Source organism: Leptospira interrogans, assembly GCF_900156205.1.
Classification (GTDB): Bacteria; Spirochaetota; Leptospiria; order Leptospirales; family Leptospiraceae; genus Leptospira; species Leptospira interrogans.
Map to the genome: position 1 here is coordinate 1 of NZ_FTNA01000029.1, position 45510 is coordinate 45510.

Annotated in this window: 34 protein-coding genes and 4 pseudogenes; 19 read left to right on the forward strand and 19 right to left on the reverse strand. The window is 36.3% G+C overall.

The features are described from left to right. Positions 1-663: 663 nt before the first annotated feature. From BW942_RS17400 to BW942_RS17420, 5 genes are read right to left on the reverse strand one after another with little or no spacing between them, the layout of a single operon-like run. Complete coding sequence (locus tag BW942_RS17400) at positions 664-1974, reverse strand: UDP-glucose dehydrogenase family protein (protein ID WP_000861675.1); 1311 nt, start codon at positions 1972-1974, stop codon at positions 664-666. A 48-nt stretch (positions 1975-2022) separates the two neighbouring features. After that, the gene (locus BW942_RS17405; protein WP_000054169.1) at positions 2023-3321 is read right to left on the reverse strand and encodes an ABC transporter ATP-binding protein; all 1299 of its coding nucleotides are present in this window, start codon (positions 3319-3321) and stop codon (positions 2023-2025) included. Further along, the gene (locus tag BW942_RS17410) at positions 3318-4073 is read right to left on the reverse strand and encodes an ABC transporter permease (protein WP_000916818.1); all 756 of its coding nucleotides are present in this window, start codon (positions 4071-4073) and stop codon (positions 3318-3320) included. Before BW942_RS17410 ends, BW942_RS17405 begins: the two co-directional genes overlap by 4 nt. After that, complete coding sequence (locus BW942_RS17415) at positions 4067-4765, reverse strand: JAB domain-containing protein (RefSeq protein WP_000842507.1); 699 nt, start codon at positions 4763-4765, stop codon at positions 4067-4069. Before BW942_RS17415 ends, BW942_RS17410 begins: the two co-directional genes overlap by 7 nt. Next, complete coding sequence (locus tag BW942_RS17420) at positions 4762-4986, reverse strand: LIC12298 family protein (protein ID WP_000586914.1); 225 nt, start codon at positions 4984-4986, stop codon at positions 4762-4764. Before BW942_RS17420 ends, BW942_RS17415 begins: the two co-directional genes overlap by 4 nt. 294 nt (positions 4987-5280) lie before the next feature. Between BW942_RS17420 and BW942_RS17425 the strand changes: the two genes are divergently transcribed. Both BW942_RS17425 and BW942_RS21580 read left to right on the forward strand, forming a co-directional pair. Beyond that, complete coding sequence (locus BW942_RS17425) at positions 5281-6357, forward strand: hypothetical protein (protein ID WP_000517663.1); 1077 nt, start codon at positions 5281-5283, stop codon at positions 6355-6357. Then, entirely contained in the window at positions 6354-8234 is a 1881-nt protein-coding gene (locus tag BW942_RS21580; protein ID WP_000577131.1) for a hypothetical protein, read from the forward strand. The genes BW942_RS17425 and BW942_RS21580 overlap by 4 nt, the downstream gene beginning before the upstream one ends. 157 nt (positions 8235-8391) lie before the next feature. Here the strand turns inward: BW942_RS21580 and pssA are convergent, their stop codons facing one another. The 9 genes from pssA to BW942_RS17485 all read right to left on the reverse strand — a co-directional run bounded on the left by pssA (position 8392) and on the right by BW942_RS17485 (position 18556). Beyond that, a complete protein-coding gene (gene pssA, locus BW942_RS17440) occupies positions 8392-9156 on the reverse strand; it encodes a CDP-diacylglycerol--serine O-phosphatidyltransferase (RefSeq protein WP_000769017.1) in 765 nt (254 codons plus the stop codon). Next, on the reverse strand, positions 9153-10169 hold the full coding sequence (gene tsaD, locus BW942_RS17445) for a tRNA (adenosine(37)-N6)-threonylcarbamoyltransferase complex transferase subunit TsaD (protein ID WP_000579852.1): 1017 nt from the start codon (positions 10167-10169) through the stop codon (positions 9153-9155). Before tsaD ends, pssA begins: the two co-directional genes overlap by 4 nt. Positions 10170-10173: 4 nt before the next feature. Continuing rightward, a complete protein-coding gene (locus BW942_RS17450; protein WP_000790723.1) occupies positions 10174-11562 on the reverse strand; it encodes a S41 family peptidase in 1389 nt (462 codons plus the stop codon). After that, entirely contained in the window at positions 11552-11842 is a 291-nt protein-coding gene (locus BW942_RS17455) for an LA_1448 family UV-C exposure upregulated protein (protein WP_000283525.1), read from the reverse strand. The genes BW942_RS17450 and BW942_RS17455 overlap by 11 nt, the downstream gene beginning before the upstream one ends. Positions 11843-11880: 38 nt before the next feature. Beyond that, positions 11881-12492 (reverse strand): transcriptional repressor LexA, encoded by a 612-nt coding sequence (gene lexA, locus BW942_RS17460; RefSeq protein ID WP_000654116.1) that lies wholly within the window; start codon positions 12490-12492, stop codon positions 11881-11883. A 52-nt stretch (positions 12493-12544) separates the two neighbouring features. Continuing rightward, positions 12545-13726 (reverse strand): efflux RND transporter periplasmic adaptor subunit, encoded by a 1182-nt coding sequence (locus BW942_RS17465; protein WP_000614677.1) that lies wholly within the window; start codon positions 13724-13726, stop codon positions 12545-12547. A gap of 17 nt (positions 13727-13743) precedes the next feature. Then, the gene (locus BW942_RS17470; protein ID WP_000254988.1) at positions 13744-15204 is read right to left on the reverse strand and encodes a TolC family protein; all 1461 of its coding nucleotides are present in this window, start codon (positions 15202-15204) and stop codon (positions 13744-13746) included. Next, complete coding sequence (locus BW942_RS17475) at positions 15180-15788, reverse strand: hypothetical protein (protein WP_001010039.1); 609 nt, start codon at positions 15786-15788, stop codon at positions 15180-15182. The genes BW942_RS17470 and BW942_RS17475 overlap by 25 nt, the downstream gene beginning before the upstream one ends. A 1208-nt stretch (positions 15789-16996) precedes the next feature. Next, positions 16997-18556, reverse strand: a complete 1560-nt coding sequence (locus BW942_RS17485; protein ID WP_000576229.1) for a tetratricopeptide repeat protein — start codon at positions 18554-18556, stop codon at positions 16997-16999. Positions 18557-18670: 114 nt separating this feature from the next. Here BW942_RS17485 and BW942_RS17495 point away from each other — a divergent pair, with 114 nt between their 5' ends. From BW942_RS17495 to BW942_RS17550, 11 genes and pseudogenes are all read left to right on the forward strand, one after another. After that, positions 18671-19195: a hypothetical protein gene (locus BW942_RS17495; RefSeq protein ID WP_000517498.1), complete on the forward strand. Its 525-nt coding sequence runs from the start codon at positions 18671-18673 to the stop codon at positions 19193-19195. Next, positions 19192-19857: an ABC transporter ATP-binding protein gene (locus BW942_RS17500; RefSeq protein ID WP_000603361.1), complete on the forward strand. Its 666-nt coding sequence runs from the start codon at positions 19192-19194 to the stop codon at positions 19855-19857. Before BW942_RS17495 ends, BW942_RS17500 begins: the two co-directional genes overlap by 4 nt. After that, positions 19854-20750 (forward strand): ROK family protein, encoded by an 897-nt coding sequence (locus tag BW942_RS17505; RefSeq protein ID WP_000834630.1) that lies wholly within the window; start codon positions 19854-19856, stop codon positions 20748-20750. Before BW942_RS17500 ends, BW942_RS17505 begins: the two co-directional genes overlap by 4 nt. Further along, positions 20747-21097 (forward strand): histidine triad nucleotide-binding protein, encoded by a 351-nt coding sequence (locus BW942_RS17510; protein ID WP_000131883.1) that lies wholly within the window; start codon positions 20747-20749, stop codon positions 21095-21097. Before BW942_RS17505 ends, BW942_RS17510 begins: the two co-directional genes overlap by 4 nt. A 16-nt stretch (positions 21098-21113) precedes the next feature. Further along, positions 21114-22124, forward strand: coding sequence for a lysylphosphatidylglycerol synthase transmembrane domain-containing protein (locus BW942_RS17515; RefSeq protein WP_000821597.1), 1011 nt, complete (start codon positions 21114-21116; stop codon positions 22122-22124). 162 nt (positions 22125-22286) lie between these two features. Next, positions 22287-22499: pseudogene (locus BW942_RS21870) on the forward strand (Rpn family recombination-promoting nuclease/putative transposase); the annotation flags it as partial. 103 nt (positions 22500-22602) lie between these two features. Then, positions 22603-22799 (forward strand): annotated as a pseudogene (locus BW942_RS22270) (Rpn family recombination-promoting nuclease/putative transposase); the annotation flags it as partial. A 1083-nt stretch (positions 22800-23882) separates the two neighbouring features. Beyond that, positions 23883-25196 (forward strand): endostatin-like outer membrane lipoprotein LenD, encoded by a 1314-nt coding sequence (gene lenD, locus BW942_RS17525; protein WP_000836871.1) that lies wholly within the window; start codon positions 23883-23885, stop codon positions 25194-25196. Positions 25197-25495: 299 nt separating this feature from the next. Continuing rightward, complete coding sequence (locus BW942_RS17535) at positions 25496-25906, forward strand: response regulator (protein ID WP_001049277.1); 411 nt, start codon at positions 25496-25498, stop codon at positions 25904-25906. A gap of 1350 nt (positions 25907-27256) precedes the next feature. Beyond that, the gene (locus BW942_RS17545; RefSeq protein ID WP_000360484.1) at positions 27257-28546 is read left to right on the forward strand and encodes a beta-ketoacyl-[acyl-carrier-protein] synthase family protein; all 1290 of its coding nucleotides are present in this window, start codon (positions 27257-27259) and stop codon (positions 28544-28546) included. Positions 28547-28556: 10 nt separating this feature from the next. Then, a complete protein-coding gene (locus BW942_RS17550; RefSeq protein ID WP_000393747.1) occupies positions 28557-29084 on the forward strand; it encodes a SiaB family protein kinase in 528 nt (175 codons plus the stop codon). Here BW942_RS17550 and BW942_RS17555 read toward each other — a convergent pair. From BW942_RS17555 to BW942_RS17565, 3 genes are all read right to left on the reverse strand, one after another. Next, positions 29059-29868, reverse strand: a complete 810-nt coding sequence (locus BW942_RS17555) for a PP2C family protein-serine/threonine phosphatase (protein ID WP_000636852.1) — start codon at positions 29866-29868, stop codon at positions 29059-29061. The two genes, BW942_RS17550 and BW942_RS17555, sit on opposite strands and share 26 nt — an antisense overlap. Before the next feature lie 444 nt (positions 29869-30312). Continuing rightward, a complete protein-coding gene (locus tag BW942_RS17560) occupies positions 30313-31071 on the reverse strand; it encodes an SDR family NAD(P)-dependent oxidoreductase (protein WP_000653653.1) in 759 nt (252 codons plus the stop codon). 366 nt (positions 31072-31437) lie between these two features. Then, positions 31438-32292 (reverse strand): acyl-CoA thioesterase, encoded by an 855-nt coding sequence (locus tag BW942_RS17565; protein ID WP_000129836.1) that lies wholly within the window; start codon positions 32290-32292, stop codon positions 31438-31440. 428 nt (positions 32293-32720) lie between these two features. Between BW942_RS17565 and BW942_RS17570 the strand changes: the two genes are divergently transcribed. The 6 genes and pseudogenes from BW942_RS17570 (at position 32721) to BW942_RS17595 (ending at position 43326) form a co-directional block, all read left to right on the forward strand. Further along, the gene (locus BW942_RS17570) at positions 32721-34502 is read left to right on the forward strand and encodes a CoA-transferase (RefSeq protein WP_000414123.1); all 1782 of its coding nucleotides are present in this window, start codon (positions 32721-32723) and stop codon (positions 34500-34502) included. A gap of 33 nt (positions 34503-34535) precedes the next feature. Next, positions 34536-35504 (forward strand): ketoacyl-ACP synthase III, encoded by a 969-nt coding sequence (locus BW942_RS17575; RefSeq protein ID WP_000014613.1) that lies wholly within the window; start codon positions 34536-34538, stop codon positions 35502-35504. A gap of 24 nt (positions 35505-35528) precedes the next feature. Next, positions 35529-40871: pseudogene (locus BW942_RS17580) on the forward strand (AAA family ATPase). Positions 40872-40908: 37 nt separating this feature from the next. Further along, entirely contained in the window at positions 40909-41463 is a 555-nt protein-coding gene (locus tag BW942_RS17585) for a SiaB family protein kinase (protein WP_000970449.1), read from the forward strand. A 2-nt stretch (positions 41464-41465) separates the two neighbouring features. Further along, positions 41466-41837 carry a DUF1987 domain-containing protein gene (locus BW942_RS17590; protein ID WP_000444619.1) on the forward strand — a complete coding sequence of 124 codons (372 nt, stop codon included), beginning with the start codon at positions 41466-41468 and terminating at the stop codon, positions 41835-41837. Positions 41838-41865: 28 nt separating this feature from the next. Further along, the gene (locus tag BW942_RS17595; protein WP_000435433.1) at positions 41866-43326 is read left to right on the forward strand and encodes an adenylate/guanylate cyclase domain-containing protein; all 1461 of its coding nucleotides are present in this window, start codon (positions 41866-41868) and stop codon (positions 43324-43326) included. Between the two features lie 869 nt (positions 43327-44195). Here the strand turns inward: BW942_RS17595 and BW942_RS17600 are convergent. Together BW942_RS17600 and BW942_RS17605 are read right to left on the reverse strand one after the other, a co-directional pair. Further along, the gene (locus BW942_RS17600) at positions 44196-44654 is read right to left on the reverse strand and encodes a VOC family protein (protein WP_001247263.1); all 459 of its coding nucleotides are present in this window, start codon (positions 44652-44654) and stop codon (positions 44196-44198) included. A 388-nt stretch (positions 44655-45042) separates the two neighbouring features. Next, a pseudogene (locus tag BW942_RS17605) lies at positions 45043-45510 on the reverse strand (IS3-like element IS1500A family transposase); the annotation flags it as partial.

Consider the following 45510-nt stretch of genomic DNA (forward strand, 5'->3'; position numbering starts at 1 on the left):
GCTTTCCTATGGGTCGCGTTGGAAAACTCAACACAACGCTTTCCTATGGGTCGCGTTGGAAAACTCAACACAACGCTTTCCTATGGGTCGCGTTGTGGGGTGGGAACTAAGTTTTACAGAGGATTTGTCGTAATTCCGACAGATTTATATTGAGATCAAATACTTGTGGGGTTGGTTATGATAAAGAGCGTTCTGCTGAGTTTTCTCGCATCGATCTTTTTCGCGTCATATCAAATTCAAGTGGATTAAGCTATCATTCTCAAAACAAAACATTAAAAAATATTAATATATAAACGCAAATTATAGCAATAAATTCGTTTTATTAAACCTGGTTTTTCTGTAAAAATAAAATGTGGGAACTACCACAAATAGAAGTATTACAGTTAAATTCTAAAAATGTGGGAACTACTTTATTTTTTTTAGTCTTTAAAAACTAGAAAATCAGGATTAATCATCTTGATAAATTGACTTTCTAGAAAAAATTTTCTAATTTCTCTTACATAAGGGCTCGCCCAAAACCCAAATGAATATAGAACAGGTAAAAAACTTAACGTAAAATACTCATTTCCGGACTTGAACGAAAAAACCACAAACCCGAAATCAGAACAATTCGTAAATTTGAAGACAACTATCTTTAAATTTTATAGAAGCACCTAAAAAAAATCAAACATTAGGTTTACCAATAGAGAAATATTGAAAGCCTTCTTTTTTCATCAGATCAGGAGAATATTGATTTCTACCGTCAAAGATAACCTTATTTTTTAATAGCCCTTTGATCTTTAAAAAATCGGGCTCTCTAAATTCTCTCCACTCGGTTAAAAGTAAAAGAGCATCCGCACCTTTCAAAGCAGAATAGGCGTCCACAGAATATTCTACTTTCCCTTCAAAATAAATAGAAGACGTTTCTTTAGAAACCGGATCATAAACCCGTAACTTTACATTTTTATCATGTAATTTTAAAAGTAAAGGAATTGAAGGAGCCTCCCTCATGTCGTCCGTTCCTGGTTTAAAAGAAAGCCCCCAAACCGCAAACGTCTTTCCAGAAAGACCAGATTCTCCATAGAACTTTATAATTTTCTCATAGAGTCTAAGTTTTTGAGATTCATTGACCTCTTCCACTTTACGAATGATCTGAAGAGGAGCTCCTTCATCTTCAGAAGTTTTGATCAAAGCTCGAACGTCCTTGGGAAAACAGGAACCTCCGTATCCAATTCCTGCGTATAAAAACTGCCTACCGATTCTGGAATCGGTTCCCATTCCCTTACGAACGTCTTCGTAATTTCCACCTACGGCTTCACAAAGATTAGCGATTTCATTTGCAAAAGAAATTTTAGTCGCAAGAAACGCGTTACAGGCGTATTTCGTAAGCTCGGCTGAAACCACTCCCATTCTCAAAATAGGATTTCCGTTTAGAACAAAAGGAGCATACAGTTGTGCAATTAAATCCCCTGCTTTTTGAGTTTCAGAACCGATCACTACTCTTTCGGGACGCATAAAGTCTTCAATCGCTGCGCCTTCCTTTAAAAATTCTGGATTGGAAACCACGTCGAATTCTTCTTTAGTTTCGTTTGCGATGATGGTTTTAACTTTGGCCGCAGTTCCGACCGGAACTGTAGACTTATCAACGATTACCTTGTATCCGTTGATGGACTTACCGATTTCCTTTGCTACTGCAAAAACAGCAGAAAGATCAGAAGAACCGTCCGGTAGAGTGGGAGTTCCCACAGCAATAAAAATAATATCCGACTTTTCCACCCCTTCTTTGAGAGAAACTGTAAACTCTAATCTTTTTTCTTTCCAGTTGTTCAAAACGAGTTCAGAAAGCCCCGGCTCATAAATAGGAATGATTCCTTTTTTAAGATTTGCAATTTTAGTTTCATCCTTATCTACGCAAATTACATGATTTCCATATTCCGCAAAACAAGCACCCGCGACAAGACCTACATAACCGCTTCCAATCACACAAACTTTCATATTGAGAACCAGGATTCCGAACTTTCCGGACTGAGAAAGAAAAATAAATCAATCAGAAACGTCTTTTTGAAGTTTACTTTGCACCGGAAGCCAAGCAACCCCTTCAAATTTAGGCAGATCTAAACGTTCCAGTTCAAAGGAAAGAATCCCATCTTTCCAAAGATAATTATTTCCTACGTGATTATCACCTTCGTGTAACGCAATCCCCAAAGAATATTTACCGGCAGAAAAATTCAAAGGAAGTCGGAATTTCGCCGTAACGGATTCCCCCGCTCGAACGTTTTTTAGAGAATTTCCGAGATGAAACGTGTTTGTTCCAAAAACGCGAATTCCACGAGAATCGTCTATATGAAAACCTACCGTAAGATCTGGAATCTCATTTTTGAATATTACATGAATTGAAATTTCTACTTCGCAACCTACTGAAAAAAATTTTAAATTTGTACGATCCTTATATTTAAAATCCTCTTCTGCACTACTTCGATTGATTCTGACTGGAAATTGTTGTATATCTTGTAACGGTGAATTTTTTAAATAAGGTCCTACAAGATCTAAATCCACGGAAAGACTTTTCACAACCGAATCTTTTTGAACCGGAAAAATTGTCTCTTGTTCACTTGTAGAACTTGCAATTATTTGCATATACTCTCTAAAACCTTTTACAGGATCGCCGTCAAAAACCAGTCTTCCTTTTTCTAAAATCAAAACTCTAGAACATACAGATTTTAAAAGTTCAAGATCATGACTTACAATTAAAGTTATGGTTCCTTGTTCTTGGAAAGAACGAAAACGTCTCAGACATTTTTGTTGAAAACTTGCGTCCCCTACCGCCAAAGCCTCATCCACGATGAGAATGTCGGGCCTTGAAAAAGTAGCAAGTGCAAAACCCAAACGCATCACCATTCCGGAAGAATATTGTTTAATTGGAATATTCTTAAATTCTGTTAGACCGGAAAATTCAAAAATTTCGGCCATAGAAAACCGAATCTCGTTTGGACTAAGCCCCCAGACAAGTCCGTTGTAGTATAAATTTTCTTCTCCGGAAAGTTCCGGGTTAAAACCAACTCCTAATTCTAAAATGGAACGAATAGAACCAGTTTTTAAGATTTTTCCAGATGAATAAGAGGAAACTCCAGTGAGAACTTTTAAAAGTGTAGATTTTCCGGCACCATTTCTGCCGATCAAACCAACAATCTCACCCGAAGAAACTTCAAAATTTACGTTTTTAAGAGCGTCGTATTTAACGTCATTTCCCAAAAAGCCAAGAGATAAAACATTCAAAATTCTTTGTAAAGGTCCGCTAAATCCAAAGTAAACCTTACTTAAATTTTCTACTTTTAAACTCAAAGATGATCCAAAATAACAGAATGAAATTTAGAACGACTTAAAACTCCAATCAAAGGAAATACAATCAAGGAAGGAATAAATTCTTTCCAATGAAAAACTGGAATCAAGTCGTTTAACAAACAAAATCGAAAAAGCTCCAACGGAAAATTGAGAGGATTCCAAATGTTGATCGAATATAAAAAACCGGAAGATACATACAAAATCGGTAAGGACCAAAAAAAGAACTGAGAAATAAGACGAATGAGGGGAGTAATATCCCTTAAAATCACGTTCGCCCTGGCCAGATACCCTTGGATAAAAGAAAGCAAATATCCTACTACGAACATTATAAAAATCGAAATAGGAAATAAAACTAAATTCAATTTTCCTAAAATACCCAATACGACTAAAACCGGAACTGCGGTCACGGTAAAATGTATGAGCATTTGAATATAAGGAATCCAAAGAAAAATTTCCGGACCCAAAGGAGATCTTTTAATCAACTGCCGATTTTCCGTAAGAATCGAAGTACCTCGAATTATATATTCCTGCAAAGGAATCCAAAACAAAAGTCCACTGAATGTATATCCTATAAAATCGGAAGCAGACTCCGGATTTCCTTTGAGATGAATGAATAAAAATACGATTGTGTAAATCAAAATTAGAGAGAGATTTTGAACGAGCATCCAGGAAATTCCAAGAGCACTTCCCGCAAATTGTAAGGCGTAATCCCTCCTTACTAAAATCCAAAGAATCGGTAAATTTTTTAACACTTCGCTCGAGCCTGAAGAACCTTACCTTTCTTACAGGAATAGATCCCGTCAATTCCAAAAATCCATTGGTCTAAAAGCTCCAAGCCGATATTAGCCAACAAACTTCCAAAATTTTTATAAATCCAAAGATCTTCTTTGCTTGGTTTAGAACTGGATTCAGGATGATTGTGGGCAATAATTACGGCAGAGGCCGCATCGTTTAAAATGATCTTTAAAAGGTCTCTGGTCTGCACTCCTACCTCTTCTAAACTACCTACAGCAACAACTTCAGCCCGCAAAACGGCACCTTCTGGAGAAAGTGTAATTAGAACAAAACATTCTCTATTTTTAGGAATTAAACTGGTAGCAAGAAAATTAAGTAATTGTTCGGAAGAATAACGTTTTCCTTTTAAAGCCTCCCACTTAAGACGTCTTGCGATTTCTATGGCCGCAAGTAAAGTAGTTGCCTTCGCAATTCCTACTCCTGGAATTTTACGAAGATCCGAAACTTGTTTCTGAAGTAGACCACCGAATCCTTTACTTCGGTGTAAAATCTCTCGGCTAAGTTCTTCGATTGGTTGAGCCCGATTCCCTCTCCCCAAAAGTACCGCTAAAAGTTCCCAGTCTTCCAGAGATTCAGCTTCGTATGCGATCCGTGTTCTGGGGTCGGGAAAAGGACTCAACTTTTCAGAGAGTTTTCCGCTAGACTTCAAATCCGCTTCAGATTATTTTTACTCAGTTCAGAAAGAGAATCTGAAAACCAGCCCCCTTTTTGAACGAGTTCCCCTTCGAACGCTTCTTCCAGATAATCCGCAAAAGATTTCAAGTTCGATTCCCCAGAACGGGCTCGTTCTTTCCAGTTCGGCCCAGCTCCTGGGAGACCGCTACGTTTTCTCTGGTAATTTGCTGATTCTTGCAGAGATCGAATGATCATAGTCTTCTCTCCATTTCCTAATAAATTAGACGACATAAACAGATAAAATAACAGGATAATTCACTAAACAGATATTTACATACTAATCAAAATAGTAGTAAATGTCAACCTAAATCTTTCTTTTTAAAAAAGTATTGTTAGGCTAAAAAATCCTTTTTTCCTTTCCGTCTTCTGCGAGTTATCTTAACCTTTTCTCCGGACAAAACCGCCTGTGTTCTGATTTTTTTTTTAAAAAAATTTCATTTTTTTCAAAAAAACCGCTCCCCCAAATAATTTCCTCGAACCGCTTTCAGAGTGGGGAAAAACAATTCGTTCAGACCGAAAAATTCTTTCTTAAAGTTCCAAGTTGTATTCGGTTTTTTTCTTTTGAGTTTTATTTCTTTAAATTCAGAAGAAAGATCCTCAATTTTAGATCCTACGTTTTTTTTAATTCATAAGAATCTGAATCCTTCTTTAGGAGGTTTATTCGAAACCAGAAAAAAATTTACTTCTTATGGAGCCTGGCTTGAACTTCCAGTTTGGAAACGAGAACGTAAACATTTTTGGAAAACCCATTTTCTTTATGAGAATCACAAGACTTTTTCAGTCGTTCATCAAACTTACATAGGACTTGAATATTCTTTTATTTCAGAAAAGAAGGATCTGCACCCTTCCGTTTTTGTAGGTTGGGAAAGAGGAGAAAAGGATTTAGGAATTTTCGGAATCCACCTTACAATTCCGGACAAACAAACGATCCAAGTTTTTGGAAAAACTGGAAAAGATTTTAAAAGTGGTTCTATCTTTCTTCATTCTAACTTTGATACTGGACTTCAATTATTTTTAGGATTTTCAAGGACATGGGACAAATCCTATACCGAAGATCAATTCACTCTTGGAATCAGGGTTTCTTGGGAAAAAATTTACTCTTCTTTTTTCTGGAATCAAACGCAGGAAGAAGAATCATTTCTAACCGGGAAATTTGGAATCAGTAATTTCCAACAAGATCTCAAATCTAAAACACTTTTTGAATCCACAGACGAATTTCAGTCGAATTCACTTTTTAAATCTAAAAATTTAAGTTCTAAAAACACAAAATCAAAATCGTTCGAAACTTCTCTTTTAGAAAAAGATAAAACAAATTATTCCTACATAAGTTCATTTATTCGCAGTTATACGAATATTTCGATTTCCGTTCAGGAATTATTGTCCGCCGGTTTTACTCTTTCCTTCGCTTTGGAAATTTCTAAGGCGAGCTATAACTCTAAAGAAGAATTTCTAAAGTTATTTCATTCTCTTTCAGTAAAAGAACAAACCAAAATTTTCGTTCTTTTGAAAAAGAAAAATCCGAAGCACATTCTTAAAAATTCAATTCTTCCCAAAGATAAAAGATGATTTTTCCATTAAAACGTCCACTTAGAATTTTAAAAACGCGTTCACTACGATTGGTTTTTTATTTTCTATTTTTAAAATCAAAACTCAGAGAAAATTCAGTTTTTACTCCTCAAAAACAAATTCGATTTAGAAAAAATTTAATTTTTGATCCGAAAAAACAAATTTTATTTTCTGAATATTCTTTATTTTTAAAATATAAAATTGTTCTATTAAAACAAATTTTTTTTATTTTAAACCAATTCTCTCAAAATATATTTAAAAACATTTTTTTTAAATATATTCTAAAGTCTCTTTTTGAATTTGTAATTTGGCGGGATTCAAAAGATTATTTTAAAAATACAAATGAACTTTCATTTCAAAAGAATAATTTCAGTTCCTTTTATTTTAAATTTTTTCCAAAACCTCAAAAGAAAAAAATAAAAAAACCAATTTGGTTTCTAAAACGATTTTTTATTTTTTTAAATGTAACTTTTTTATTTTGGATAATCGCAAATACTGATCTTTTTGCAATTGAATCCAGAATCGGAGTTACGTTCGAAACCTACGAATCTAGATATTCTCATTATACAAAAGAAAATTGGTTTTTTAAAATCTCAAATTGTACGATCAAAAACGAATCGATTCGAACAAATTTAAACGATAAAAACCAAACGGATTCGTTTAGTGTTAGGCGAAGTGTTGTTTTACAGAATTCAAAAATTTTTTTTCCTCTTTCGAATTGTTTTACAGGTTTTATAGAAACTAGAAATGGAAGTCCTTTTTTTTCTGGTCAAATTGATCAAAAATTTTTTAGAGCGAGTTTTGGACATAGATTCCGTCCTTTAGAAAATTTTTATTTTTTGAGAGATAACAATTTTTATACAGCGTTACCCGGAATCGATCAACCGATTCACAAAGCTGGGTTTTTAAGTTTTAAATGGAAAGATTGGTCTATAGGAACGTATTACTCCGAACAAGAAGCCAAAAGTAAACCTGGGATTTATTTTATTTCTCCATGGAAATTATTTGAGTTTGCGTATTCACCGGAAATAAAAAAACATTACGTTTCCATAAACTTCTATTCGGATCAATTCGGCCTTACCAGTCCTAAAATCGTTTCTAGAATTCAAACCTTGGGACAGAAAAAGGAAATCGATGGTACATTTTATTCTTCCATTTCTTCTCAAAAATTAGAATTCAAACTCACTGGTTATCGAGGAAAAAGCGAAGATTTGTTTGCTCTAGATCCAGATCGAAGTGAACTCAAAGGTAAGGCTCAACTGACACGTCTGGGAATCGTTTCTAATTCTTATTTTAGTTTAGAATGGATTCGCGCTTGGAATCGTCCTTTAGAATTTGATCTGAAACAATCCGATTATTTTTCTAGCGACATCCTACAATTGTTAGATTCGGAAAAAAAATTTCGACAGGATTTAGATCCTTCTTCAAAACGTTGGGAAATTATCGCAGGCAAGGCTCCAATTTTTTACGATTTTTTTTGGGGAGGAATCCTTCTTGCTCTCAGAAATTATTCAAACGAAACCATTGGTCGTGGAATTTATTACGGTCTCGTTCGAAAAAATTTTACGATCGAAGCCGGTCAAGAATGGAGAATAAACGGTGACAGTATCACCGAAGGAAAATGGTCTTTTCGTCTCAACGAATTTTGGAATTTAGAAGGTGCTTTTTTATTTCAGAAAGAAGGAAACAAAACAGATTCTCTTTTTGAAGCAAGAACCGCAAGAGACGAAACGAGTTTGATTTTTACGGATCGTTCTTCTTCTTTTCGTCTTAGATTATTGTCGCCTTACATCGCTTTTACGGTCAGTCATTCCAGAAGAAAAGAAAACAAAAACGAAGGAATCTGGATCAATCTACAAGCCCAATTTATATTTTAAATTTTCTTAAAGTATAAGCTTTTACATTTTCAGAATTGATCCGTAAAACTGAGTTGTATAGTATCCTCTCTCACATTTTCTATTACTCAGAACTACATAATAAGTATCCATTTTTACTAGAAAACTTATCGCGTTTATTTACAAATGTATTTTCAAATCAATCTAACTTGACTCTAAATTCTTGGATTAAATGTATGAGAAAGGTCATAATTCCGGAAAAAATATAAAAGAAAATCAATCCATAGATCAACCAAGGCCAACGTTTGAGTCCGATCAACGCGAGTAAAATACCAATTCCAAGGATTAGTAAAAACAAACGAGTCGGATTGAGTTTAGATCGAATCGCCACTTGAGGTTTCGAATAACGTATATTAGATACCATCAATACTGCAATGAGCACAAACGCTGCAATCGTGAGCCAATGAGGTGCGGAATTCGCATTCAAAAAGATAGGAAAAAATCCCACGGTCACCCCAGCAACTGGAGAAGGTAATCCTGTAAAAGACTTAGGATCGTGAGCCACATTGAATCTTGCGAGTCGATACGCCGCGCAAATTGGAAAAACTGCCGCGATTAACATTCCGATTGGAAAAAGATCTTCTTTTCCAAAGACGTCTATTTTGTATTCGCATAAAACCATTTGATACATCAAATAGCCAGGAGCGATTCCGAACGCGGTCAAATCCGCAAGACTGTCCAGGTCGGCTCCTATTTCCGAAGTTGCATGGAGAGCTCTCGCCGCCATTCCATCTAATCCGTCGCAAAGCGCGGCGAGTAATATAAAAAATCCTGCAAGTGTATAAGCTTGCAATTCGTTTCCATTTCTGGACCCTGCTTCCGATGCTACGAGCATCGCGCTGAATCCCATCGTGAGATTTCCGAGCGTAAGAGTATTAGGAACCCAACTAAGTTTGAGTTTCATGAAAAAATCTCCTGTCTGGATGGACTGACCGTAAAATCAATATCTCTTTGATAACCTTTTTGAAACAAATAGTATCCCAGCGACGCTACCATTGCACCGTTATCAGTACAATAAATTTTTTTCTTGGGAGCAAAAAGTTCCACGGAATTTTTTTCGGCCCAGGTATACAACCGATTCTGAAGAGTGAAGTTTGCAAGCACCCCTCCCGCGGCAAAAATACGTTTGATCCCGGTTTTCGAAACTGCCCGTTTAAGATTTCTTTCAACTAGATCAAACGCAGAATTCTGAAAATTCCAACAAATCCTTTCTTTTGAAAGTTCTTTTTGCTTTTCCAATAATACCATCACAGCGGTTTTCAGTCCGCTAAAAGAAAAAGATACCTCTTCTTGTGGAAGATTTCGTAAAAGTGCTGGAAGGATCGGTTTTTCATTTGGAGATGGTTTGTATTCTTTCGCCCTCACTTCTATATGAGGTCCGCCAGGATAAGGAAGTTCTAAAAGGCCTGCCACTTTATCAAAGGCCTCCCCTAAAGCGTCATCCATCGTATCTCCTAACAGTTCCATTTTACCAAATTCATGTAAGATGTAAATGGCCGAATTCCCTCCGGAAAGTAAAAGTCCTAAAACAGGAAATTCTGTGGGAACTCCCTCCAAATGTAACACAGCAAAATGAGACTGAAGATGGCATACAGGTAAAATCGGAGTTTCGTATACCATGTGAATACAACGGGCCATCTGGGCTCCTACCATCAAAGAACCAGTCAAACCAGGAGAAGAAGTCACAGCGACGTAAGAAAGATCTTTAAATTGAATCTCAGATTCTTCCATCGCTTCTTCGAGTAAAAGATTGATTTTTTCTAAATGAGCCCTAGAGGCGATTTCTGGAACAATCCCTCCGTAGGGTTTATGTAAATCGATCTGACTGAAAATTTTAAGGCTAAGTAAGTCCTTACCATCGCGCACGATCCCAATCGATGTTTCATCACAACTGGTTTCGATTCCCATTCCGATCATGGGTTTAAGATTTTTTTTCTCCGTCTTTGTTAGGACTTAGAATTTCAATCGCCTTACGAAGTTGTGGATCCAGCTCCAAATCCAAAATCGAATTTTGCCCTTCTTGACGAGTTTTACTTTTATATAAAAATCTGGCTACATCCGCAGAAAGTTTGATTCCTTTTTCAGAAAGATATTTCTCCAAAAGGACAAAATTCGCTTCCGAATAATTTGGATTTTTTAAGAGGAATGTCTCAAGCATTTTCTTTTCGGCCATCTTACGGATATAAAAACGATCGTCTTCAGTAGGTTCAATCGGCTTTACAATTACATCCGGTTGAATTCCTTTTCCGTGAATCGATTTTCCACTCGGAGTATAATACTTTTGTATCGTCAGCGCAATACCAGTGTTATGCGACAGTGAATAGATATTTTGAACCGAACCTTTTCCAAAAGAAACCGTTCCTAAAATTTTTCCTCTTCCATGATCCTGCATCGCTCCTGCAAAAATTTCGGAAGCGCTGGCAGATCCTTCGTTGATCAGTACAACTAACGGTAAATTGATGAACTTATCATTTGCTGCAGTAGAACGGAAAACCCGAACGAGTTCCCCCCCTCTTCCTCTTACGGACACAATGTCTAAGTCCGGTTTTAAGAATAAATCAGAAAGTGCTATCGCAAGATCTAAAAGTCCGCCCGGGTTCATTCTCAAATCTAAGATCAACCCTTCGGCCCCCTTTTCTTTGAGGGAATTTAACTCCTTTTTAAATTCGGAAAGAGTATTTTCCTTTCCCATAAACTGATTGAGTTTGATATAACCTAATTTTTCTTTTTCCAAAAAAGAAGATCTTACATAACGAATTTTGATCATCTCTCTGACTAAGGTGAGAACCATAGGTTCCTTTTGATTCTTTCTTTCCAATTTGATAGAAACGGAGGTTCCTACCTTACCACGCATCAGTTTGATAGAATCGGAAAGAGAAAGATCATGTGTGTTTTTCCCGTCGATTTCTATGATTCTATCCTGAGGTAAAATCCCAGCCTTCATTGCGGGTGTGTCTTCAATGGGAGAAATGACTACAATCGCACCATCCGCAAAAGAAACCTCCATTCCCAATCCGCCAAAACTACCCCTGGTTTCCTCTTGGAGCTGAGAAAAATCATCCTTATCCATAAAACGAGAATGTGGATCTCCCAAAGAAGAAATAAGTCCTCGAATGGCTCCTTGATAGAGTTTTTCCTCGTCTACGGATTCCACATAGTCGGAATGAATAGTAGATAATACTTCGTGGAAAATTTGTAGATAAGATTCCCCGGTTTTAGAAATCCCTTTTACGGTTTCTATCGGAAAAATCAGTGCAAAGCTGAGAAAGGAAACAATTCCAATCCAGATCATTCTTTCTTTATTTTTCATATTCTTTGATCAACGCCTCGTGTAGGGCGGGATTTTTTTGTTTCAGACTTTTTAGTACACTATCTGGATCCAATCGATACGCAGAACAAGCTTCTAAAAAAAAGGTTAAATCTCCAGACGGAGATTTTTCGGAAGAGATTTTGAGATTAGCGTTGATTCTTGCAATGCTTACTCTTTCTAAAACCCTTTTTAAATCACTTTCTGTGATTTCTTTTTTAGGAGAACTGCATTGAAATACAAAAAGAAGAAGTACAAAAAGGAAAAGTTTTCGTGGATACACTCTGTCCGAAGTCTCAGTTGAGTTTCTCACTCTGTCAATCAGTAAATTCGATATAAACCGATCAGCTTTCCCATGACAGTCGCTTTCTTAGTTTTAATCGGTTTGTATTTTGGATTTCTAGCTTCTAAACGAATCTGATCCTGCTCTTTATAATATACTTTCAAAGTAGCCTCGTCTTCGATCAGTGCAACTACAATCTCTCCATTTCGAGCGATGTCTCTCTTTTCTATAATTGCAATGTCTCCATCATTGATCCCTACTTCAATCATGGAATCTCCCTGAACACGAAGTGCATACATAGGAACATTTCCTTTAGCCATCTCGTCTGGAACCGGAATGTAAGACTCTATATTTTCTTCCGCAAAAATAGGAAGCCCAGCCGCCACTTGACCGATGACAGGAATACTTGTGGCCTGAACGGGAAGTGATTCCATAGGACTTTGACGAATGAGTTCTATAGCCCTGGATTGGTTCTTTGCGGTCTTGAGATAACCTTTTTTCTCAATTGCTTTGAGATGATCGTAGGCACCCTTTGCCGTAATTCCGAACTCGTCTCCAATTTCTCGAATCGTAGGTGGAAAACCGCGCTCTTTGATGATTGCTGTGATAAATGCAAGAACAGCCTGTTGTTTGTCTGTCAGGTCTTTCATACTAAACAACTTAGTAGTGAATAGATGCTAAGTCAACACAAAAATAGTAAAATCAAAGCTTTAAATATTCACTTTTAAGAATAAAGGATCCTCTAGAAACGATCTCTGCTCCTTCTCTAATACCCGCTTTGATGACAACTTCATCTCCCACGGTATCTCCTACAATTACTTCAGTAGCTTCAAAACTTCCATCTTCGTTCTGAAGAAACACAAAAGACTTTCCTTCGATTTCATGAACTGCTTCTAGAGGAATTGTCTTTCTTGGTTCGGAACCAGAATTGGCCACCATTCCTTTTACTTTTGCGGTTACAGATTGACCCGGTTTTAGTTTTCCGTTTCGATTGGAAACCATGATTCTAAGTTTTGCTGTTCTTTTGATACTATCTAAAACGCTTCCCACATACGCGACCTCTCCCCGAATTCCGGGAGACTTTTCATCTCCTAATGGATAAATTTGAGCTTCCGCCCCTTCAGAAATCATACCTAGATCTTTTTCATAAACTTCTAATAGAACCATCAGATTGGTTAAATTGGCGATCGTAAACAGATCTTCGTTTCTAGTCACTTGTTGTCCTTGAACCGCTTTTCTTTCTGTAACTTCTCCGTTAATAGGACTTCTTAGAACTAGATTAGAAGAAACGTAAACCCCTCTTTCAATTCCAGCGATTTCCGCAGGAGTCAATCCGTAGTTTTCTAGTTTGATTCGAGTCGTTTCCACTTCAGTTTTAGCGGTTTTATATTGCATGTTTGCAAATTCATAATCTTTTGCAGAAGTCACTTTCATATCAAAAAGTTCTTTTGCACGGTCTGCTTGTAACTTTAAGGCTTCAAGACTGGCCCTTGCTTTTACATAAGAAGCTTCCACTTCCCCAAGCATTACCGAAGAAAGAATCGCAAGTGGAGAACCCTGACTGACTCGATCCCCTTCTCTCACTAAAACTTTTTTGATCCTGGCTTCTACCGTGGAACCCGCCCTAGCCATACTTTCTGGGTCGTACGAAATCCTTCCAGGAAGAGCTACTTCGTCAATTGCAGCAATCTCCTTAAGAGAGACTAACGTAATAGGATGTCTTTTTAATATCTCTTCGGATACGGTGAATTTGTTTTTATCGACAGTCGATTGTTTCTTTTCTTCAGTTTTTTTCGGGAAGAATTTTTTATACCCTAAATATCCCGTACTTAAAACCGCGAGAAGAACCAGAATAAATTTATATCTTTTTATGATTTGGATCATAGAATCTCCGAAGTTTTTTAGTCCCTCTCCATTTTTTTTCCGACTGCAGCCTTATAAATTTCAACCGCGTTGTAATATAGATACAACACTTCATAATAATCTCTTAATACAGTAAGATAATTTTTTTCAGCCTGTAAAAAGGTCACCTGATCGGATGCTCCTCTTACGTAAGCAATCCTAGATTTTTGTTCCAGTTGTTTATTTTTTTGTAATAGATTAATTCTTTCGTATTTTGCAAGAAGGTCTTCCCTTGCGAGTAGTTCCTTTTTAGATGCCTCAATTTCTTCGTTCACTTCTCTTTTTTTCGCTTCGAGTGCAAGTTCAAATTTTCTATGTTCTTCTTTTGCGGAAAGAACCTTTCCTTGCCCCCTGTCGTTTAAGGGAAGTGGGATCGTAGCAAAAACTCCGGCGTAGTGTTCATTACCTTTGATTCTCCATTCTCCTCCTACCTGTAGATAACCTAAAGCCTCTCTTCTCTGAAGATCTATATTTAATTTTTTCTCTTTTACCCTTTCTTCAAGTGCAGCTAAGTCAGGACGGTTTACGGATGCAACAGAAGAGTCCTTCAATTTAAGTCCTAGGTCTTCTAAAGATTTGAACTTCATTTCCGTTTTAAACGCGAAAATTCCTTCCGATTCACGAATTCCGGAAAGGATTCTAAGTTCTTTTTCCACAAATTGTCTTCGAACGAGTGCGTCCCTATAAAATTTTTCCACCTGGATTCTTTCCAATTCAAGTCTTTCATATTCAAGAGGAGAAATGTCCCCTTTTTCTACTCGAAACTTAGTAAGCTCCAAAAGATCACTGTAATTTTCGTAAAATTCTTTATTATAATCTACTAAATTAGTAAGAAATAAATAAGCCCAATAGTTTTGCCTAAGCCTAAGCCTAAAAAGTCTATCAAAGTTATCGAATTCTCCTAAAACCGCTTCGAAAGATTTTTTAGCAACCTTGGACCTAAGTGAAATGATTCCGTATACGTCTAAATCCTGATAAAGTGCAGGGGCAACTTCTGTATTTCCCCCTTGAGATCCGTTGGCTCCTAAAATCTGTGGTCCGGAAGAGCCTCCTCCGGGCATTCCTATAAACTGTTGTTGATATTGTATGACCGGATTTCGATAAAGAGAAGCGGTAATTACCTTTCCTCTTTCGATTCCCATATTTTGTTTTTCTGCAAGATAAAGTGGATTATTTGCAACCGCATATTCGGTTAATTTTTCCACGTCCCAGTCTACGATTTTCCCGGCAAAGGAAGCCGAATTTGTAGCATCTTGTGTTTGAGTTTGTACTTCCTGTAAATTTGGGGATTTATTAGGGCCTGTAGTTGTTTCGGACCCCAATCCGTTTTTTTTTCTTTCTTCTTCCGTTGGAAATGGAAATTCAAGAGGAATCACTTCCGAGTCAATCTGAGAAAAGGGATTTAGTCCGAGAAAAATACCAAAGGCCAAAGCCACTAAAACATTCTGTGAAGATACCATTTTCCCTGCACTTTTTTAAAATATGGATTGATAAGTTCTTTCTCCCATTCCGTATTTTCTTTAAATCTAAATTTTAATTCGCATTCTGTCATACTTTCATAATAGAATTCTATTTCTATCCCTCCCGAAAGTAAAAATAAATCCCGGACCGTTCTTACGTTTTCGGAGTTCTTTTGTTTTTTCAGTAATTCCCGATCGAAAAAATAAGTCTCGAAATAATTTCCTTTTTTAGAAAGTTCCTTTTTGATTTCTTCTCGGGTCCAAATCCCTTTTAGATCTAACAATAACCCTTCTTTGGGAGAAACCTGATCTGAAAGTTTTGAATAATCTTTTGCAACCGTATCTTCTACAAGCGTTTGAATCAAACGCAGAATTTCAGAAGTATCCTTTTTATGATCTACTGTATGACCCGCAAGAAATATCTTTCCGACCCAAATTTCCGGCGCTTTTAAGTTCGTTTCTGCAAGAAATGTTTCCCTTTCTAATGCAAAACTACAATAAAGGGTCAAAATCAGACCGAGTAATAAAACGTGAAAGATTCTACTTTTTCTAAAAAGAAAGGTTTGTTTTATAAGAAAATTCATTCTGGTTTCCAAGTTTTTCAAAGAAACGATTCGGTCTCTGGAAATCAATCTGAAAGTCTAAGTAAAATTTTTGTTTTTATGGATTTGAATTTTTGTAACTTAAAAATCGATACGATAAAATTTAAAGTAGTAAGAGTTCCTACCTTTTTATTTTAACATGATTTCGATATCAGGAACCAATTGTATAAAAATTCCTTTTTTCACAAAAAAAATCAAACTACCGCCATTCAAATTCTTGGCTTATTTATAAATATAAACCTTAAGGACCGAAAAATTTTCAAAAAAATGAAATGAATCTAAATCCGTGGGAACTAATGCGCAAACTGAATCATAAAAAATGAATGTTTAAAATTCAGATTAACAAAACTGCTTCAATCGACCGTTTCTATGGAACAGAAACAAGGTAGAGAATTCATTTTTCAAAAACCTTAATGTTTAAAAAACTGTAAAATCATCAATATTAGATTTCTGTGGGAACTACCACAAATCACAATTTTACGAATACGTTTTGAAAATGTGGGAACTCATATTTCTTTCTTTCTCATTTTTTTATATCGAATTTATATTAAATATTTAATGTAAGTTCAAAGAAAAAACAAGGTTCGCGCTTTTAGCTTCAGCCAACAAATTGAATGCAATAAACTTAATATATAATTTCGCCTTAAGTTACAAAGAGCTCGTCCCAAAACAACCTAATGTGGGAACTATTACAAAAATTGGACTAAATTAGAACTGCTCGAAAATTCGCAAATTGTGCGACTTAATTTGTAATATAACAACCTCACAAGTGTTGTATTTCAAGATTAATCTGTCGGAATTACTACAAATCCTCTGTAAAACTTACATCCCACAACGCGATTCATAGAGAGCGTTGCATGAGTTCAGGGAGTAAGACGCTGAGTTTAGGAAAGCGTTGTGCTTGAGTTTAATTTTGATTCTAAAATCCTCTTCAACTTGTGAGGTTGATGACTTAATTTGTAAGAACTACTGCACTTTATTAAAAATTTCTAAAGAATGATTGAGTAAAATTCTTTGAGGTTTTGGGACAAGTTCTTTGTAAAATCGCTCATTCATTTTCTGGTATTATTTTCATACGTCCAAGTAGTAACTATTGAATTTGTAAAATTACAGAAGTTTTTACAAATCGTAATTGTATAGATGAAATTCAAAAAAGAAACAAAGTTCTATTCAGGTTCAATCCGAACGATTCACTTACCTTCTTGTCGAAGAGCCTTTTTCAAAAGTTCTTCTAAATCTTTACCACTGATTACGTTTAACAAAGAAGAATTTTCAGAAAGAAACCGTTTAGCCCCTTCCGTAAACTCAGCATCTCCAACGATAAACGCCTTATCCAAACTCAATTCGCTCAACTGAGCGATTGTATCTCTTAAAAATATATCCGAAATCTTTGCGTCCTTCCATTTGCGAAATTTAAATAAAGAACGAGTTTCCTTATCTGCTTTATTCAAACCGGCGAGGTTGAGACCGTCACCTTCCTTATTAGGAACTTCTCTACTGACCGTATAATTCAAAGCCATAACAATTCGAACACAAAGATTTTTGAAATCCACACCTTTCAATTGACGATAATGATCCAGTACCCCGATTCCAATTTTAGAGACGTCCGAAAGAACCTTATTTCCTTGATCGTCTAAAATTCCTTTGATATGAAAAGATTTAGAAGATTTAAGTCCGGAGAGTTCATAAAAACGTTCTACTGGAAAAAGTTCTCCAAAAATTCTAGCAATCTCATCGTCCAAAGAAAAATTTCCGTTCTTCGCTGTGTCGGTTCTTTTAGTCTCCAGTTGAAATTTATAATTCGCCAGTTCCAAAATTCTTTGGTCGTCTATTCTTTCCGACTCAGCCTCAATGAGATATTCACTGGCTTCTTCTAGTTTTCCAAGTTTTACCGCTAAAAGAGAAAAGTAAACGTCGGAATCGATCATCTCTTGTTTCCAACCGTTGGTCCTCGCCATCTCCATACAAAGTCTTGCGTGTTTGAGAGCTTCTCCTAAATTCTTTTGAAGAATAAAACAACACATTAAAAACTGAAAAATCGTATAACGAACGTAGTCGTCTTCGATTGAATCCGCAACCGAATTTGCAATCCGAATCGCCTCGTCGTATTTTCCATCCCGAGTCAAACTAAGGGCGTATAAAAAACCTCCGACCGGAGAAGCAGAATCAAGGTCGTATGCTTTTGCAAAAAATTCTACCGGATTCCCTTTTCTAAGAATCGCAGAGACCACACCTTTTCCGATAAAAAGAGAAGGAATTTTAATTTTATCGTTCGAAATTTTACCTAAGAAACGATCCGCGATCATAAATTCTTTTTGCCCCAAAGCCATAAATCCGATTCGAACGTTTGCTTCTGGATTTTCCGGATCGATCGCAATCGTATCCAAATAGTGAAATAGAGCTTCTTCAAATAAATCTTGCTGATAGTAAATATCTGCGATTCGGTTGGAAACGGCGACTTGGTTGATTCCTTTTTCGTAGTTTCCTATCTTTTTAATTTTTTCTAGATGACGGGCTTCGTTGACCGTATCTCCTTCCATCGCATAAATTTTTGCGATCACGTAATGAGCTCTTACGTTGGAAGGAGAATTGTCTAAAATGTCTCGAATGATCACACGTGCGTCTACATAATTTCCCAGAGCCGCCAGCGCTAGCGCCTTTTCATAGGAGTCCTTTTTAGTTTGAATCAAAAACGATCCAGATGCAACGATCAGTATGATTCCAATGGCGACAAGAATGATGAAGATCATTTTTTTTGTTTTTCTTTCAGGTTCCAGTTGGTAAATGGATAAAATCCAGGAAATAAATCCGAGCTTTATCCGATTTCAGGATAAAATCGATCATTTTACAGAAACGAAAAACCAATGGGAAAACTTACCTATTTCAGATTCGCGTATTCTATTGTAAAACGGGATATTACAATCAGTATTCTTCATATTGGATTTTCTTCCCTATTTTGTTTTTTTCTAATTTTTGGGATTTTTCTACTCAGAATGGACAGAACCCCTTCCAACTCTTCTAGTATCGAACTCTTCCGGAATTATCCTCAGTTGGTTTTATTACTCAGTTCTTCCGGATTAGTCTTTATGGCGATTACAAGAACCCTTCTTAGAACCTCCGACGCAGGAATTATGATGGCAGTCGGAGGAAATCGAATCGGAACGGTTCGACTTTTAGTGTCGGAACTTTGGATTTTACATGGAACCGGATTTTTTCTCGGTATTCTTACCACCATATTTTTTCCACCTTGGGTGGCAGAAGGGTCCAGCTTATTCGATTATGGAAAAGCATTTTTCATCTGTATTTTTCTCATTTCCGGAATTGGATCGATCCTTTCTTTGATTCTGACATTTTTGGATCCTTACCGATCGATTCGGAGGGGAAAATGATTCTTCGCATCAACAACCTCTCTCGAGAATACGGAAAATCGAAGGCGGTTAACGGAGTTTCCTTCGATATGAATCAGTCCGACTACGTTGCCATCGTAGGTCCTTCCGGTTCCGGCAAAACTACACTTCTTTCTATGATTACCGGGATGCTTTCCAGTACTTCCGGAGAAGTTTATTTTGACACTACCAAAGTAAGCGATATGAGTAACGGTGAACTTGGAAACTTTAGAGCAAAAAATATAGGTCTTATATTTCAATTTTCAGAACTTCTTCCTCATCTAGACGTAGAAGAAAACATCCTTCTCCCCGCCCTACTTGTAAGTAAATTCAGTCCGAAAGAATATCTAGAAAAATGTGAATACTTGATTCGCAGTCTTCATTTAGAATCGATCCGTAAAAGTTATCCCAGTAAACTTTCCGGAGGTCAAATCCAAATGACAGCGATCGCCAGATCCCTGATCAATGAACCGGAACTTCTTCTTGCAGACGAACCTTCTGGAGACTTAGATCCCGAAAACAGCGAACTAGTCCGAAATCTTCTCTACGATTTTAATTCGAGAGGTCTTACGATTCTATTAGTAACTCATGATATGAATTTAGCTTTTGACGCTAAAACAATTTATGAAATGAGAGAGGGAGAATTTACCCGGGTGGTAAAATGAAATCCTTTCTTGGAATCGATATAGGTGCAGGAAGTATCAAAGCAAGTCTCATCGATTCCAACGGAAACGTACTGAAAAGTTCTTTCCGTAAAACCGGCGCGGAAACAAACGAAAAACAATTCCTAGATTCTATTTGTGACATCGTATCAGAAATGAAAAACTCTTCTTTGACGGCGGTGGGCATAGGAAGCCCAGGGCCAATCGATTCTGAAAACGGAATTTTGATCGAGTCCGCTAATCTTCCTCTTTTAAAAAATGTGACGTTAGTCTCTCATTTAAAAGAAAAATTTTCTATTCCAGTATATTATAATAATGATGCAAACCTTGCTGCGTTGGGAGAATACCATTTCGGTTTAGGAAAAGGATCGCCTAATTTGGTAATTTTAACCTTAGGAACCGGATTAGGAGGTGGTTGGGTATATCAAGGAAAACTTTTTAACGGTTACAAAGGAAGTGGAATGGAAGCGGGACACGTTACGTATCTTCCAAACGGCTCTCTATGCGGTTGTGGTCAAAGAGGTTGCACCGAAGCTTATTTTAGCGCCAGCGGATTTTTAAATCGATATAAAGAAAAGACCGGAGAAGTTTTAGATTCCGCAGAAGAATTCTTTGAAAAAACTAGAAAAGGAGATAAAACCGCATCGATTTTGTTAAACGAAGGTATTGACGCGCTTGCACAACTTTGTAGAAATCTAATTCATACAATCAACCCGGAGAAAATTGTTTTTACAGGAGGACTTGTAAAGTCCTGGGATTTATTCGGTGATTCCCTACAAAATAGAATCCGGGAACTGATCTTTCCAATTTTCAGAACTTATACTCAAATCCTCCCCGGAGGAAACGTATCCGGCACATTAGGCGCTGCGGCGCTTTGTATGGAGAATTTAGAATGACAGATCCAAATTGTATCTTTTGTAAAATCATCCGTAAGGAAATCCCTTCCAAAGTAGTATTTGAAAACGATGAAATATTAGCTTTTTATGATATTTCTCCCCAAGCTCCGGTTCATATAGTTTTTATTCCTAAAAAACACATTCCCTCTCTTTCTGAAATCGAAAACGAAGATTCTCATCTGCTCGGAAATATCTTATTACAAATCCGTGATACCGCTAAAAATCTTGGATTTGCCGAAAACGGCTATAGAGTTGTCAACAACACCGGAAAAAACGGGGGGCAAACTGTATTTCACATTCACTTTCATCTTTTAGCAGAACGACGATTACACTGGCCTCCCGGTTAAACAAAGGAACTTGATATTGAAACGAATTTTATTTGGCAGCTTAGTCAGCGTATTTGCACTTGGCTTTTTATTTTCTAAACTGGATCTGAGCGAATTCTCTAAAATCCAGGAACGCTGGGAACCCATCTATCTGATTCCGTTTGTAATTTCTTCCGCTTGGGGAATAGTTTTATTCTCTTGGAGATGGTATCTACTCATGGAAAAACAAGTCAGCTTCCGTTATGCTCTACTTTCCTCTTTTATCGGAGTAGGTGCAAATATGTTTCTTCCCGCAAGAGGAGGAGATATTTTCCGTTTATACTTTTGTAAAAAGGAATCTTCCCTTCAATATCCAACTCTGGTAACCGCGCTCTTTATAGAAAAAGTATTAGATTTTTCTTTTATATTTTCCGCAGGTATCTGTGCTTTGATGTTTTTAGGAATCAATGACGAAAGCAGTAATTCTTTTTTGATCATTTCTTCTTTGGTAATCGTAGGAATTTTTTTAGGTCTGATCGCGGTCCGATTTTTAAACAATACAATCATAGAAATATTTGCTTGGATCGCGGGTTTGTTTGGAAAAAAAGAATGGTTTTTACACAAACTCGCACATTACATTCGGGATTTAGGAAATTTTTTAGTTTTTAAAAAGTTCATCTTTCCGGCCTTTCTTACCGCATTTACTTGGTTAATCGGTTATGCTTTCAGTTATGGAATACTTCTCAAATTAGTAGATATTGATATAAGTTATACTGGTATCGTACTCATTATGTTTGCAGGTGCGGTAGGTGTAATGGTTCCTTCGGCTCCTTCTGGTGCGGGAGTGTTTCACGCCTCTGTCACGTCTTCCTTTGTTCTAATGGGTAGAAAAGCATCCGAAGGTTTGTTTTATGCAACTACGGTTCATCTTGCACAATTTATCTTTCAAAGTATTTTTGCTATTGTTCTTTATCTTTACTGGATTGTAGATAGAAGAAAACGAGGTCTTGGTAAGGCTGAATTTTCTTTGAAAGAATCGGAAGTGATCGAAGTAGAAAGTAGCGAATAGAAAATGAATCACACTTTGAAAGTTTAAACTCCAAGTCCGCGTCATTAAGACTTTCGTAAATTTTTGTATTTGAACATAGAATTTTAGACACTTCACTTTATTCTACAACAGTGTTTGAACTTAAATCCAATGGAAGGATTAAAATCTTAGGATACAATAACCATAAACGAAATCAACAATCCTCACGATCGACTAATTATAGAAACGTTCCAAGATAAAAAAGAAGCCACCATATTTTTTTTAAAACACATTACAGTGGTTCAATTACTGGATCTATAAAAATTAGAACTTTCCGAATCCAGTTTTATTTCCGAAGAACTAAAAACAAGAACCAACCGATCTATCGTTTCAAATTCCTCTCAAGTCAGAAATAAAACCAATGGAATTGTTGAAAAATTAATTCTCTATGGGTTTTCGTTGTATGGAAACGATCGATTGAAGCGTTTTGTTAATTGTTGCTATGGAATTTTTCAACAACTCTAATGTATATTTACTCTTCGAATATAAAAGTTATTTAGATAATTCTGTCTACATCCAACAACTTCGGTTATCTTACTAAAATCTATCGCAACTAACATAAAAATAAGGAACAATCTCCGTTGTAATTCCTTTCGTTTTCTATTACTGCGAAAAAGAATGAAAATTGGGAATCGATTTTTAGATCAGTTCGTTTGAACAAATCAAAAAACAAAAATTTTGAAAGACTTTAGTTTAACGTAAGCAGAACGTTAGAAATACGTTTTATCCTAAGTCAATTTTTTTGTAAAAAAACAGATGTAAGAACTCTCACAAATCTTGGATTTACAGTTAAACTTTGAGAATTGTGGAAACTACTACAAAATACAAAAAGAATCATCGTTCAATCCGATTTTTGCACAAAACCTCTGTTTTATGGCCATCATTAAAATTTAAATCCCATTTAATGCGAGTTCGACGCGAGTAAAAATTTTCTAAAAGTATGAGTTCCTACAATTTTAGAATTTGTTCGTAAAATCGTGATTTGTGGGAGTTCCCACACTTGAATACGACAAATTTAAGTGTTATAAACTTCTATTTTATCAATTGTGGGAGTTCCCACATTTAAAGAATCGATCTGTAAAATTCAGATTTCAACTTTTTCAGAAAATGAATCGGGATCGAATTCACGTTAAATTTTAGCGCTAATCGTTTTATAAAAAATAGAGTTGTTTCAAAATTCCATAGTGAGGATTTACAAATCTGTTTTAATTGTCCATTTTAATACAACGGAAATAGATGGAGAATTCATTTTTCAAAAACTCTATTACTATCAGTTCCATAATAGACGTCTTATAAATTTCTGCGGAGATTTGTAAATCTAGGTTTTATAGATCTATTCTAAAAATGTAAAAGCCATACATTTTACGAAAAATTCACTCTTTCTTGATACCGAACTTACGTTAATTATTACTTTTTCTAATTTCATTTCACCTAATTCGTGTTAACTTTTAAATAGCAATACCTTACATCACTTGCACTTATCTACATTCCAATCAAATATCTAAGTTACCGTCGCTCGTCTAACTGCGAATATTTGCCATCCTAAATAGAAACCCAATTTTAGAAATATTTTTTCATTCATTACGCCTAATTTATGTTAAATATTAAATTTTCAGAAATTAAAACTTTTATTACATAAATTTGAAAAATTAGCAAATTTTTATAAATTCATTTGTCTTACTTTAAACATACTCAGATTTTTAATTCAAAAATTGGGATGAAAAAAGGAGCAATTTCTTAATGAAATCGAAATTTAAATTCGTTGCTGTGTTAACGTTAACTGGAATTTTATTTCTCTTTTCGTGCAGCGAAACCCAAGACGGAAGCGATAATACGCTTTTTACACTTTTGTCTCTTTTGGGAGAAAAAAACAAACCCGCTAGTGCAGGTTTTCATTATGGTAAACTCACCGATGAAGACCCATCCGATGTGGAAGCAGGCAGTGAAAATTTATTACCGTCTAGCCCAACGTATATATTTCTTGCACCGGCACATCATGGAGGTTTAGGAGGAATCTACGGAGCAGACGAATGGTGTATGCGTAAGGTCCCTGCCGATTTAAAAGGGAGCCCTTACTATTCCTACAAAGCACTGCTGGCTGATGGTATCAATCGTAGAGCCAGTGTTACTGGTAATGCAGGAGATGGTCAAATCAATTGGGTATTACAAGCAAGTACCGTTTATAGCCAAGCCACAACAGGTACACCTACGATTGGAACTACAAATAGTAAAAAGTTATTCACCTTCCCTTTAACGAATAAAATTCGTCCAGACAGTATCACCGATTTTGGAAGCATAACTTGGACAGGCCTCAATCCAAATTGGACCACCGCACCTTACAATTGTAATAACTGGACAGACGGAGCCGACATCAATGTTGGAACGATCGGGAACTACAACGCCACATCTTCCAATGCAATTTTCGATTCTGCCCTAATTGTACCAGGACTCATAACATGCAGTTCTGGAGGTAAGTTATATTGTGTGGAACAACCAGCACCTCCGATACGCTTTTTCAAATATATTTATTTGGCTCCTCTTTCACCAATCGGTCATAATGGAAACTACGGTGGAATTGCCGGTATGGATACAATCTGCAATAACGATACAATGAAACCGGTAGAGTTACTTGGAAAAGGTACTTACAAAGCAATGGCAGTGGATCAATCCATAACCATTCCTTCTACTCCAGCCACAAGACGTGCTACTCCTAACCCTCTCAACTGGGTTTTAAGACCAAATACCACTTATAAAAGGGTCGATGGGGCCACCCTGTTTACTACCGATATAAATGGTTTATTTTCCAGCATGACTAACAGATTTGGAGAAGAGACCGAAAATAACGGCTATATTTGGACAGGACTTAACTCTGATTTTACTACCGCAACCGGATACAACTGTAACAATTGGAAAAGTAGCGCATCCAATTATTTAGGTAAAATCGGAAGCGCGAATACTAATGTAAAGTCGGTCGCACTATCTTATACCAATAGACCGTGCGATCAGACCACAAATAGTTCCGAGCCGATCCGAGTCGTTTGTGTAGAACAATAAATATTCTCTATTAGGGAGTCTTTCATATTGATTTCCTAATAGTTCTTGTTAAGAGTAGATTCAATTTAACTCTCATCTTTTGAACGTGCAGAACTCGTTGGAAGATGAGAGTTTTTCTTTTATTACTGTTAAAAATTAATGCGAAATACCTAAAATCGGCTTGTATTTTCCGAAAAATAAGTCGCCTTAGAACAGTCAAAGGCCGGAATCGACTCAAAGCGAAATACTTCTTCCAGTGCGATTTTTCCATTTTTCGAAAAAACGTACCGGAAATTGTGAATTAGAAGTTGGAGATCAAATTGAATTTAAAAGATGAACCGAACGCAATTCTTTGCGTAGATGATGAACCAATCATTTTGATTTCTTTAGTGCAGGAGTTAAAAAATAAACTCGGGCGCGAATTTATTTTTGAAACGGCTCAAGACGCCACCGAAGCCTTAGAAGTAATAGACGATTTAGTTTCGAAAGGAACCAAAGTAGTACTGATCGTTTCCGATTGGTTGATGCCAATCACAAATGGAGACGAGTTTTTAATTCAAGTACATAAAAAATATCCGGAGATTCCTTCTATTTTAGTAACAGGACATATCGAAGAAGGAATTTTTAAAAAGGTTCAACAAGAAGCTGGGACCTGCATGATCATTCCAAAACCTTGGAATTCGGAAGAATTATTAAAAGTCGTTCGAAAATTCTGCTACGATACAAAGTGAAGTTTTAAATTACAAAAATAGATATAGATAATAATATACAACCCAAACCTTCCGTTATGAGCACTTTCATTTAGAAAGACACCATCTACTTTTATTAATTTTCAGTTTGTTTTTATTTTCTTAGAGTTTTAAGATACACTGTAAGTTAAAAAATAGATTCACTCTCGTCTATCCATAGTTTTTAAATAATTTTAGACATTCGAAATTCTTAAATTTTCAACCAACTCAGAATTTATACAAATACATACATTTGATTTTTATATAATTGAGTACATAAATTTTGAAACCTCTACCATTTAGAAACAGAATTTTAAATAATTTTATTCTATAGTTCCTGAGTAATTTCTTATCACTTACAATCTTTTTTGGTATTTTTATCTTCTAAATTCAATTTTCTATTTAGATATAAAATTGAGTTTTCAATATGATTCTATAAATGTTTCCCACAATCGTAACTTGGGAATATCTAATTCTAAACGATACAGTATTCTAATATTCTTTTCCAGTTTTTATAAAGATGATTTTTTAGAAAAACACCAAAATTTTTTCTCTTCTAGAACCAGAATTTCTACTTTTAAGTTTCTAAATTGAAAACGCAGTTATTTTCCATTCCTTCAGTATCTTATTCATTATTTTGTAACGTTTTTTGTTATACTTACTTGAAATGAGTTATTTGAACCTACACATTTCAATTACTGCGAATCAGAACTATAGAATATAGTACCCAGTATTTTACTCTGAAACAGGGTTTTGTAATAAAATTTTACGGTAATCAATTTTATAAGGATTAGTAATAACTACGTAACAGAATCTAATATTTTACACTCAAACATACCTTTAAAATCAAGATTTGTGGTATTTCTATTATAATAGCTCTGAGTAATAATTACTAGAGAAACGTCTTTTTACAAAAGAATCGAATTTTAGAATATTCTTGGATTCTTGCTTTCAAAAGGTATTATACAAAGCTCGTTCCTAAAAACGATCTTTATCATTTTTTTGCTTTGATTTATATCGTCTAATGTTATATTTAAATCATTTCCTAAATCAAATCTAAAATAGCATTCGGAGTTTATTATAAACTTCGAATTTTAAGCGAACCGTTTTTTCAGTTTTTGTAAAAGGTCAATCCTCTTAAAATACAGAATATACGGATATAAACTTTTTTTCGGTGGACGATTTATAAAAAGAATGAAAAGTAAATTCGTAATTAAATTAAGATTTGGTTGAAGGGAAGTAAAAAATCAAATACACGTTATGCATGTTTGATATCAAAAGAATATAAAATTTAACGTTCTAAAATACAAAGTTTTTAATTACTTTTGGGACAAGCAGCAAAATCAGATGAGCATGGACAAACCAAAAACCAATCACAATTCAAGAGTTGCTATTACTGGGATAGGAGTTATCCTTCCGAATACGTATTCTGTGGACACTTTTTGGAAAAATCTTTCCGAAGGAAATTCCCAAATAGATACGATTACCAGATTTCCAACCGACGATATGCCCGTAAAAGTTGCGGCGGAAATGAACGATTTCGATTGGAAAAAGTTCTTACCCGATTTAGACGAAAAACATTCAAAACACTATAACCGAGAAACCTTCGCAATTATGTCTGCAATGGAAGAAGCGCGAAGAGACGCCAAATTAGAAAAGGATTCCGTTGATCCATCTAAAGTAGGTTTTATAGATTCTTCCTCTAGAGCTTCTCTCGCTTGGTGGGAACACGCTTGGAAACTTTATCACGAAGAAAAAGATCCTAACGTTTTTGATCGTTATTCGGTTCTTACTTCTATGGCTTCCAATCCTACAAATCTTACCGCAATCTACGCGAACGTGCAAGGTTTTGTAACCACAATCACAGCCGCCTGTGTAGGAGGACATCACGCAATTAGTCTTTGTTACCAAGCAATCCGAAAAGGAAGAGCGGAAGTAATGTATGCCGGAGGTCATGAGTTTCCTTTGATCAAACCTCTCATGATGATGTATTCCGATCCGGTAAGTTCCGTTATGTCTTCCGAAAAAGACAATCCTAAATCTGCAATCAAACCTTACGATCGAAATCGAGATGGTTTTATCTTAGGAGAAGGTGCCGCCGTTCTTTGTATGGAAAGAATGGATCACGCCATCGCAAGAGGTGCCAGAATTTATGCGGAAGTTTTAGGAACCTTTAGCTACAACGAAGCGGATCACGCGATGAGAATGGATCTTACCGGCAAAAAGGCTGCGAATGGTTTAAACCGACTTCTAAAAATCAGCGGACTCAATTTAGGAGATATTGATTATTTCTGCGGACATGGAACGGCAACGATCAACAACGATATGGCAGAAAGTAGGGCTCTCAAAATTTTATACAACGGCCTTGCTCGGAATAAATGGGCTCCTCTTGGTTCTATCAAGCCAATTTTTGGTCATACTTTTGGAGCTGCAGGGATTATCAACGTTGCGGCAACAGCCCTCATGCTTGAAAAACAAATTCTTTGCCCTACCATCAATCTAAAAGACGTAGACCCAGAATGCGATCATGATCATATTACAGATGGTGCCAGAAAGGTTCGACTTAGAAATGCAATTTCAATGGCTTTTGCAATTGGAAGTCAATCTTCCTTCGTAAGTCTTACCGCACCGGATCTTCTTTAAGGAAATTAGGATGGAATTCGACAGATTGTATAGACAATACGATTATTTGAAAAAATTAAAATCGGTTCTCTATTATCAAGGTGCAGTAACCCATGAAGTTTTAGGAAATCTCACTGAAATTCTAAAAGATAGAATCACAAACCAAAAAGGGAAAAACAAAATCCTAAACGTATTTATAGAAATGGTACAGAATGTAAGTCACTATTCTTTGGAAAAAGAAGGAGATTATGGAGTTGGCCTAATTATAGTCAAAGAAAAAAATCATATACTTAAACTTTCGACCGCAAATCTTCTTAGCGAAGAAACCGCATCGACTTTAGAAAAAAAACTAGATCATTTTTTATCTCTTTCGGAAGCAGAAGTAAAAGAATTATACCTGCAAAAAATAAAAGGAGAAAGACCTAAATCTAGTAAGGGAGCGGGGCTTGGCTTTTTGGAAATATTAAGAAAATCTGATTTTCCATTTCGTTCCTCTTTTGAAAAAACACCAAATGGAAATTTCTTTTTTACTCTTACCGTTTTTTTTCGCCTGGGGTAAGTTTCCAAGGTTTGGAATTAGAAAGTATAATTTCTTGAACCTCGATTACGATCACAGAAGTATTATCCTTAGTCATTCTTAGATTTGCTTCTTCTAAAAGATGATAACAAGCTTCCTTTGCGTTAGAAGAATTTTTTAAAATTTCTTCCAAATCGTCTATCTTAATTACGTCCGTCAATCCATCCGTACAAAGAAGAATACGATCTCCTACATTTAAAGAATTTGTAATATCGAAAAGATCCATCTGAAGATCGGTAGTCCCTCCTCCGATACAACTAGTGATGTAACTTCTGGAAACCTGATTTTCTTTGACCGGACCCGCAAAAGAATGATCAACTGTTATCTTTTGAATTCCTTGGGAAGAAAAATGATAGGCCCTACTATCTCCCATATTAAAAACTAGAACCTTTCTTTTTCCGAACAAAATACCGACTAATGTGGCTCCCATTCCCAGTTTTCCAGTTTCCTTTGCATAATCGTTGATTTCGTGATTAATGATGCTAAATAAACTCTGCCAACCCGCGCGAGATAATTCATCCAAAGGTTGAACCGCTCTTTCCGTCCAAGCAAGTTTCTCAAGTGTCATTCTACTTGCAATTTCTCCGGAAATATGTCCGCCCATTCCATCGGCTAGAGCAAGGATCAAAGGCGCTTCTCTCATTCCCGAAGAAGAAAAAGAACCAGAAACCGTTCCGGCTACAATTTCACCAGATACATACATGGAGTCTTCGTTGTGAGAACGAAAATTTCCTTTTTCCGTAATTCCAAAATAATTAACAATCATGGAGAAATACTGAAAGTTGAAACACTTTCTAAGATTCTATTATAAATATGTGTCATTCATGAACTTCAAGAACAAATCTATAGTACATTCTTTTTTTTGAATAAACTATAACTAAATTAGGACGTTTTAGTTTCAAAAACAACACTCCTTAAATCGAAATCGTTTCTATAAAATTTCTAATCATATTACAGGTTGATGAGAATTTCACTTAGGTAATTCCAAACGGAACTAGATTGATAACTTTTACCAACTCATCACCTGGAATGGTTTTGACAAAGTGGGAGTTCCCGCAAGATTACGTCTCTTTGTAACTCACACTTGTTGATTCATCAAAACTTTCGTGGGAGTTCCCACAACATTACGTCTCTTTGAAACTCACACTTGTTTATTCATCAAAACTTTCGTGGGAGTTCCCACAAGATTACGTTTTTTAATTTCCAACTTTTATTTTGCAGAATATCCACCATCCACAGGAATTGCAGTCCCAGTAATAAAAGAAGAATCTTCACTACAAAGCCAAAGAACGGTTTTAGAAATTTCTTCAGGAGAAGCAATCCTATGTATAGGATGTAATTTTACCAATTGTCTTTCCGCTTCTACAGGATCTTTTGCAAGATGAAAGAGTTCGTCTAAAATTTCAGTCTTTACCGCTCCCGGACAAATTGCATTGATTCGAATATTTTTTTTAGCATATTCCAATGCAGCGCTTTTTGTAAGTCCTACAACACCATGTTTTGCGGCTGCATAAGGATTGATTCCAACAACTCCGTTGATTCCAGATATAGAAGAAACGTTTACCACAACCCCTCCTCCCATTTTGATCATTTCTGGAATTTGATACTTCATCGATAACCAAGTTCCTTTGAGATTTACGTTCACCACTTTATCCCAAACGTCTTCCGGATATTCGTGTAAAAGATGATTGAGGCCCATAATTCCAGCGTTGTTGATTCCGAAATCCAATCTTCCAAATTTTTCCAAGGCGGCATCCACTACCTTTTTTACCTGTTCTCCAGAAGTTACGTCACAGACTACGAAATATACGTCTCCACCCTCAGCACGTATTTCAGATTCCAATTTTTTTCCTTCTTCCAATCTACGACCACAAAAAACAACTTTAACACCTTTGGAGACAAATTCCTTTACGACCGCTTTTCCAATTCCAGTACTTCCTCCGGTCACAATGGCTACTTTATCCTTCATGATATTCTCCAAATTGTATATTTTAATATTATAACTTACTGACAGAACTTTAAAATGAAACTTTCAGTTTTTATAGAATCTACTTCAAAAGATTTCCATAAAATTAAAGATAACGATCCTATTAAATCCAGACTTGCAAATTTTCACACCAATCTAACGTTTAGATTCGGAACCTGCTTTATCATTTTCGATCAAAATTCAATTTGTGAATGAAATCGACGATTAAACCATCTCGTTTAAATTAGAAATTCATTTTTTATAGAAGTTCTCCTAAATAATCAAATTACAGACAGTTTTTGTGGGAACTCATATATTTTTATTGAAGATTCAAAAATGACTGATTCTAAAATTTTAGGACAAGAGTTCTCAATTTAATTTTCTAGTTTTTCCATTCCGAACCCGGGCAAGATATTTTTTCAGATGTTTATTTATTATTTCTAAATCAGATAGCTCACTTTCAATCGAATCAATTTTTAGATCCTGCAGTAAAACCAAAAGGTATCTGAGTTCTTCCAGATGCACTTTCGCTTTTAGAATATTTTTAATTTTTTCCGAAAGAATCCTACTTCCCCAAGCTCCTGCAATCCGAACCGGCAAAAGTATAGAAACAGAACGAATATGTTCCAGAAGAGAACTATGTTCTTTGATCACTTCAGTTTTATTTCCAATCCTGTATAATTTGAGAGTAAGACCGTGTGCAAAACGCAAAACCTCCAGTTTATCAAAACTTTTACTTTGAACAGAACTCGTCTCCTGAACCATTTCAGTTTGAGAAGAAGTATATACTGGAATTCTTTCTTCCGTAAAAATTTTTCTAAAACCTTCCGGAACAGACACTACTCTACGGATGGAATAATCAAAAAACAAAACCCTAATTTTTATAAGCGCTACTTTCTCTTTCCTTTGATCTTTGGAAAGACGAAAGGTTAGATCAAAAGATTTCTCTCCTAAGTTATCTAAAACTACATCTATCTTAACTTGATCTTTATAGAGTAATTCTCCCTGATATAAAATCCCCGCATTCGCAAAGATAATACTCTTTCCATAAATATCTGTAACAGAAAATCCTAAATACTGGAAGAACTGCAGATGTGCTTCCATTACTAAATCTAAAATGGACGCAAAAGATACGTGAATATCCAAAGCGAGATCTGTTTTTCTTATGGATAACTCCGTAGAAAAATGATACTTCTCCGGAAATTCTATCTGTATATCTGTCATTGTTATCACTTATCGGCTAACGTGTGAGGGACATAAACTACTTCACGTTATTTGAGTCATTATTACTTTACAATTTTGAAATCAATTTTCTATCAAAACTAAGTGTAAATATATATGACTTTCCTAATTATAATTTCGGTTCGTAGAATACTCTCCTTAAATCGATTCATAGTTTTGTTGCAATTTATAAAAAAGTTCTTGCTATAGAATTCTTAAAGGTAGAATCTTTCTACCGTTATAACTTGTTTCAAACCCATTCGACATTTGTAAAAAAAAGATTAGCAGTAAAACATTCAAGATTTACAAAAGAATATCTTTTTTTGTAATATAATATTACTTTTTTCTTTTAGGCGCAGTACGGGAGGTTCGCTCCTAATCGGAAATTTTAAACGAATCATCTTCATACTGATTGGGAAGTATAGAATTCATTGGAAAAAAACGCGAAGATCTTTCAAAATCCTGACGAGATGATCCGTGAAACGGTGCAACCTAAAATGTATCTGCACCTTTCTGCGACCATGTCCAGACCAAACGCTCTTATTTATTCTCTCGCTCGTTGTTTTCAAAATTCAAATCCAGAATTTATAATTAGTATGGCAGGAATCCATTCCAGTGCACACGCTCTTACAATCTCTAAAGTAGTAAAAAAAATGATCACCGGTTTTGCCGGAGATAATTATCCTAAACCTGCTCCTAATTCATTATATTCTAATTTATTGGAAGGAAAACCGTTCGAACTGGAACTCTGGTCTCTACTCAGTATCGTTCAAAGATTGATGGCCGGAGCGATGCGCCTTCCAGGTTTTATCACCAATTCCCTTTTAGGTAGCGATCTAATTTTAGATAAGTTAGGCAAAACGGCTTTTTTACTTCCAGATCCAAAACACCAAGGTATCAATGGCTCCCATTCTCCGAATTATAAAGGTAAAAAAGGAGTGGATCTAGTTTATATTCTTCCCTTAAACCCAGACCTTACACTTTTACACGCTGTGGTTGGAGACGAAGAAGGAAATTTAGTTCTTTGTCCTCCCTGCGGAGAAGGTTACTGGGGAGCACTTTCCGCCAAACAAGGTGTAGTCGCTACCGTAGAAAAGATCGTTCCTAAAGGTTCCATTCCTCCAGAGCTTGTTTCGATTCCAGGAAATCGAGTCAAAGCAATTTCCATCGCTGAATTCGGGGCCCATCCTCAATCTCTTAGAGTCTATAACCTTTCCGGAATCCCAGCTTTCGCTGGACTTTCTACGTATTTAGATGATTACGAATTTCAGATAGAAGCGAACGAAGCCGCCAACGCCCCTTCTCGTGCCGAAAAATGGTATGCAGATTTTGTAAACCTAAAGGGTGGTCATGCAGAATATTTAGAACGTATAGGAATTTCTCGTCTTAAAAGACTAAAACAAATTCCCAAAGAGAACAAAGTAACTAAATTAGAGGATCCAAAAACCGTAAACGACTCTGAACAAATGATAATCTTGGCTGCGAGAGCGATTCAAGAATACGTCAAATCTAATGGTTACAAAACGATCCTAGCTGGTATCGGTGCAGCTCATATTTCCGCTTGGACCGCTGCTCGTTTTTTAGAGAAAGAAGGGATTGAAGTTAAGATCATCACAGAATTAGGTTTTTTTTCTATGAAACCACATACCGGAGATGTTTTTCTTTTTAGCCAACTACATGCAAAAGACTGTACTATGCTTTCTGACATCACAAGTATTTTAGGAACAGTAGTACCAGATCATTGTCTAGGAGTGTTAGGAGCCGCAGAAGTGGATTGGTTCGGTAACATCAACTCTACTAAAACTTCTAAGGGAAAATTTTTAGTTGGTTCGGGAGGAGCCAACGATATAGCCGCAGTCGCAGATTGTATCGTAGTTGCCAAGGCAAACCGAGGAAGATTCGTAAAACATGTAAACTATATTACCTCGGTAGGAGACAGAGTTATGGAAGCAGTCTGTCAATTTGGAAGATTTCAAAGAACTCCAAATTCGGATCATGTTTTCGAATTCTCACACTGGATCTCACCTCCTTCCGACGAAGAGATGGAACCTGAAGAAGCAGTACTACGCTATACTTCCTGGCTTCCTCCGGACGAGGATATTCCTCTCAAACACGAACCTCCCGTGACCGCGGAAGAACTGACTGTTTTACGCGAATTAGATCCAGAAAAGATTTACATAGAACAATTTATGGTATATACAAGACTTCCATAATAAAATGATATTCGAATTTACTAGAGGCCCCTTATGAGTGGAAAAAATCAGAGCGGTATCCAAATCACCGGATTCGGTCACTATCTTCCAGAAAAAATCGTCACCAACGAAGAAATTCGTTCTCGTTTGAAATTTCCAGAAATGCACCCAGCCGAAAAAGCAGTGATAGGTAATATAGGAGTTAATGAAAGAAGAAGGGCCAATGAATCGGAAACTCCTATGTTTATGGCTTCTAAAGTGGCGGAGATGGCATTAAAAGATGCAGGAAAAAAACCGGACGAAGTAGATCTTTACATCTTAGCAAACTGGACCGATCGTTATTATCTTCCTGATTTAGCTCCGCAAGCCTCTAAACTTTCAGGAACCAAAAACGCTCTCGCTTTCGATGTAAGTACTGCCTGCACTGGTTTTGTCCACGGAGTTCAAACCGCTTGCGCTTATTTAGAATCCGGTAAATTTAAGAACGCACTTGTAATTGGAAGTGAACGTTTTTCAGTCAGAACCAGAATGGGGGGTTATGGAGAATTTACCGCTGGAGACGCGGCCGCTGGAGTTTTTTTAGAACATACCGGAAACAGTAATTCCGGAATCATAGATTCCTTTCTTCAAGACGAAGGAGATCTTGCAGGTATCATTGTAACCGGCCCTCCTCCCAATAGTTACGTTAAAAGTTATCCGGAATTAGTCACCAACGCGGCAGATCTTACACTCAAAGCCATGGATAAACTCTTAGAAAAAAACGGTCTAACAATAGATGATGTAGACTGGGTGGTTCCTCATCCTGGAACCGACGTGGTAGTACAAGACGTTCTCAAAAGGACTCGATTTCCGAAAGAGAAAATTCTAATGAACTTCGACAAAGTGGGAAATACTTCTGCGGCTTCTATCCCTATCGTTTTATCAGAATATTATTATAAAGGAAAATTCAAAAAAGGAGATTTATTCCTCACTCCCGCCGTTGGAGGTGGGTTTTACTGGGGAGGACTCTTATTTCGTCTCTGAACGAACATAAGAAAATCAAGATATATGAAAATAGACGGTTACGAAATTAAAGATAGAATGAATACGGACTCGTCCACGGAGGTTTACAAAGCCGTCCGTTCAAAGGACAAAACAGAGGTTGTAGTTAAATACATTCCAATTTTAGATGAATTACATCCCGCCGTGGTCAACCTTAGAAACGAATATGAAATTTTAAGCTATCTTTCCTCTGAAAAAATGATTCGCGCATTTGGAATGGAAAAAATTCCGGAAGGTTTTATACTCATTTTAGAGTTCGTTCCTGGACAATCCCTTAAACATTTTTCCCAAAAAAGACCAGTAAACTTAAAAGACTTTTTCAAAATAGCGATCGACCTCGCAGAAAAACTGGGAGAGATACATAACAAAAAAGTAATACACAAAGATCTAAAACCGGACAACATCATATTCAATCCGGACGAAAACATTTTAAGAATCGTGGACTTTGGAATTTCTACACGGCTTTCCAAAGAAGAAAGTTCCTGGTCCAATCCAAATCGTTTAGAAGGTAGTATTCACTACGTTTCTCCAGAACAAACAGGTAGAATGAATCGTTCCGTAGATTATAGAAGTGACTTTTATTCTTTAGGTATCACTTTCTATGAACTTCTTACCGGAAAACTTCCTTTTGAAAGTGAAGACCTTTTGGAATTAGTCCACTTCCATCTTGCAAAATCTCCGGTCGATCCCCGTAAAATTCGAAGCGAAATTCCAGAAGCGCTTTCTCACGTTATTTTAAAACTTCTTTCTAAAACCGCAGAAGAAAGATACCAAACCTCCGAAGGACTCAAAAACGATTTAGAAATCATCCGAGACAAATGGTTGGAATCCGGAGACGCCCCCGCCTTTCCGCTGGGCTCCACTGATTATTCTCACGAATTTAAAATCCCTCAAAAACTATACGGCAGAGAAAGTTACATTGAAGCGCTGTTAAACGAATTCAAACGTATGACAGAAACCGGTAGACCTAGTATCGTTTTGATTGCGGGTTATTCCGGAGTTGGTAAATCCTCTCTTGTCAAAGAAATTAATAAACCTCTTACGGAATCGAAAGGATATTCTATTTCTGGAAAATTCGATCAATACAATCGTAATGTTCCTTTCAGTGCAATCATCCAAGTTTTTTCTAATTTGATCGAACAAATTCTTACGGAATCTCCAGAAAGAATCGAAGAATGGAAAAACAAAATTAGAGACACTCTGGGTGCAAACGGAAAAGTGATCACAGACGTTTTACCAGAACTTGAGTTTATCATAGGAGAACAACCTCCTGTTACCGAGTTGGGTCCTCAAGAAAACGCAAACCGCTTTTATTTAGTATTTCAGAATTTTATAAAGATCTTTGCAAACCAAGATCATCCACTCGCCATCTTTTTGGACGATTTACAATGGGCGGACACTCCGTCTCTCGAACTCGTCAAAAACCTGATCGAAGACGCTTCTGTAAATTATCTTTTCCTAATACTTGCATATAGAGACAATGAAGTAGATTCCACACATCCTTTTTCGGCTCTGATAAGCGGTTTAGAAAAGGAAGGATTTCGTTTAGATAAAATTCTTCTAAAACCTTTAAGCTTGGAAAACGTAAACGAACTTTTATCGGATAGTTTACGTAGACCAACCGAAGAAACCATGAGTTTTGCAGAGATAGTTTATTCTAAAACGAGAGGAAATCCTTTTTTTATCAACGAATTATTAAAACAACTTTCCAAAGAAGAAATCATCTCTTATCAAAAAGGAAGTCCTACGGATTCAGGAAGATGGGTCTGGAATCTAGAAAAAATTAAAAACACAAATATTTCGGATAACGTGGTAGAGTTACTCGTCAATAGAATCAAAAAACTTCCTCCTAGAACCCAAGAAACCTTAAAACTCGCCTCTTGTATTGGAAGTAATTTTGATCTTGCTATCCAGGCCAAAATTTTAGGTGCCACGTTAAAGGAAACCGCCGAAGCTCTTATGGAAACGATGCAAGAGGAATTGATCGTTCCTATAGGAGACAACTATCGTCTTGTAGATTCCATGGTGGAAATCGAAAAAAATCAAGATAAGAATTTTCAAATCGCAAAGTCGATTCAATTTCGTTTTCAACACGATAGGGTTCAACAAGCGAGTTACGAACTTTTAAACGATGACCAAAAACAATCTTTACGCCTTCAAATCGGTAGAATTCTTCTCGAAAACCTTAATGAAAAAACTTTGGAAGATTCTATCTTTGACGTAGTAAACCATTTAAATACTGGTTCTACTCTTATCACTGATAATTCCGAAAAAAGAAAACTACTTCAGTTAAATCTTCAAGCCGCACAAAAGGCAAAACTCTCCGCGGCTTATAAACCTTCTAAACTGTATTGTTTACAAGCAAAAGAACTTCTATCTTCTCTTTGTAAATCCGAAAAGGACTGTTGGAATCAAGAATATGATCTTTCTTATGCGGTTCACAAAGAACTCGCAGAAGTTTTATATCTCAATGGAGACTTTGAAGAATCTCAGGAAACAATTCAGGATATTCTAAAACAGGCAAAAACTCCTGTAGAACAAGCAGAAGCGTATAACTTGCTGATGATTGAATATTCCGCACAAGGTAAATACGATCTAGCTATGCCTACCGTAATCAAAGCGTTGAAACCTCTGGGAATAGAACTTCCAACTTCCGGTTTTGACAAGGTAGTCAAAAAAGAACTCGAAGAAGCCAAAAAAAATCTTAAAAATAGAAGCATAACATCTCTGTTAGACGCTCCTACCATGACAGACCCGAGCCATATTTGGGCGGTCAATCTTTTAATCAGTGCAATTCCTATGGCTTACAATAAAGAGCCTGCACTTTTTCCGGTGATCTGTTTGAAGATGGCAAATCTTCTTTTAAAATTCGGGAACCTTTCCGATTCTTATGGTTATTCCTGTTATGGTATGGTTTTAGTTGGTCAAGGCGACTACAAAGGAGCTTATGATTTTTGCGAACTAGCAGTTAAACTCAGCGAGAAATATATAAACTCAGGTGGATATACCAAAGCAGCGAATATTCTTGCTAACTATTCCTCTTCTTTTGTTAAACACTTAAAGTTTTCGGAAGAAATCAATATTAAATGTGTTCAATCCGCTTTAGATTCCGGAGAGTTTTTACACGGCAGTTATGCCGCGATGAATGACGCTTCTAACGTTTTATTTCAAGGAAAAAATCTGGAAATTCTAAAACCTAAAATCAACGAATTGCTTAAGTTCGTCAGAAAAGTAAAAAATAATCTTGCAATCGATACAATCCTGGGAACCACACTCATACTTTCCAATCTAAGAGGAGAAACAGGAAGTCATCTTGATTTTTCTTCTACGGAATATCTGGAAAAAGAATACATCGATCTGTGCAACGATCATCAAAGTTTGGCACCTATCTGCACTTTTAAAGTGATGAAAGTTCGTTCTCTTTTAATGTATGGAGAATACCAACTAGCGCTTCAAGAAGCCGAAGAAACCAATGGTATGATTCTTTACTTAGGAGGTCAGTATGGTCCTTTCGAATATAACTTTTTGTATTCTTTGGCCTTAGCCGCAAACTATAAAAAAGTTTCTCCAGATCGTAAAAAGGAATCGGTTAAAAAAATTCGGGAGAATCAAAAACAACTGCTCGTTTTGGCAGAAAGTTGTCCCGAAAATTTTTATCATAAATATCTTCTCGTAGAAGCGGAACTGGCAAGATTAGAATATAAAAACTGGAAGGCAGCAAGGACCTACGAAGCCGCAATTCGAGAAGCTAGAAAAAATGAATTTCAAAACGACGAAGCTCTCGCCTGCGAAAACGCGGCTCTATTCTGGCTTTCTAAAGGAAGCGTAAAAATTGCGGGAGAATTTATCAACGAAGCTTACCACCGTTACGGTCTTTGGGGAGCCAATCTCAAACAAAGTATGCTCAAGTCCAAATATCCAGAATTTATCCGAGAAAGAGGAACCGGTTTGTTGCGAACTCATAGAACGATTTCCAGCACAACCTCCACAGCCACCGAAATTTATTCGGGTCAAACCTTAGATCTTCAATCGGTTTTAAAAAGTTCCACGGCGATTTCGGGAGAAATCAAACTGGAAAATCTCTTAGACAAATTGATGAAAATCGTAATCGAAAACGCAGGGGCTCAAAGAGGTGTTCTCATTCTTAAAAAAGAAGGCAAACTATACGTAGAAGCCGAAGGTTCTATCTCCAAAGACGACGTAGAAGTACTAACAGGAATTCCTCTCGGAAGTAGTAAAAATCTTCCGATTTCTCTCATCTACTACGTAGAAAGAACCAAAGAGAATCTGGTTTTAAGAAACGCAAGCCAAGACGAGAAGTTTAATAAAGACGAATATATCAAAAACTTTAAAACGAAATCGATTCTTTGTACTCCCGTTATTAAACAAGGAGAAATTTCAGGAATTCTGTATTTAGAAAATAACCTTTCGGAAGGTGCGTTTACTTCTGATCGTCTTCAGATCATGAATATTCTTTCTTCTCAAGCTGCGATTTCCATAGACAACGCATTACTTTATTCGAATATGGAAGAAAAAGTTAGAGAAAGAACCAGAGAATTGGCTCAAGCTAACGCGGACCTTGAACTTAAGAACCAGCGTATTACGGATAGTATTACGTATTCTTTAAATATTCAGCAGGCGATCCTTCCATCAGACGACATTCTTGCAAAAAATTTAAAAGATCAGTTCGTTCTATTTAGACCCAAAGATATCGTTTCGGGTGACTTCTATTGGTTTAGTAAAAAAGAAGGATCAATTTTTCTTGCTGCAGTCGATTGTACTGGACACGGAGTTCCAGGTGCGTTAATGTCAATGATCGGAAATACTTTGCTCAACCAAATCGTAAATGAAGCGGGGATCAAAGATCCAGGAAAGGTTTTAGAACATTTAAACAGAAACGTTCGTTAAGCCTTAAAACAAGATACTTTAGGAGCCAACTCATCGGATGGAATGGACATTTGTTTTTGTCGAATTGACGAAGACAAAGTACTATTCGCCGGAGCCAAAAGACCTCTTTATTTCTCAAAAGGTAATCATATCGAAGAGATCAAAGGAGATAAACACTCTATTGGTGGAAGACAAAAAGAAGTTTCAAGAACGTATTCCACCCACGAAGTGAAATTGGAAAAAGGACAATCCGCCATGTTCTATCTTACAACGGACGGATTTATGGATCAACCAAATCCACAAAGACAAAGAATCACGAGTAAAGGATTAATCGCTCGTTTACAAAACGTTCTCTCTTTACCCGCATACGAACAAAAGAATCAACTAGCGGCCTTTTTGGATGAATACCAAGCAGGAGAAGCCCAAAGAGACGATATAACCTTAATCGGATTTAGAGTCTAACCAGGCGAATAAAAATATAGGAGTATGATAAAACGAAATGATGGAAAACAAGTCCCTAGATCTGTTCAAACAATATAGAGACACCTACGATTATCAGTTCATTGTTTCCTTTAAAGGTCGTCTATCACAAGAGGTACTAACGGAGTTCGGTTCTATGATTCGAACTTCCTTAAGTACTGAATCTAAAATTAAAAAAATCTTCGCGGTTTTTATCGAACTCGCTCAAAATATGTTACACTATTCGGCGGAAAGAAAATCTCTCGAAGACGGAAGAGAAACCGGCGTAGGTATCATTATGGTCGATGAAAAATCAGTTGGCTATAACGTTTCTGCAGGAAATCTTGTACTAAACGAAAAAATAGAATCGTTAAAAATGAAATGCGAGAAGATCAATTCTATGTCTAGGGATGAGTTAAAAACTTATTACCAAAAACAGTTACGTTCAAATAGACCTGAGGATAGCAAGGGTGCGGGAGTGGGTTTGATAGACATTGCAAGAAAATCGGACGGACCTCTTTCTTTCAATATATCCCCAATAGACGATAAACATTCGTTCTTCACGCTTTCTGCATATTTTACAAAGGAAAATTAAGAATGGAATCATTACACATACAACAAACAAAAACTTCTCCGGAAGTCATCTTAGATACAGAACAAGGTTTTGTTGAAATTATAGGAGAATCTTATCCTGAAAATGCAATCGCATTCTATAAACCCGTTTTCGATTGGCTGAACGCTGCGATGAATTCTAAATCCAAAATTCAGGTCAAATTCCAATTGGATTATTTTAATACAAGTTCGTCTAAAGTTATCATGGATATTCTGGATTCTCTTCAGAAATACCACGATCAAAACGGTAAGGTAAAAGTACTCTGGTTATATAAAGAGGACGACGACGATATGCAAGAAACCGGAGAAGAATTTTCATCCGATCTTTCTCTTCCATTCGAACTCAAGTCCTATTAAGTAATATAACGTGGCTTTAGAAAATTACATGGAACAAAAAGACTTCAATTCCTTTTTTGAAAATGAATTTCAATTATTAAACGAAGTCAACGAAATCCTAGATAATAATGATTCTCTAAATAAGGAAAACCTTATAGATGAACTGAGAAAAATCGGAGAAGCATACGAATCCCTTTTAAAACAATCTTCTAAACTTATGAAAATTGGAGATTCCACCCAGAATCGTCTGATTAAAACCCAAACGGAACTCCAGGATTCCAATCAAAGGCTTGTTTCTTCTTATCAAAACCTAAAACAGCTAAGTGAAATAGGTCAGATGATAACGGCCAGCCTGGAACCTAAAATTATTTTGACTTCCGTTTACGAAAATACTAAATCAATGCTTTCTATGGACGTTTTAGCGTTCGGTATTATCGAAGAAGGAAAAAACGAAATCAAATATAAGTTTAGCTTGATCGAGGGTCGTTATACACCCGCTCCTACTGTGGATTCTCTTACCGAGGACAATCCTTCTTCTTTTTGTTATCATAACAATCAAGAACTGATCACAAACGATCTAGAAAAGGATTTTCCCGGATATGTTTCCGTTATCCAAAAACATTTCGGAGAAAAAACGAATTCGGTGGTTTACCTTCCTTTAAAAGTAGAAGAAAGGTTTATCGGGATACTGACTATTCAGAGTTTTAACAAAAACGAATTTAACGAAAACAAACTCAACATTCTTAGAACTCTGGCCAACTACGTAGCCATAGGAGTGGATAACGCGGACGCGTACAAAAATCTTTCCAAAAGAAACAGAGAGCTTAAAGATTCTTTAGAAAAGATTAATATTCTAAATAAAGGCCTGGAAAAAGAAAGACAAAAATCGGAAAGTCTTTTGCTCAACATACTTCCTAAATCTACTGCGGAAAGACTAAAGGCAGGAGAAGTTGTAATCGCAGACTATATTAAGAAGTCCACAGTTTTGTTCGCGGACATTGTAGGTTTTTCTAAACTTTCTACTCAAATTCCTACTCCCAATCAACTTGTAGAAATTTTAAATCAGATTTTCACCTGTTTCGATGACATTGCCAGTAAATATCAGCTCGAAAAAATTAAAACCATAGGAGACTGTTATATGATGGCGGGTGGAATTCCAATCGCAACCGAAGACCATGTCGAAAAAATCGCGTTAGCCGGAATTGATATGATTCAAGGTCTTAAGGATCTTCAAAAATCTTGGAAGTACGAATTCAATATTCGAATCGGTATTCACACGGGAGATGTTGTGGCCGGTGTAATCGGTAAAAATAAATTCGTTTATGATCTTTGGGGAGATTCCGTGAACACAGCTTCTAGAATGGAATCACACGGGGAACCTGGCAGAATTCATTGTTCCGAAGCAGTTTATGAATCTATTAAAGACTTATTTTTATTTGAAGAAAGAGGTGTAATTCCGGTTAAGGGCAAAGGTCCAATGAGAACCTTTTTTCTTTTAGGTAAAAAGTGATCTTTTAAATCCACTTCTTCAATTTTTTTTAAAAAATATCTTTAAAAAACTTCTTTCTATTTTGTCTGAATCTCTACTTGTTTTAACTATAACCTATTTTAACGTGAGTTCGGTACGAATGCGAAAGCGATTGTAGCGAAAATTCCGAAGGAATTGCAGCATTATGTTGCGACAGCAAGGAGCAACATTGAGTTCAAGCGCGGTCGCGACATTATATACTATAAAATTTGCGAGCGATTCGCCCAAATATTCTTACGTCGAACTCACGTTATTTTAAAATCTGTTGAGCACCAACAGAAGCAAGACGCTTTCATTTCAACAATAGTGAAAACTCACATAGAAATTATAATAACGAAAAAATATTAAAAATCTATAAATCATACACATGGCGTTTTTGTGGGAACTACTACATTTTATTGAAGATTCAAAAATGATTCATTCTAAGTTTTTGAAACCGATTTGTAAGAGTTCCCACAATTTTAGAGTTTGTTCGTAAGATCTCGAATTTGTAAGAGTTCCTACAATTTTCAAAATTTGTTCGTAAGATCTCGAATTTGTAAGAGTTCCCACAATTTCAGAGTTTGTCTGTAAGATCTCGAATTTGTAAGAGTTCCCACAATTTCAGAGTTTGTCTGTAAGATCTCGAATTTGTAAGAGTTCCCACAATTTTAAAGTTTGTTCGTAAGATCTCTACGTCCGAACACACGGACGACCACCTAAACAATATTTCTATTTACAAAAACTCATAAAAAAATCAATATATCATAAAATTAAAATATTCTAAAAATCAAAATAACAAAGAAATCGATTCATTTAGATCTGCAAAAACAAAACCCAAAGTTACCACCAAGCGACGTCGTTTAAAATTTCTAGCTCAGTGCCTGAATTACATCTGCGGGGGCTTGTACAAGTTCTATGAGTACACCTTCGGAGGAATACGGAAATTCTTCGTTTCCTTTAGGATGAATAAAACATACGTCATATCCTGCCGCACCTTTACGGATTCCACCGGGAGTAAAACGCACCCCTTTTGTGGTCAACCATTCTACGGCTTTATGAATATCATCCACCCAAAGTCCTATATGATTGAGTTTTGGTTCGTGTACTTTCGGACTTTTATTTACATCAATCGGCTGCATAATATCTACTTCGACTGCATAAGCGCCCTTACCCATTCTGAGAATATCTTCATCTACGTTTTCTTTTTCGCTTCGAAAAGTTCCCGCTTTTTCAAGCCCAAGTATATCCACCCAAAACGTTTCTAATTTTTTTTTGTCTTCCCCACCTACTGCAATCTGTTGAATTCCTAATATTTTAAAAGGTCTCATGATTTTCCTTCCAACTAGTCAATTGAATCTTGTTCCAAAAAATTCATTTCCCTTAGATTGGCAACTTCAATCTTTAAAACAATCTGAGACAAGTAAACGATCACAAGATGAGTAAGTACAAAATAAAATCAACGGCGTCAGTCAAACCAAAATGGAAGCTGTTACTAAAAACCGAAATCTGTCAAAGAAATACGCTATACTATAAAAATAGAATGACCGACTTTAAATGTTCAAGAGCCAGTGTCTACGAAATGATGACTATTGGATTTTATTATAGATAGGAAGCAGAACAAAATCGGAACGATCCCGTTCAACATCGTAATGTAATACGACGAGTTAGATAGATCGCAGTCTTTACTAACCTAGTGACGAATTATTGGACACATTTTTACGCAGCATTTACTTCAAATTGCACAGGACTCACAAAGTCTAATGACGAATGAGATCTGTGTCTATTATAATAAACCTCTATATGATCAAAAAGTAATTCTTCGGCTTCTTGAATTTTATAAAAGTAATTATATTCCATTTCTCTTTTCAGAGAACCAAAGAAGGACTCAGCAACTGCGTTGTCCCAACAATTTCCCTTTCTACTATTACTCCTTCTGAGTTTATTATTTAACAGATACCTTCGAGTTTCGTACGAACAATAATTGGATCCTCGATCCGAATGAAAAACTAAACCCTTAGGAGGATTTCTACATTCGATTGCTTTGGAAAGAGCGGTGCACACTAACTTAGAATCATTAGAATTTGAAATCGACCAACCCACTACTTTTCGAGAATAAAGATCCAGTATTACACAAAGATAAATCCACCCGAAAGAGGATCTTAAAAAAGTAATATCTGAAACCCA

Bases quoted from the DNA above. Each gene is read 5' to 3' on its own strand.
- tsaD (WP_000579852.1), bottom strand. From the start codon at position 10,169: ATGATCGGAATGGGAATCGAAACCAGTTGTGATGAAACATCGATTGGG.
- BW942_RS17485 (WP_000576229.1), bottom strand. From the start codon at position 18,556: ATGATCTTCATCATTCTTGTCGCCATTGGAATCATACTGATCGTTGCA.
- BW942_RS17400 (WP_000861675.1), bottom strand. From the start codon at position 1,974: ATGAAAGTTTGTGTGATTGGAAGCGGTTATGTAGGTCTTGTCGCGGGT.
- BW942_RS17420 (WP_000586914.1), bottom strand. From the start codon at position 4,986: ATGATCATTCGATCTCTGCAAGAATCAGCAAATTACCAGAGAAAACGT.
- BW942_RS17500 (WP_000603361.1), top strand. From the start codon at position 19,192: ATGATTCTTCGCATCAACAACCTCTCTCGAGAATACGGAAAATCGAAG.
- BW942_RS17600 (WP_001247263.1), bottom strand. From the start codon at position 44,654: ATGAGACCTTTTAAAATATTAGGAATTCAACAGATTGCAGTAGGTGGG.
- BW942_RS17495 (WP_000517498.1), top strand. From the start codon at position 18,671: ATGGGAAAACTTACCTATTTCAGATTCGCGTATTCTATTGTAAAACGG.
- BW942_RS17585 (WP_000970449.1), top strand. From the start codon at position 40,909: ATGATGGAAAACAAGTCCCTAGATCTGTTCAAACAATATAGAGACACC.
- BW942_RS17565 (WP_000129836.1), bottom strand. From the start codon at position 32,292: ATGACAGATATACAGATAGAATTTCCGGAGAAGTATCATTTTTCTACG.
- pssA (WP_000769017.1), bottom strand. From the start codon at position 9,156: ATGAAACTCAAACTTAGTTGGGTTCCTAATACTCTTACGCTCGGAAAT.
- BW942_RS17595 (WP_000435433.1), top strand. From the start codon at position 41,866: ATGGAACAAAAAGACTTCAATTCCTTTTTTGAAAATGAATTTCAATTA.
- BW942_RS21580 (WP_000577131.1), top strand. From the start codon at position 6,354: ATGATTTTTCCATTAAAACGTCCACTTAGAATTTTAAAAACGCGTTCA.
- BW942_RS17475 (WP_001010039.1), bottom strand. From the start codon at position 15,788: ATGAATTTTCTTATAAAACAAACCTTTCTTTTTAGAAAAAGTAGAATC.
- BW942_RS17545 (WP_000360484.1), top strand. From the start codon at position 27,257: ATGGACAAACCAAAAACCAATCACAATTCAAGAGTTGCTATTACTGGG.
- BW942_RS17505 (WP_000834630.1), top strand. From the start codon at position 19,854: ATGAAATCCTTTCTTGGAATCGATATAGGTGCAGGAAGTATCAAAGCA.
- BW942_RS17590 (WP_000444619.1), top strand. From the start codon at position 41,466: ATGGAATCATTACACATACAACAAACAAAAACTTCTCCGGAAGTCATC.
- BW942_RS17560 (WP_000653653.1), bottom strand. From the start codon at position 31,071: ATGAAGGATAAAGTAGCCATTGTGACCGGAGGAAGTACTGGAATTGGA.
- lenD (WP_000836871.1), top strand. From the start codon at position 23,883: ATGAAATCGAAATTTAAATTCGTTGCTGTGTTAACGTTAACTGGAATT.
- BW942_RS17465 (WP_000614677.1), bottom strand. From the start codon at position 13,726: ATGATCCAAATCATAAAAAGATATAAATTTATTCTGGTTCTTCTCGCG.
- BW942_RS17510 (WP_000131883.1), top strand. From the start codon at position 20,747: ATGACAGATCCAAATTGTATCTTTTGTAAAATCATCCGTAAGGAAATC.
- BW942_RS17450 (WP_000790723.1), bottom strand. From the start codon at position 11,562: ATGAAAAATAAAGAAAGAATGATCTGGATTGGAATTGTTTCCTTTCTC.
- BW942_RS17550 (WP_000393747.1), top strand. From the start codon at position 28,557: ATGGAATTCGACAGATTGTATAGACAATACGATTATTTGAAAAAATTA.
- lexA (WP_000654116.1), bottom strand. From the start codon at position 12,492: ATGAAAGACCTGACAGACAAACAACAGGCTGTTCTTGCATTTATCACA.
- BW942_RS17575 (WP_000014613.1), top strand. From the start codon at position 34,536: ATGAGTGGAAAAAATCAGAGCGGTATCCAAATCACCGGATTCGGTCAC.
- BW942_RS17555 (WP_000636852.1), bottom strand. From the start codon at position 29,868: ATGATTGTTAATTATTTTGGAATTACGGAAAAAGGAAATTTTCGTTCT.
- BW942_RS17470 (WP_000254988.1), bottom strand. From the start codon at position 15,204: ATGGTATCTTCACAGAATGTTTTAGTGGCTTTGGCCTTTGGTATTTTT.